We start from the raw sequence: 55221 nt of genomic DNA on the forward strand, positions 1-55221 counted from the left end.
TTGGCGCCGCTGTCGACCTGTTCCACCGAATCGCCGATCAGCGTCTTGATCTCCTTGGCCGCCGCCGCCGAGCGCTGCGCCAGATTGCGCACCTCGGAGGCCACCACCGCGAAGCCGCGCCCCTGTTCCCCGGCGCGCGCCGCCTCGACCGCCGCGTTCAGCGCCAGGATGTTGGTCTGGAAGGCGATGCCGTCGATGACGCTGATGATGTCGACGATCTTGCGCGACGAGGCGTTGATCGAACCCATGGTGTCGACCACCTGCGACACCACCACGCCGCCCTTGACCGCCACCTCGGAGGCCATGATCGCCAGCTGGTTGGCCTGGCGCGCGTTGTCCGCGTTCTGCTTGACGGTGGCGGTTAATTCCTCCATGGACGAGGAGGTTTCCTGCAGGGAGCCGGCCTGTTGCTCGGTGCGCGCGGACAAGTCCTGGTTGCCGCTGGCGATCTGTTCGGAGGCGGTGGCGATGGTGTGGGTGCCACCGCGCACGTCGGCTATCATCCTGCTCAGGTTGTCGCGCATGGACTGCATCGCGAACAGGATGCTGCCCCGGTCGCCTTCGCCGGTGACGATGTCGACGGCCAGGTCGCCCGCCGCGATGCGGTCCACCACCGCGACCACATAGTCCGGCTCGCCTCCGAGCTGGGACAGCAAGCCGCGCACCACCAGCAAACCCAGCGCCACGGCGATCAGGGCGACGGCCGCGACCACGCCGGCCGAGATGTGGCGGGTGGCGCTGGCGGCCGCTTGCTGGCTCTCGAAGCGCGCCAGCGCCGCCGCCTGAACCGTCTGCTTCATGTCGGCCAGGATGGTGAAGACGCGGTTGGCGTTGTCCTTCACCTCCAGGCGGTTCACTTCCGCGCCGCCCTTGATGTCGCCCTGCTCGATCAGCTGGACTTGATGCGTCATCCCGGCCTGCATTTTCCGGTACGCGTCCTGCAGTGCCTTGATGGTATCCTGCCGGGCGCCCTGGCTGGCCGCGGCCAGCCTGCCGATCGCGTTGTCGGCCTTGGCGAAGCGGTCGGCGTTCTCGTTCTTCCAGGCGGCGATGGATGCCTGGTCCCCGATGGCGATCATGCGCAGAATATTGATGTCCACCCTGGTCAGCAAGCCGTCGATCTCGCCGACGACGGCGGTTTGTTGCAAATCGACGCGATACATGGCGTCCAGTTCGTCCGACGACCGCTGTAGCCGGGTAAGGAAGAACAGGCCCAGTGCGAGTTGCATCAGGAGGATGATGGCGATAACGCCAAGGAACTTCTTGCGTACGCTTAGTTTCATAAATTCTCTATCCTTTGTTGTGGCGGTCATCCCCTCGGGAGGCGCGCGATTGTTTTCGTCAGGATTGTCCGAGCTGGTCCAAGGCTCGACATCGGCACACGCGCGATGGGCCCCGTCTCGGCGGATGCTGGCGGGCTATGAACGCTAACCCAATCGTTGGACGGGCAACATCAGCGCATTCCGAAACGCTGGTAGGGATATCCTTATGCGTGCCGCCCCCGGCCGGCTGCCGGGGAGGGCGCACCCGCCGCCCCGCTTGCCCCGGCCCGGCCCCGGCTTTTTGCCCCTGCTCCGGGTAAAAATTCCAACGCAAGGGTGGCCTGCAAAACGGCTTTGCGGGTACACTTGCGCTGTTTCATTTTCTGCGCTTGCGGGCGCCCGGACCCCAGTTGGCTGAGAGTGCCTATGATCAATGTTTTCGTCTTACAAAATGGCCGTCTCAACCAGGTTCCCATCGAGACCCGCGACGATCTGGAGAAAGCCGAGCCGGTATGGGTCGACCTGACCGATCCGAACGACGATGAGCGTCTGTGGGTCAAGGCCATTTACGGCGTGACGCTGCCGGGCGAAGACGAAGTCAAGGACATCGAGGCGTCGGCCCGCTACTACGAGGCGGAAAACGGCGACCTGCACCTGCGCACCGACTTCCTGCTGGAAGAGGACGACGGCCCGTCGCGCATCGTCACCGTGGCCTTCATTCTGGCCAAGAAAATGCTGTTCTCCGTCCACACGGACGATCTGCCGGTGTTCCGCCTGGTGCGCATGCGCGCCCGCTCGCGTCCCGGCTCCATCGCCGACTACATGGACGTGCTGCTGGACCTGTACGCGACCGACGCCGAATACTCGGCGGACGCGCTTGAGGGCATCTACCAGAACCTGGAGGAAGTGTCCGGCCGCGTGCTGCAGGAGGAATTCACCGACAAGGACGCGGCCGACGCCCTGAGCGCCATCGCGCACGAGGAGGACTTGAACGGCCGCATCCGCCGCAACATGATGGACACGCGCCGCGCGGTCAGCTTCCTGATGCGGGGGCGGCTGCTCAATTCCGAGCAATTCGAGGAGGCGCGCCAGATCCTGCGCGACATCGAATCGCTGGACGGCCACACCTCTTTCCTGTTCGATAAGATCAACTTCCTGATGGACGCCACGGTCGGCTTCATCAACATCAACCAGAATAAGATCATCAAGATCTTCTCGGTGGCCAGCGTCGCCTTCCTGCCGCCGACCCTGATCGCCAGCGTCTACGGCATGAACTTCGACAGCATCCCCGAGCTGAAATGGGCCCTGGGTTACCCGTGGGCCTGGGGCTTGATGATCACCAGCGCCATCGCCCCCTTCCTGTACTTCCGCCACCGCGGCTGGCTGAAATAAGCCGGCAAAGCGCCTACTCCAGCAGTCCTTTGCGGTAGGCCTCGCTCTGCCGCTGCAACGCCGGGTTGGCGAGATAGCGTATCAGCGCCCGAGCGGCCGGCTCGCGCGCCGTCGCGGGCATCGCCGCGATGGCGAATTGGCGCCGCGCCGGGATCGGCAGCGGCATCGTCTGCACGCCGTCCGGCAGCGGATGGACCGCCAGCCGGGGCAGGATCGAATAGCCGAGCCCGCGCGCGGCCAGGGCGGCGATGCTGCTGTCGGTCGCCAGCGTGCGCGCCGGCGGCGCGGCGAATCCCGCCTCCCGGCAGCGCGCCGCGACGCCCAGCGCCCCGGCGCAATCGAGCTGGATATACGGCAGGCCGTCGAGCTGCTCCCAGCTCAGCGGGGCGCGCAAGGCGAGGGACCCGGGCGCCACCAGCACATAGGAATCCGCCACATAATCCCGCGTCCGCAAGCCGGCGCCCGCCGGCAGCTGCACGATGGCGACATCGGCCCGCCCGTCCCGCAAGGCCTGGGCCAGCGCGTCGCGCTCCTCGAAGCCGTCGTCGACATCCACCCGCAGGCCGGGATGGTCGGCCTCCAGCGCCGCCAGCGCCGACGGCAGCAAGTGGGTGCTCACACTGCGGAAGCAGGCCAGCCGCAGATGGCCCGCGACCGCGGCGTCCTCCCGCGCCGCGTCTCCCAGGCTGGCGGCCAGGCGCAGGATCTGGCGCGCGGTGGCCAGCACCCGGTGCCCGGCGTCGGTGGGCGTGCAGCCGCTGCGCGAGCGGTGCAGCAGGCGCTGGCCCAATGTGTTTTCCAGTTCGCCTATGCCGTGGCTGACGCGCGATTGCGTGCAGTCCAGCGCCGCCGCCGCGCCGCCGAAACTGCCCTCGTCCGCCACCGCCACCAGCATTTCCAGCTGATTCAACTTGGGTTTGGTCATCGAAATCCTTCATGGATAAGCGCCAACTATAGGGTATTTCGGTTGCGGGGCAAAGCCCCGGCGGACGAAGATGGGGTTTTACAACCCGAGGGAGTGCGAAATGGACAAGGCGGTTTTGATAGTGGTGGACGTGCAGCAGGCATTCAATGATCCCCGCTGGGGACAGCGCAATAATCCAATGGCGGAAGAAAACATCGCCGCCTTGCTGGCGGCCTGGCGCAAAGCCGGCCAGCCGCTGATCCACGTGCATCACCGCTCGCGCGATTCGAAAGGCCTGTTTCATTCGGATGCGCCGGGCGCCAAGGTCAAACCCGAGGCTGTGCCCTTGCCGGGTGAAACGGTTATTTACAAACAGGTGAACAGTTCTTTTATCGGCACCGATCTGGAACAACGCCTGCGCGCGATGGGCGCGCCAACCGTGGTGGTGTGTGGAATAACGACCGACCATTGCGTTTCCACCACCGCCAGAATGGCGGGCAATCTGGATTTCACGACCTTGATTATCTCCGACGCCACCGCGACTTTCGAACGGACCGGGCCGGATGGCCGTCATTATTCGGCCGAATTGATGCATGACACCGCGCTGGCCAGCGTAAATGGGGAATTCGCGGAAGTGGTGGATACCGCCACCGTGCTTGCCCGTCTCAAGCCACGCGCGGATTGAAATCGAATGGCGGTTTGCCGCGCGCCAGGCAGGCGGTATTCGCGGCATCTATAAAATCGTCCAGATTGAAACCGCCGGCCCAAAGCTGGCTTTGCAATCCCTCGACGATGGATTCGACCTGCACCGCCTGCTCCTCCACCGCCGAATTGGCGGGATTGTGCACCTTGGCCATCACGAATTGCGCGCGTCCGCGCCCAGCGCGACCTGGCCAGAAACGGCCCCGGCGGCCCTGGTTCGCCTCCCGCGCACTCAAAACTGGCTTGAACGCGCCAGATTCTGGCTTGATTCGGGCGGATCGCGCCCCTGCGGGACGAAAAAAAGCCGGGAACACAGTCCCGGCCCGGTCGCTGGATTAAACCGATCAGCCCAGCGTCGCGAATACCCTGCGCGCCGCCGCGATGGTTTCGTCGATCACCGCGTCATCATGTTGAATGGAAACGAAGCCCGCTTCAAAAGCGGCCGGGGCGAAATAAACACCCTCGTCCAGCATCGCGTGGAAGAACACATTGAATTTCGCGCGATCGCCCGCCATCATTTCGGCGTAATTATTCGGCGGCGTTTCGCTGAAATACAAACCGAACATGCCGCCTTCGGCGTCCGCGCAGAAAGTCACGCCGGCCTCTTTCGCCGCCGCCGTCAATCCATCGGCCAGGCGTTTCGCCGACGCGGCGAGTTTATCGTAAAAACCAGGCTGCTGTATCAGCTTCAAGGTCGTCATGCCGGCCGCGACCGCCACTGGATTACCGGACAAGGTGCCCGCCTGATAAACCGCGCCCAGTGGCGCCATTTTACCCATCAATTCAGCGCTGCCGCCGAATGCCGCAACCGGCAGGCCGCCGCCGATTACTTTACCCAGCGCGGTCAAATCCGGTTTAATACCGTACAGCGCTTGCGCGCCACCCAGGCCCACGCGGAATCCGCACATCACTTCATCGAATATCAGAATGGCGCCGTGTTTGGTGCACAGGTCGCGCAGGGATTGCAGGAATTCCGGCGTGCCTTTAATCAGATTCATATTGCCGGCCACCGGCTCGACAATAACGCAGGCGATTTCATTGCCGAAGCTGGCGAACGCCTCTTCGATTTGCGCCACATTGTTATAGTCCAGCACCAGGGTGTGCTTGACGAAATCCTCGGGCACGCCGGCCGAAGTCGGATTGCCGAAAGTTAATAAGCCGCTGCCCGCTTTCACCAGCAGGGAATCGGCGTGGCCGTGATAACAGCCCTCGAATTTCACGATTTTATCGCGGCCGGTGGCGCCGCGCGCCAGGCGCAATGCGCTCATGGTCGCCTCGGTGCCGGAGGAAACCAGGCGCACCTGTTCTATCGACGGCACCAGGCGGCAGATTTCCTCCGCCATTTCTATTTCCGCCTCGGTCGGGGCGCCGAAGGATAAACCGCGGGTCGCCGCTTCCTGCACCGCTTTCACCACTTCCGGATGGGCGTGGCCGACAATCGCCGGACCCCAGGAACCGATGTAATCGATATAGCGCTTGCCGTCCGCGTCCCAGAAATAAGGGCCGTCGGCGCGGGTGATGAAACGCGGCGTGCCGCCCACCGAGCGGAAGGCGCGCACCGGGGAGTTGACGCCGCCGGGGGTGGTTTTCTGGGCGCGGGCGAACAGCGCGTCGTTGCGTGATTCAGTCATTTGTTGTCTCGATGTTATGAAAGGAGTGTGGCTAGCATGCGGTGGTGGCGGTTGGGCACCAGCTTGCCCATGCCGTAGCGCTGCGCGTGGGCCAGCGCACCCTGGGTGTAATCCATGGCCAGTTGCACCGCGCTCGGCGTGTCCGCGCCCTGCGCCAGGTAGGCGGCGATGGCGGCGGACAGCGTGCCGCCCGCGCCCAGGAAGGGGCCGGGCAGGTGCAGCCAGCAATCGTGGCGCACCACGCCGTCGGCGCCGAACAGCGTGTTGGCGCGCGCGCCGTCGCTGTGGCCAGGGCTGGCCGGCGTGCCGGTGACCAGCACGAATTCGCATCCCAGTTCGATCAGGTGGCGCACGTCGTCGGCCATGGTGTCGCCTTCGGCCGGCGCCTCGCACAGGTCCTCCTCGTCCTCCGGCCCGGCCTCGTCGCCGTCGTCCGGGTCCCCGTCCGCTGCCGGGTCGCCGGTCCCGCCGGCGGGACCGGCGGCGGCGTCCTCTCGCCAGGTCTCGGCCAGCCGGCCCAGTTCGACCTGGGACAGCACCAGCACCGACGTTTGCGGCACCAGCAGCTGGCGCACGATGGTCAGCAGCTCCTCGGCGTCCTCGCCCTGCGAGGGCAGGCGCGAGCTGAATGGATCGAGCACCAGCGGCGCGTCCGGATAGTCGGACACGATTTCGGCGATGGCCGAGGCGTGCTCCAGGTTTTCCAGCGCGCCGATCTTGAAGGCCGACACGTGGGCGTCCTCCAGCAGCACGCGGGCCTGGTCGGCCACCCAGTCGGGATCGACCTCCTGCATGTCCTCCACGCCGGCGCTGTCGCCGATCAGCAACGCGGTGGTGACGGCCAGGCCGTGGCAGCCCAGCGAGGAAAACACGGCCATGTCGGCTGTGACGCCGATGGCGCCCACGGGGTCGGCGGCGCCGAATGTCAGGATAAGGGGAGAAGTTTGGTTTTGCACGGCGGGTAGATTAAGATACCTGATTCGGCATTTTACTTGATAGAAGGTGAGACAACGTGAGTAGCAACGAATCGACCCAGCCATTCCAAACCTGGATGTGCCTGATCTGCGGATGGATCTATGACGAGGAAGCGGGACTGCCGGAGGAGGGCATCGCGCCCGGCACGCGCTGGGCCGACGTGCCGATCAACTGGAGCTGCCCGGAGTGCGGCGCCCGCAAGGACGATTTCGAAATGGTGGCGCTGTAATCGCCGCGGCGGCCGTCCACCTTGTCCGCCCCGCCCGTCCGGCGCCGTGCCAAATCGCGGCGCGCTATGCTATCGTGTCGATACGCCTATAACGGTGAAACTATATGACGAACACGCCGCAAGCGACAGGATTGAAGATCATGGTCATCGACGACAGCAGCACGATACGTCGGTCGGCGGAGATTTTCCTGGGCCAGGCGGGCTACCAGGTGGTGTTGGCCGAGGACGGATTCGACGCCCTGGCCAAGATCAACGACCACCATCCGGCGCTGATCTTCTGCGACATCCTGATGCCGCGCCTGGACGGCTACCAGACCTGCGCGCTGATCAAGAAAAGCGCCAAATTCCATGCGACACCGGTGCTGATGCTCTCTTCCAAGGACGGCCTGTTCGACCGCGCGCGCGGCGCCATGGTCGGCTCGGCCGCCTACCTGACCAAACCATTCACCAAGGACAGCCTGCTGGCGGCCGTGCGCGAGCATACCGCGGGCCTGGCGGGCGCCTGAGGTGCACCAAAACAGCGAGGGGCATATGGCCATTCAACGTATCCTGATCGTCGACGATTCGCCGACCGAGCGTTACTACCTGACCGACATCCTGGTCAAAAACGGCTACACCGTCACCACCGCCGAAAACGGCGAGGAGGCGCTGGTGAAGATCAAGGCCGAGAAGCCGCAGCTGATCCTGATGGACGTGGTGATGCCCGGCGCGAACGGCTTCCAAGTCACCCGCGCCATCGCGCGCGATCCGGACCTGCAGGACGTGCCGGTGATTATCTGCTCCAGCAAGAACCAGGAGACGGACCGCATCTGGGGCCTGCGCCAGGGCGCCAAGGACTACCTGGTCAAGCCGGTGGACGCCGCCGCGCTGCTGGCCAAAATCGCCGCGCTCGGCGGCTGAACGATGAGCAGCGCGGCCGGCGACCTCCCACACGCACCGGAACCGGTCCCGGTTCCGGCCTCCGCCCCGGCTCCCACCGGCGCCGAGCGCCGCAGCCGCCTGCGCCGCTATCAGGCGCAACTGCTGGAACGCATGCACGCGGCCAAGAGCGGCGAGGCGGCCGCCGGCCGCGAGCTGGGCGTGCAGCTGGGCGCCGCGCGCTGCCTGCTGGACCTGACGCAGGTGGGCGAGATCGTGCCCTTCCAGCCCGGCCAGCCCCTCGCGACGGTGCCGCTGGCGCGCGACTGGTATCTGGGCCTGGCCAACATCCGCGGCGGCCTGACCGGCGTGATCGACCTGGCGCGCTACCTGGGCGAGGCCGCCACCGCGCCAGCCGCGGGCTGCAGCGTCATCACGTTCGCGCCCGGCCTGGGCTTCAATTGCGCGCTGCTGGCCGCGCGCGTGCTGGGCCTGCGCAAGCTGGACGACATGACGGCGCGCCAGCCCGACGGCGCCGCGCCGGCCTGGTGCGCGCAGCGATTCACCGACCCGGAAGGGCAGCAATGGACCCGGCTGGACCTGGCGCTGCTGGTGCGCGAGGCCGGTTTCCTGCAAGTGGGCCGATAAAAACAGCAAGCGAGGGACGATGTGATGGGATTTATCTTGGATATGTTCTCGCGCCGCAAGCCGGCCGCCGACCCGGCCCCCGCGCCCGACTCGGAGTTCGCCAGCTACGGCGCCGCCGCCCCGGCGCCCCCGCCGGCGCCGGCGCCGGCTTCCGCGCCGCCCCCGCCCCCGGCTCCCGCAGCCGCGCCGGCCGATGGCGGCGGCGACTCCGCCGCCCCGCTGCGCCTGCGCGACGCCTTGCGCCGCCGCCGCGCCGGCGGGGCCGCCGAGAGCGGTCCCGGCATCAAGCTGCCGCTGATCGGCGGCCTGCCGGCGCAGCGCCAGCTGAGCATCCTGTCCACCGCGCTGGCCCTGTGCCTGCTGCTCAGCGTGGCGGCGGTCGGCCTGAACATCCGCAACAACAGCATCCGCTCGACCCAGACCCAGATCGCCAGCGACGCGCTGATGCACTCGCAGCGCCTCGGCAAGGCCGCGCCGAACGCGGTGCAGGGCAACGCCGAGGCCTTCCGCCAGTTGGAGGAGAGCCGCAACGAGCTGATCCAGGACTTCAAGCTGATGATGGCCGGCGGCAGCTACCAGGGCCGCGACATCGGCTCGCCCAGCGCCGCCATGGCCTCGGCGGTGGCGGCGGCGCGCCAGAAATGGGCCGCGTCGGACCAGGCGGCCAGCACCATCCTGCTGCTCAAGTCCGAGCTGAGCGGCCTGGAACGCACGCTCAAGCAGCTCGACGCCATGTCGCCCGCGCTGCTGGCCATGACCGAGGAACTGGCCGCGCTCAAGCTGCAACGCGGCGCCGGCGCGCGCGAACTGGCCGCCCTGGGCAAGCTGTCCATGCTGACCCAGCGCATGAGCCGCAGCGCCGCCGAATTCGTCAGCGCCGGCGGCATCGGCTCGGAGACCGCGTTCCAGCTGGGCCGCGACACCACGGTGTTCCGCGCCACCGTGGACGGCTTCCTGGACGGCAGCGCGCCGCTGCAGCTGGCGCCCACGCGCGACCCGGACCTGCGCGCCAAGTTCGCCGCCCTCAAGGGCCAGTTCGAGGAATACCAGAAACTGGTGGCCTCCATCCTGGACAAGCTGGACAAGTTCGGCGCCGCCAAGGCGGCCGAGCGCCGGATCTTCGGCGAGAACGAGGAACTGCGCCAGCGCCTGGGCGCGGTGCTGGCCAGCTACCGCGCCGAGCAGGAGGCGCTGACCCCGGCCTTCTGGCTGATGGTGGCCGGCGCCGTGCTGACGCTGTTGTCGGCGGCGGCCATCGGCCGCGTGCTGCTGCAGGACTCCAACAACCGCACCCGCGGCGCCGACCGCCGCCGCCAGGAGGCCGAGGCCATGCGCACGCAGGCGCAGCGCAAGGAGGAGGAGGCCAAGGCCATGAACGACCAGAACCAGGCCGCCATCCTGCGCCTGATGAACGAGCTGCAGGAGGTGGCCGACGGCGACCTGACGGTGCAGGCCACCGTGTCCGAGGACATCACCGGCGCCATCGCCGACTCGGTCAACTACACGGTCGAGGAGCTGCGCGGCCTGGTGGGCCGGGTCACCGCCACCGCCGAACACGTGACGGCCGCCTCCACCCACGCGCAAAGCATCTCCAGCGACCTGCTGCTGGCGTCGCAACAGCAGTCGCGCGAGATCCAGGACGCCAGCGCCACGGTCGTCAAGATGGCCAACGAGATCACCGACGTGTCGCGCTCTGCCTCCGAGTCGGCCGACGTGGCGCGCCAGTCGGTGGCGGCGGCGCGGCAGGGCTCGACGGCGGTGGAGAACGCCATCAAGGGCATGCACGAGATCCGCGAGCAGATCCAGGAAACCTCCAAGCGCATCAAGCGCCTGGGCGAATCGTCGCAGGAGATCGGCGAGATCACCGAGCTGATTTCGGACATCACCGAGCAGACCAACGTGCTGGCGCTGAATGCGGCGATCCAGGCCGCGTCGGCCGGCGAGGCCGGGCGCGGCTTCTCGGTGGTGGCCGAGGAGGTGCAGCGGCTGGCCGAACGCTCGGCCGAGGCGGCCAAGCAGATCGGCGCGCTGGTGCGCACCATCCAGACCGACACCCACGACGCCGTGGCGGCGATGGAGAAGTCGACCCAGGGCGTGGTGGAGGGCGCGCGCCTGTCCGACGCGGCCGGCGCGGCGCTGTCGGACATCTCGCAGGTGTCGAACCGCCTGGCCGAGCTGATCCAGGGCATCTCCTACGCCACCGGCACCCAAGCCACCTCGGCCAACGGCGTGGCGCAGAACATCCAGCACATCCTGTCGGTCACGCAGCAGACCCAGGACGGCACCCAGCAGACCGCGCAGTCCATCCACAAGCTGTCGCAGCTGGCGCAGGAACTGAAAAACTCGGTGTCGCGCTTCCGCATCTCGGCATCCTGACCATATAGAAAGTCCAGCATGACCAAACCCGATTTCCCGGCCACGCCGCAATTCGACACCGGACCGCTGTCCTGGGTGATGGTGGAAATCCGCGAGGCGCTGGGCCGCTCCAAGACCGCGCTGTTCGAGGCGGGCGGTCGGGATCCGGAGGACCAGGCCACGGCGCTGCAGCACGCCAAGTCGCACCTGCACCAGGCGCACGGCGCGCTGCAGATCGTGGACGTGGACGGCGTGCCCCTGGTGACGCGGCTGGCCGAGGAGGCGCTGGACCGCTTCAAGGCCGGCACCCTCAAATGCAGCACCGACAACGCGCAGACCGTGGCCAACCTGTACCAGGCCGTGATCGAGTTCCTGGAGGAGCTGCTGGCCGGCGCGCCGCTGCAGCCGGTGCGGCTGTTCCCGTATTACCGCGCGATCCAGGAGATGCTGGGCGTGGAGCGCGTGCACCCGGCCGACCTGTTCTTCCCCGACCTGGGCCACCAGGCGCGCGTGCCCTCGGCCGCGCACGACGCCGCGCCCGACTACCCGGCCTACCGCCAGCGCTTCGAGCGCGCGCTGCTGCCCTACCTGAAAAGCGCGGACGCGGCGGCCCAGGCGGTCCACGCGGCCGCGCTGCGCGACGCCGTCACGCTGGTGGCGGACGCCCAGCGCGAGCCCGGCGCGCGCACCTTCTGGCTGGCCATGCAGGCCTTCGCCGAGCTGGTGGCGGCCGGCGAGCTGGAGGGCGGCCTGTACGTGAAGCAGCTGTTCGGCCTGATCAACCTGCAGATGCGCCGCCTCACGCAGGGCGTCACGGACCTGCCGCAGGTGATGCTGCGCGACGCGCTGTTCTTCATCGCCGGCGCCGACAACGACGACGTGTCGCCGCTGGCGCACCACCTGTGCAGCGTGTTCGCCTTGGACGGCATGGTGCCGGCCGATTACGAGGCCAAGCGCTACGGCCAGATCGACGCGGCCGCGCTGGCGCGCGCCAAGGAGGCGATCGCCGACGCCAAATCGGCCTGGGAACGGCTCTCCGAAGCCATCATCGACCCGGCGCTGGACGAGCGCTTCGCGCAGGCGCTGGCGGCGGTGGCGGCCAGCTGCGACAAGCTGGGCATGGCCGCCCTGGCCACGCTGATGCGCCAGCTGGCGCAGGTGGCCAAGGCCGCCGTCAACACCGGCCGCGGCGAGGCGCTGTCGCTGGAAATGACCACCGCGCTGCTGTTCGGCGAGCACGGCCTGGAACAGATACGCCACCTGCCGGACGATTTTTCCGCGCACGCCGACACCATCGGCGCGCGCCTGCAGGCGCTGCTTGCCGGCGCCACGCCGCCGGCGCCCGCGCAGTGGCAGGGCGGCATCGCGCGGCAGATGCGGCAGGACGACACCGTGGTGGCGCTGGCGCTGGAAATGAAGACCGGCCTGCGCCAGGTCGAGAAGGTGCTGGACGACTACTACGGCGACCCGTCGCTGCGACCCTCGCTGCGGGAGCTGGACGGCGTGCTGCACCAGCTGCACGGCGCGCTGGCCATCCTGGACCAGGACGACGCCGCGCGGGCCGCGCAGCACGTGAGGCGGGAAGTGGCGGACCTGGCGGCGGGGCGGGACGATCCCTCGCAGGAGCCGCGCGTGCTGGACGAGATCGCGCAGAACGTGGGCGCGCTGGGCTTCTTTGTCGACATGCTGGCGCAGAACGCGGCGGGCGCAAGGGAGCGCTTCGCCTTCAACGAGGAGCAGGGCGCCTTCCGCGCGGTGCCGTTCAAGAAGATCGCGGCCGCCGGGCCGGTGCCGCTGCTGGACCAGGAGGTCGCCTCGCCGACCTCTCCGCCCACGCCCGAGCCGGAACCGGAACAGGCGGTGTCCAGCGACGCGGCGATCGAGGCCGAGCTGCTGGAGATCTTCATCGCCGAGGCGCAGGAAGTGCTGGTGTTCGTGCGTGAAACGCTGCTCAAGCCGCGAGACGTGGCGGGCGGCCAGGACAACCTCACCATGTTGCGGCGCTCCTTCCACACGCTCAAGGGCAGCGGGCGCATGGTGGGCCTGAACCAGTTCGCCGACGCGGCGGCGGGCATCGAGCGCACCATGAACGTCTGGCTGGCCGAGGAGCGGCCGGCCAACGAGGCGCTATTCGGCCTGCTGGAACGCGCGTCCGGCGACTTGAGCGCGTGGGTGGAGGAGTTGATCGTCAACGGCGTCTCCGCGCGCACCTCGGACGCGCTGACCGCGGCGGCGGTGCGCGTGCAGGAGGGCGGCCTGTTCGACATGCTCGAGGATGGCGGTGCGGTATCCGCCACCGGGACCGCGGCCGACGAAGCCGCGGCCGGGGAGGCCGTAGCCGAGGAAACCATTGCCGCGAAATCTGCAGCCGGGGAGGCCGTAGTGGAGGAAGCCATAACGGCGGAGCCGGTGACCGAGGAAGCCGCTGACGCAGAGACCGCGCCGGACCAGTCGCTGCCCGACGTCGAAGTCTCCGCCGCGGCCGATGCCGCGACCGGCCCGGAAACCGAGAGGGCCGCTGCCGGCGAGGCTGTCGCCGAGGACCTCGAATTCGCCCCCGCGCTCTCCCACGCCGGCGGCAACGTCATCGACTTCCCGAGCAACGTGGCGCCCCTGGTCCCGCCCGAGGACGACAACATCAAGCACATCGGCGCGCTCTCGATCCCGCTGCCGCTGTATAACATCTACCTGGCCGAAACCGACGAGCTGGTGCGCCTGCTGACGCGCGACTTCGGCGAATGGCGGCACGAGCCGCGCCGTCCGGTCGCGCCGGAGGCCTTGCAGGCGGCGCACACGCTGGCCGGCACCTCCGCCACTGTCGGCTTCCGCTCCCTGCGCGACCTGGCGCACGCGCTGGAGCTGGCGCTGGAAACCCTGCGCCCCCCCGCGCCGCAGTTGGACCAGGCGCAGCACGATCTGCTCGATTTCGCGATCGAGCGCATACGCCAGATGCTGCAAAGCTTCGCGCTGGGCGAAGTCGCGCCCGAGCAGCCGGAATTGATAGGCGCGCTGGGACAGCTGCGCGAGGACCTGGCCAAGCCGCGCGGCACCGGCACCGAGTTCGACGCGCGCATGGACGCGCTGTTCGCCGACACCTTCCACAGCATCGTCGGCAACGCGCCGCCCGCCGAGGTGGAAGTCCTGGCGGAGCCGTTCGACGCGCACAGCGACGCCGCCGGCGCCCCGGCCAGCGCGCCGGCGCCTATCGAGGCGCCCGCCAGCGAGGGCGAACTGGCCGACAGGCTGGAGGCGCTGTTCGCCGCCGCCTACCAGGAGCTGTCCGGCCATCCGGCGCCGGCGTCCGATTTCGCCGGCAGCGCGCCCGTCGCCAAGCCCTCCGCGCCGCGCGCCGCCACACCGTCCGCGAACGACGACATCGACGACCTGTTCGACGCCGCGCCCCGCGCCGCCAAGCCGTCGGCAAGCGACGACATCGACGACCTGTTCGATTCCGCGTTCGACGACGCCTTCGCCGCGCCACGATCGACCATGGCCGAACCATCGCCGGACCAAGCCGTCGCCGCCGCCGAATTGCTGGCCTTCGCCGCTCCTGAGTCCGGCGCCGAACAGCCGCTGGAACCGGCTCCGCCGCCGGCCGAAGCCACGCCGGCGCCCGTGCCATCGTCCGAAGCGGAAGCCGAACCAGAATCCTTGCCCGCGCTGGAGTCCCAGCCCCAGGCTGAACCGGAGCCCGTCGCCGCTGTCGAGCAAGAGCCCGCGCTGGAGGATCAACTACTGTCGCTGGCGGAACTGGAGCCGGAACCGCCGGCATTGGCCGTGCTGGCGCCGGAGGACGCGCCGGCCGTGCTGCAACCCGCCGCCGTCGCGCCGCCTCCACCCGAACCCGAGCCGGACGTGCGCGTCCTGACGCTGCCGGACGCGCCAGCCGAACTGGCGTCCATCACCCCCGGCAGCTACACCGACGAGCTGGACCCCGACCTGCTGCCCGTGTTCCTGGAGGAGGGCGCCGACCTGATGCCGCAGATCGGCAAGGCCCTGCGCACCTGGCAGCGCAACCCGACGGACTTCAGCCACGCCCACATGCTGCAGCGCGTGCTGCACACCGTGAAGGGCAGCGCCCGCATGGCCGGCGCGATGCGCCTGGGCCAGCACGCGCACGAGATCGAGACGCACATCGAGAACATGGTGCACGCGAATAGCGCGACGCCGCAGGCGTTCGAGGAACTGCTGACGCACTACGACCACGCCCTGCTGCTGTTCGAGCGCCTGCAACATCCCGTCCCGGACACGGCGCCACAAGAATTCGCGTCCGCGCCGGCGGAGGCCACCGGCGCCGGCCACGCCGCCCCGTCGCCCGATGGCGCCGCGCCCGCGTCGGCGCCCGCATCGGCACCCGCCGCGCGCCCCGCCATCCCGGCGGCCGGCGACGAGGAGGGTTCCGCCCGCGCGCCGCTGGTCCGCGTGCGCGCCGACATCCTCGACCGCCTGGTCAACCAGGCTGGCGAGGTGTCGATCTCCCGCTCCAGGCTGGAGAACGAGGTCGCCAACCTGCGCACCTCGCTGGCCGACTTCTCGGACAACCTGGCGAAACTGCGCCGCCAGCTGCGCGAGGTGGAAATGCAGGCCGAATCGCAGATCGCCTCCCGCATGGCGATCTCCAGCGAGCGCGAATTCGATCCGCTGGAATTCGACCGTTTCACGCGCCTGCAGGAACTCACGCGGATGATGGCCGAAAGCGTCAACGACGTGGCCTCCTTCCACGAGAGCCTGACCCGCAGCGTGGATGGCGCCAGCGGCGACCTGGTCCAGCAGGCGCGCATGACGCGCGACCTGCAGCGCGACCTGATGCGTGTGCGCATGGTGCCCTTCGCCAGCATCTCCGAGCGCCTGTTCCGCGTGGCGCGCCTGAGCGCCAAGGAACTGGACAAGCGGGTCAACCTCGACATCCGCGGCGGCGCCGTCGAGATCGACCGCGGCGTGCTGGAACGCATGGCCGCGCCGTTCGAGCACATGCTGCGCAACGCCATCGTGCACGGCGTGGAGACGCGCGCGATGCGCAGCCTGGCGGGCAAGGACGAGACGGGCGAGCTGCTGGTGCAGGTCAGCCAGCAAGGCAACGAGGTGGTGATCGAATTCAGCGACGACGGCGCCGGCCTGGACCTGGACCGCATCCGCGACAAGGCGCGCCACATCGGCATCCTGGTGGAGGGCGAGGACTTGAGCGACGCCGAGGCGGCGGACCTGATCTTCGAACCCGGCTTCTCCACGGCGGACACCCTCACCGAGCAGGCCGGCCGCGGCGTCGGCATGGACGTGGTGCGTTCCGAGGCGCAGGCCCTGGGCGGCCGCGTGGAGACCGCCACCGAGCGCGGCAAGGGCGCCCGCTTCACGATCCGCCTGCCGCTCACGCTGGCCGTCACGCAGGTGGTGCTGATCGCCGCCGCCGGCCGCAGTTACGCGCTGCCGTCCACGCTGGTCGAGCAGGTGCTGCAGATGAAGGAGGCGGCGCTGGCCGACGCGCGCGGCAAGGGCCACGTCGCGCTGCAGGACGTGCGGGCGCCGCTGGATTACCTGCCCACCATGCTGGGCGACGCCGCCGCCCATCCGCCCGCGCAGCGTTCGGCGCCGGTGCTCATGCTGCGCAGCGGCGCCGAACGGCTCGCGCTGCAGGTGGACGAGATCATCGGCAACCGCGAGGTCGTCATCAAGAACATCGGACCGCAGCTGGCGCGCATGCCGGGCATCGCGGGCGCCACAGTGCTGGGTTCGGGCGAGATCGTGCTGATATTGCAGCCGCTGGCGCTGGCCCAGCACCTGGCGCAGCATCCGGAACTGCGGGTGGCGCCGGCGGAGGCCGCCCAGGCGGCCGGCCAGCCGGCCGCGCCGCGCATCATGGTGGTGGACGATTCGCTCACCGTGCGCAAGGTCACCCAGCGCCTGCTTGAGCGCGAGGGCTATCAGGTGATCCTGGCCAAGGACGGCGTGGACGCGCTGGAACAGATGCAGGACACGCGGCCGGACCTGATGCTGGTCGATATCGAGATGCCGCGCATGGACGGTTTCGACCTCACCCGCAACGTGCGGGGCGACGAGCGCGGCAAGGACATCCCCATCATCATGATCACCTCGCGCAGCGCGGACAAGCACCGCAACTACGCGATGCAGCTGGGGGTGAACGCCTATTTCGGCAAGCCGTTCCAGGAACCGGTGCTGCTGGGCGCGATCCAGGGATTGCTGGCGGACCGGTGACGGGAAGGCCGGCTCAGCCGCCGGCCTTCACCACCGCGTAGCGCTCCAGCGTCCGCTTGCGCGCCTCGTCGTGCGCCACCACCGGCGGCGGGTAGTTCTCCCCCAGCCGTACGCCTTTCCGCTCCAGCACCGCGCGCGGCACGGTCCACGGCGCGTGGATCTCCTTGTGGTCCAGCGCCTTCAGTTGCGGCAGGTGGCGCTTGATGAACTCCCCCCGCGCGTCGAACTTTTGCGACTGCGTGACCGGATTGAAAATGCGGAAGTAGGGCTGCGCGTCGCAGCCGGACGACGACGCCCACTGCCACCCGCCATTGTTGGCCGCCAGGTCGAAATCGTTCAGGCGCAGCGCGAAATAGGCCTCGCCGCGGCGCCAGTCGATGCCCAGGTCCTTCACCAGGAAGCAGGCCGTCACCATGCGCAGCCGGTTGTGCATATAGCCGGTCTGGTTCAGCTGCGCCATCGCCGCGTCCACCAGCGGATAGCCGGTGCGGCCCTCGCACCAGGCGGCGAACATCTCGTCCGCTTCCGCGCCGCTTTCCCATTCGATGGCGTCGTAGGCCGGCTTGAACGACGACACCGCCACGCGCGGATGGTGGTAGAGGATCATCATGTAGAACTCGCGCCAGATCAGCTCCGACAGCCACACCGCGCCGCCTTCGCCCGCCAGTCCGCGGGCCGACAGCTCGGCCACCGTGCGCGCCAGGTGCCGTATCGACACCGTGCCGAAGCGCAGGTGCAGGGACAGGTGGGACGTGCCCCGCACGGCGGGATAGTCGCGCGCCACGCCGTAGTCGGCCAAACGGGACAGGAAGTCCTCGAACAGTCGCGCGCCGCCGCTCATGCCGGTGGGGATGCCCAGCCGGTCCAGGTCGCCGCGCTGGAAGCCCAGCTCCTCCAGCGACGGCGGCGGCGGCGCCGGCAGCGGCGGCGCCAGCAGCGCGGCGTGGGGCTCGATGTCGAACGGCGCCAGGCACGCCGGCTCGGCCAGCATTTTCCTCAGCCAGGCGTTTTTGTAGGGCGTGAACACGGAAAACGGCGTGCCCGCCTGCGACAGCACCTCGTTCTTCTCGAACACCACCTGGTCCTTGAAGGTGAAGAAGGGGCGCGAGTCGGCGGCCAGCGCCCTGGCCACCGACTCGTCGCGGGCGATGGCTTGCGGCTCGTAGTCGTGGTTGGCGAACACCGCGTCCACACCCAGCTCGGCGGCCAGGCGGGGGATCTCCTCCACCGCCGCCGCGTGCCGCACGATCAGGTCGCCGCCCAGCTGTTGTAATTCCGCCCGCAGCTCGGCGACGCAGGCGTGGATGAACGCCACGCGGCGGTCGGCGCGGGGCAGCGGGTCCAGGATTTCCTTGTCAAATATGAAAGCGCAATGGACTTTTCCGCCGCGCCGCAGGGCGTGGTGCAGGGCGGCGTGGTCGAAGGCGCGCAGGTCGCGGCGGAACCAAACTAACGAGGTATTGAGTGGCATACGTGGCCGTGATGGCAATTCATAGTAAACTGTCGCCATAACCGTAGCGAACAAACGTGCAATATTACCGTAAAGATCACAATAAAATACCCCGCAGACCAGCAGAGAGAGCAAGCGTATGAAGAAAACTAAAGCCGGTCACCCTCTGCCCGCACCTGGTTTGATGCAGGAGCCCACCGACCCGTTGGCGCCCGTGGCGGCGCCGGCCCCCGCGCTCAACCTGGCAAACCATTTCCTGATCGCCATGCCGTCCATGGAAGACCCCGTCTTTGGCGGCACCGTCGTCTATGTGTGCGAGCATAACGAGAACGGCGTGCTGGGCGTGGTCATCAACAAGCCCACCGACATGACGATGCAGGTGCTGTTCGAACGCATCGACCTGGAACCCGCCACCAACCTGTCGCCGGCCATCGTGGACGAGCCCATCATGTTCGGCGGCCCGGTGCAGGACGACCGCGGCTTCGTGCTGCACACGCCCGGCGCCCGCTATTCCTCGTCGCTGACCGTGACGGACGAGGTCGCCTTCACGACGTCGATCGACGTGCTGGAGGCCGTCGCCAAGGGCACCGGCCCGGAGCGCATGCTGGTCTCGATCGGCTACGCGGGCTGGAGCCCGGGCCAGCTGGAGGACGAGATCAGCCGCAACGGCTGGCTCACCGTCGGCGCCCAGCCCCACATCCTGTTCGACGTTCCGGTCGAGGAGCGCTATTTCGCCGCCATGAAACTGCTGGGCTTCGACCCGCTGATGCTGGCCGCCGAGGCGGGCCATGCCTGAAGCGGAAAGTATCGCGCCGGTGTCCGCGCCGGCGGGCGCGCCGGTGCCCGCTCAAGCGATCGACACCGTGTTCGGTTTCGATTTCGGCGTCAAACGCATCGGCGTCGCGATGGGCAACACGCTGATACGGCAAGCGGCGCCGCTGGCGGTGATTTCCGCCGCCGCCAACGACGCGCGTTTCGCCGAGATCGCCGCGCTGATCGCGAAATGGGGACCGACCCGCTTCGTGGTCGGCCTGCCCACGCATCCGGACGGCACCGCGCACGACATGACCGCGCGCTGCCGCAAGTTCGCCAATCAACTGAACGGCCGCTTCAACCTGCCCGTGGACCTGGTGGACGAGCGCTATTCGTCCGCCGTCATCCACGCCAAGCGCGGGGAGGTCATCGACGACCGCGCCGCCTCCATCATTCTGCAACAATACTTCGACGAACATGTCTAACATCCCCAATCCTTCCAGCCTGGACGCGGAGGCGCTCTACGCCGAGCTGCTGCGGCAGGTCAAAGCCGGCCTGGCCGACGCCCACGAGCCGGCCATCGTCGGCATCCATTCCGGCGGCGCCTGGCTGGCCGAACGGCTGGCCGCCGACCTCGGCCTGGGCGAGCGCTGCGGCGTGCTGGACGTCTCCTTCTACCGCGACGACTACGCCAAGAAGGGCCTGCCGGCCGGCATGAAGCCGACCCACATCACCTTCGACGTCGCTGGCGCCACCCTGCTGCTGGTGGACGACGTGCTGTACACCGGCCGCACCACGCGCGCGGCCATCAACGAACTGTTCGATTACGGCCGCCCGGCCAAGATCATGCTGGCCGCGCTGGTCGACCGCGGCGGCCGCCAATTGCCGGTGGCCGCCGATTTCGTCGCCGCCAAGGTCGCCGTGCCGCAGGGCCAGGCCCTGGTGCTGAAACGCGCCGACGCCGGACAATTCACGCTCACCATTGAAAACGACCATGCTTAATCCGCAACTGAACAAAAACGGCGAACTGCAGCACCTGCTGTCGATCGAGGGACTGCCCAAGTCCATCGTCACCCACATCCTGGACACCGCGTCCTCCTTCGTCGGCGTGTCCGACCGCGAAGTGAAGAAGGTGCCGCTGATGCGCGGCAAGAGCGTGTTCAACCTGTTCTTCGAGAACTCCACGCGCACCCGGACCACCTTCGAGATCGCCTCCAAGCGCCTGTCGGCGGACGTGATCAACCTGAACATCTCGGCCTCGTCGGCCAGCAAGGGCGAGTCGCTGCTCGACACCATCGACAACCTGTCGGCCATGCACGCCGACATGTTCGTGGTGCGCCACTCGCAGTCCGGCGCGCCCTACCTGATCGCCAAGCACCTGATCGACCACAAGCAGAACCACGTGCACGTGGTGAACGCGGGCGACGGCCGCCACGCGCACCCGACCCAGGGCCTGCTGGACATGTACACCATCCGCCACTACAAGAAGGATTTCTCGAACCTGACGGTGGCCATCGTCGGCGACATCCTGCACAGCCGCGTGGCGCGCTCGGACATCCACGCGCTGACCACGCTGGGCGTGCCGGAAGTGCGCGCCATCGGCCCGCACACGCTGCTGCCGGGCGGCCTGGACCAGATGGGCGTGCGCACCTTCACCGACATGAACGAGGGCCTGAAGGGCGTCGACGTGATCATCATGCTGCGGCTGCAGAACGAGCGCATGAACGGCGCGCTGCTGCCGTCGGCGCAGGAATACTTCAAGAGCTACGGCCTGACCCCGGAACGCCTGGCGCTGGCCAAGCCGGACGCCATCGTCATGCACCCGGGCCCGATGAACCGCGGCGTGGAGATCGACTCCGCCGTGGCGGACGGCCCGCAGGCGGTGATCCTGCCGCAGGTGACATTCGGTATCGCGGTCCGCATGGCGGTGATGAGCATTTTGGCTGGGACGCAGGCATGAACAACGCAAGCATGAACTTACTGATCAAAAACGGCCGCGTGATCGACCCGGCCAACGGCGTGGACGCCGTGCGGGACCTGTACATCGTGGACGGCAAGGTGGCCGGCGTGGGCGCCGCCCCGGCGGACTTCAAGGCCGGGCGCACCATTGACGCCAGCGGCCTGGTGGTCGCCCCCGGCCTGGTCGACCTGTCGGCCCGCCTGCGCGAGCCGGGCTACGAATACAAGGCCACGCTGGACTCGGAAATGCAGGCCGCCATGCAGGGCGGCGTCACCAGCCTGGTGTGCCCGCCGGACACCGACCCCGTGCTCGACGAGCCGGGCCTGGTGGAGATGCTGAAGCACCGCGCGCGCCGCCTGAACCAGGCCCACGTGCACCCGCTGGGCGCGCTGACCATGGGCCTGAAGGGCAAGGCGCTGACCGAGATGGCCGAGCTGACCGAGTCCGGCTGCATCGGCTTCTCGCAGGCCGAGGAGCCGATCGAGGACACCACCGTGCTGCTGCGCGCCATGCAGTACGCTAAGACCTACGGCTTCACCGTGTGGCTGCGCGCGCAGGACGCGCACATCGGCCGCGGCGGCGTCGCCCACGCCGGCCCGCTGGCCTCGCGCCTGGGCCTGTCCGGCGTGCCGGTGATGGCCGAGACCATCGCGCTGCACACCATCTTCGAACTGATGCGCGCCACCGGCGCGCGCGTGCACCTGTGCCGCTTGTCGTCCGCCGCCGGGCTGGAACTGGTGCGCGCGGCCAAGGCCGAGGGCCTGCCCGTCACTTGCGACGTGGGCGCCCACCACATCCACCTGACCGACGCCGACATCGGCTTCTTCGACCCCAACGCGCGCGTCACGCCGCCGTTCCGCAGCCAGCGCGACCGCGACGCGATCCGCGCCGGCCTGCTGGACGGCACGGTGGACGCGATCTGCTCCGACCACACCCCGGTCGACGACGACGAGAAGTTGCTGCCCTTCGGCGAGGCCTCGCCCGGCGCCACAGGCCTGGAACTGCTGCTGTCGCTGGCGCTGAAATGGTCGGACGACTACGCCGGCGGCAAGCTGGCGCTGGCCGTCAGCCGCATCAGCGCCGACGCCGCGCGCGTGGCCGGCCTGAATGCCGGCCAGCTGGGCGTGGGCAGCGTGGCCGACGTCTGCGTGTTCGACCCGGCCGCGCGCTGGACCGTCGAGGGCGGCGCGCTGGCCAGCCAGGGCAAGCACACCCCCTTCCTCGGCTACGAGCTGGCGGGCCAGGTGCAAGCGACCATCGTCGCCGGCCACGTCGCCTACGAGCGCAACGCGCGCTGATTCCAGTAAGAAATGTCCACCAAATGTCCACATCGGTGCCTGACACCGATGTGGTTCTGACAAGACATCGCGAGGTTTTTTTTTGCTTATCTTCCGCCTGGCGCGGCTCGTCCTGCATATGTTTTACGGCATGGCGGTGTGCGCCGTCGTGTTTCCCTGGATAGGGACCGCGGCCCGCAACGGCCACATCCTGCGCTGGTCGCGCCGTCTTTTGAAAATCTGCAACGTCAGCGTCGAGGTGGCGCCCGGCGGCGTCGAGCCGCTGGGGCACGCGATGGTGGTGGCCAACCACGTCTCGTGGCTGGACATCTTCGTCATCGACGCGCTCTATCCCTGCCGCTTCGTGGCCAAGGCGGAGATCCGCGACTGGCCGCTGGCCGGCTGGCTGGTGGACAAGGCCGGCACCGTGTTCATCGCGCGCGGCAACCGGCGCGACCTGCGCCATATCTTCAAGGGGCTGGTGCACAGCCTGCAGGCGGGCGAGCGCGTGGCCTTCTTCCCGGAGGGCACCACCGCGCCGCAGGGCACCGTGCTGCCCTTCCACGCCAACCTGTTCGAGGCGGCGGTGGACGCCAAGGTGATGGTGCAGCCATTCGCGCTCAGCTATGTGGACCGGGACGGCGCGCCGCACCCGGCAGTGGAATTCCTCGGCGAGATGACGTTCGCGCAAAGCGTGGTGGCCATCCTGGGCGGCAAGCCGGTGCGCGCGCGCCTGCACAGCCTGCCGGCGATCGACGCCGACGGCGCCCACCGCCGGGAACTGGCGCAGGCCGCGCACGACGCCATCGCCGGCGCGCTGGGCGTGGCGCCGCGCCAATACTAGGCCTTGCCGGCGTGGGCCCGGTATTCCGGGCACTGCACCTGCATCAGCGAGCGGTCCTCCAGGCACACGGCGGACAGGTAGCCGCCCCACACGCAGCCGGTGTCCAGCGCGATCAGGCGCGGCCGCAGCATCAGGCCCAGCGCCGACCAGTGGCCGAACACCACCGTCACGTCCTGCGTGCGGCGGCCGGGCACCTCGAACCACGGCATCAGGCCGCTGGCCGGGTCGGCCTTGGCGCTTTCCTTCATCTTGAAATCCATCACGCCGCCGGCCGTGCAAAAGCGCAGCCGCGTCAGCGCGTTGACGATGCAGCGCAGCCGTTCCGCGCCCTCCAGGCCGTCGTGCCAGGCGGCCGGCTGGTTGCCGTACATGTGCGCCAGGAAACCGGCCCAGTCCGGCCCGCGCAGCGCCGCCTCCACCTCGCCCGCCAGCGCCATCGCCTGGTCCGCGTCCCATTGCGGCAGCACGCCGCCGTGCACCAGCAGGTGGCCGCCGCGGTGGATCGCCATCGGCCGCGTGCGCAGCCAGTCCATCAGCGCGGGGCCGTCCTGCGCCTCCAGGATGTGGCTGAGCGTGTCGGAATCGTGCGCCGGGCGGATGCCGTTGGCCACCGCCAGCAGGTGCAGGTCGTGGTTGCCCAGCACGGTGTCCACCAGGCCGCTGCTGGCCCGCGCCAGCGCGTACACGTAGCGCAGCGTGGCCAGCGAGTCCGGTCCGCGGTTGATCAGGTCTCCCGTGAACAGGATGGACGGCGTCTCGGCCTCCTCCGCCAGGATTCGTTCCACCAGCGCGACGGTCTGGTCGTGGCAGCCCTGCAGGTCCCCTATAACGTATGTTTTCATGGTTTGTGGCGCCATGGCGTCGCGTTTGAGCGCATTATTTCCCCGATCCGGTGCGAGTTTCACATAGAATAACAAGCATGATTAATTGCAGCCAAGGATGTTAAATGATCTTTGTTACAGGTGGTGCGGGTTTTATCGGGTCCAATTTCGTACTCGATTGGCTGGCGCAATCGGATGAGCCCGTGGTCAATTTCGACAAGCTGACCTACGCCGGCAATCTGAACAACCTGGCGTCCCTGAAACAGGATGCGCGCCATGTCTTCGTGCGCGGCGACATTTGCGACCAGGCCCAGGTGGCCGCCCTGCTGCAGCAGCACAAGCCGCGCGCGATCGTGCATTTCGCCGCGGAAAGCCACGTGGACCGTTCCATCCACGGCCCCGGCGAGTTCATCCAGACCAACATCAACGGCACCTTCAGCCTGCTGGAGGCGGCCCGCGCCTACTGGAACGGGCTGCCGGAGGCCGAGCGCGGCGCCTTCCGCTTCCTGCACGTGTCGACCGACGAAGTGTACGGCACGCTGGGGCCGGACGATGCGCCCTTCAGCGAAACCACGCCCTACGCGCCGAACAGCCCGTACTCGGCGTCCAAGGCGGCGTCCGACCACCTGGTGCGCTCCTACCACCACACCTACGGTTTCCCCACGCTGACCACCAATTGCTCGAACAATTACGGTCCCTACCACTTCCCGGAAAAGCTGATCCCGCTGATCATCGCCAACGCGCAGGCCGGCAAGCCGCTGCCGATCTACGGCGACGGCCAGCAGGTGCGCGACTGGCTGTACGTCAGCGACCATTGCATGGCGATCCGCCGCGTGCTGGAGGCGGGCCGCCTTGGCGAGACCTACAACGTGGGCGGCTGGAACGAGATGGCCAACCTGGACGTGGTGCACACGCTGTGCGACATGCTGGACCAGCTGAAGCCGAAGGCGGCCGGCAGCTACCGCGACCAGATCACGTTCGTCAAGGACCGTCCCGGCCACGACCGCCGCTACGCCATCGACGCGCGCAAGCTGGAGCGCGAACTGGGCTGGAAACCGGCCGAGACCTTCCAGTCCGGCATCAAGAAAACCGTGCAATGGTATCTGGACAACCAGGCCTGGGTGGCCGACGTGCAGTCCGGCGCCTACGCCAAATGGGTGGAAACCAATTACTTCAACCGGGAAGCGTGATGACCAGCAACGTATCTGCCGTACCCAACCGTAAGGGCATCATCCTGGCCGGCGGTTCCGGCACCCGCCTGTACCCGATCACGATGGCGGTCTCCAAGCAGCTGCTGCCGATCTACGACAAGCCGATGATCTACCATCCGCTGACGGTGCTGATGCTGGCCGGCATGCGCGAAATCCTCATCATTTCGACGCCGCAGGACACGCCGCGCTTCAAGGAGCTGCTGGGCGACGGTAGCCAATGGGGCCTGGAGCTGAGCTACGCGGTGCAGCCGTCGCCGGACGGGCTGGCGCAGGCCTTCATCATCGGCCGCGAATTCGTCGGCGACGCGCCGTCCGCGCTCATCCTGGGCGACAACATTTATTACGGCAACGACCTGGACGCGCTGCTGCGCAGCGCCGCCGAGCGCACCGACGGCGCCACCGTGTTCGCCTACCACGTGCACGATCCGGAACGCTACGGCGTGGTCGAGTTCGACGGCCAGCGGCGCGCGGTCAGCATCGAGGAAAAGCCGGCCGTGCCGAAATCGAACTACGCGGTGACCGGCCTGTATTTCTACGACCACCAGGTGTGCGACATCGCCGCCGCCATCAAGCCGTCGGCGCGCGGCGAGCTGGAGATCACGGACGTGAACCGGGTCTACCTGGAGCGCCAGGAGCTGAACGTGGAACTGATGGGCCGCGGCATGGCCTGGCTGGACACCGGCACCCACGAGTCGCTGCTGGACGCCTCGCAGTTCATCGCCACCATCGAACGGCGCCAGGGCCTGAAAGTGGCTTGCCCGGAAGAGATCGCCTACCGCAAGGGCTATATCGACGCGGCCCAGCTGCGCAAGCTGGCCGAGCCGCTGAAGAAAAACAATTATGGCCAATATCTGCTGCAGATATTGGAAGACAAGGTAATTCCACGATGAATGTCATTGCTACGCCGCTCGCCGGCCTGTTTGTGATCGAGCCGAAGGTGTTCGGCGACGAGCGCGGTTTTTTCTATGAGAGTTTCAACGCCCGCCGGTTCGCCGAGCTGACCGGCGTGGACGCCGACTTCGTGCAGGACAACCATTCGCGCTCGGCCAAGGGCGTGCTGCGCGGCCTGCACTACCAGATCCAGCAGGCGCAGGGCAAGCTGGTGCGCGTGACCGAGGGCGCCGTGTACGACATCGCGGTCGACCTGCGCAAGAGTTCGCCCACCTTCGGCCAGTCCTACGGGCTGGAGCTGTCGGCCGCGAACAAGCGCCAGCTGTGGATACCGGCCGGCTTCGCGCACGGCTTCCTGGTCACCAGCGAGCACGCCGAATTCCTGTACAAGACCACCGATTACTACGCGCCCGAGTTCGAGCGTTCGCTGTTGTGGAACGATCCCGCGCTGGGCATCGCCTGGCCACTGGACGGCGAGCCGCTGCTGTCCGGCAAGGACAAGCTGGCCCTGCCCCTGTCGCAGGCCGAGGTGTATCCATGAAAATCCTGCTGACCGGCTGCACCGGCCAGGTGGGTTACGAGCTCGAGCGTTCCCTGCAGGGGCTGGGCCAGGTGGTGGCGGTCGACCGCTCGCGCATGGACCTGGCCGACCTGGACCGGGTGCGTGCGGTGATCCGCGAGGTCCGGCCCGGGCTGATCGTCAATCCGGCCGCCTACACGGCGGTGGACAAGGCCGAAAGCGAGCCGGAGCTGGCGTACCGCGTCAACGCCGAGGCGCCCGCCGTGATGGCGGAGGAGGCGAAAAAACTGGGCGCCGCCCTGGTCCACTATTCGACCGACTACGTGTTTCCCGGCGACGATCCGGCGCCGCGCGTGGAGACCGACGCCACCGGCCCCATCAACGTGTACGGCGCCAGCAAGCTGGCCGGCGAACAGGCCATCGCCGCCAGCGGCGTGCCGCACCTGATCTTCCGCACCAGCTGGGTGTACGGCATGCGCGGCAAGAACTTCCTGCTGACCATGCTCAAGCTGGCGCGCGAGCGCGACGAGTTGCGCATCGTGGCCGACCAGCACGGCGCGCCCACCTGGAGCCGCACCATCGCCGACACCACGGCCCTCGTGCTGGCCAACGCCATGGCGCGCAAGGACGGCGGCGACTGGTGGCGGGAAAACAGCGGCGTCTACCACCTGAGCAGCCAGGGCCAGACCACCTGGTTCGACTTCACCCGGGCCATCACCGAACTGGCGGGCATCGATTGCCGCCTAGTGCCGATCACCAGCGCCGAATATCCGGTGCCGGCCAAACGGCCGCATTATTCGGCGCTGTCGTCTCAAAAGCTGATCGAGCGCTTCTGCCAGCTGCCCGATTGGAAGAGCGCGCTGGAACTCTGCCTGCGCTGAGCGTTTTGTATCGAATGGTAAGCTCGGCGGGGCGGGCGCGGCGGCATTTGCTAGAATCTTGCCCGCGCATTGCCGGGGCGCCTCCCCCGTCCGATTCTGATCGTGCCGCAAGCCTGCGCTCCGGACCTGTATTGATAAAAAACAATGTTTTCATTTCTAGTGAGCTTTATCGCTTCCGCCTTGTTGACCCTGCTGGTCATAAAGGAAGTGAAATTGCACGGCCCCGCGCTTGACGCCGATTTCGGCGGCGTGCAGAAAGTGCACGCGCATTCGGTGGCGCGCATCGGCGGCCTGTCGATATTCTTCGCGGTGGCGATCGCCGCCTGCATTTCCATTTGGCGGGTGCCCGCCATGACCAGTTGGATGTTGTCGCTGATGGCCTGCGCCACCGTCGCATTCACCGGCGGCATCGTCGAGGATTACACCGGCCGCGTGAGCGCCGCGCGCCGCCTGGTATTGACGATGATGGCGGCCTTGCTCGCCTATTTCCTGCTCGACGCCAAAATAGACCGCCTGGACCTGCCTTTCTCCGTCCTGCCGATCACCTGGATATGGCTGGCATTGCCGGTGACCGTGCTGGCCGTGGCCGGCATCGCCAACGCGATTAATATCATCGACGGATTTAATGGCCTGGCCAGCGTGGTCACCATTTGCATGCTGCTGTCGCTGGGTTATGTCGCGCTGCAGGTGAACGACATGTTCGTATTGGTGGCCGCGCTGATGGTGGCGGGCGCCACGGCCGGCTTCCTGATCTGGAATTACCCGGTGGGCCTGATCTTCCTGGGCGATGGCGGCGCCTATTTCATCGGCTTCATGCTGGGCGAGCTGGCGCTGCTGCTGGTGATCCGCAATCCGCAGGTGTCGACCTGGTACGCGGCGCTGCTGCTGATCTATCCGGCGTTTGAAACCCTGTTTTCCGCCTACCGCAGGATGTTTATTCGTGGAAAATCCCCAGCCATGCCGGACGGTATCCATTTGCACAGCCTGATATTCCGCCGCGTGGTGCAATGGGCGGTGGGCCGCAAGGAAGGCCGCGCCTTATTGCGTCGCAATTCATTGACGTCGCCGTATCTGTGGATGTTTTCGCTGATGGCCGTGATACCGGCCACCATGTTCTGGCGTAATACCACGCTGCTGATGGGATTCTGCCTGTTATTCATGGTGAGCTACATCTGGTTATATGTGCGCATTGTGCGATTCAAGGCGCCGCGTTGGATGATACGGCATAAGAAACATTAAAAAAATCCGCGCTTTGTAGTATATTCTGGCAGCATCTTCATTCACTCTTTTAAAGGATACCCATGGATCTGTCGAATATGTCCGCCGCCCAATTGCGCGATCTGCAGGAACAGGTGAAGCGCGAACTCGTCAAGCGCGAAAGCGATGATAAAGCCAAAGCGCGCGAGCAGATTCTGGCGATCGCCAAAAGCGTCGGCGTGCCGGTGCAGGAATTGATCGCCAGCGCCCAGCCGCGCGCCAAGGGCGCCAATGGCGGCGGCAGCGTCGCCGCGCGCTACCGCAACCCGGCCGACGCCTCGCAGCAATGGACCGGCCGCGGCCGCCAACCGAAGTGGGTCAAGGACTGGGTCGACGCCGGCAAGTCCCTCGACGGCCTGCGCATCCAGGGCTGATCCAGCCCCCGGCCGCGGCGGGCGGGCGCTCAAAAGCGGACCTTGAAAAACCGTAGCGAGCGGCGGCAATGTTGACCGAGAGGCGCAGCTGTACGAGAGTACAGCGAGCATCGCAGGTCGACAGTGCAACGCGCAGTAGGTTTTTCGAGGTTCGCGGAGCTTGCCTGCCGCGGGTATCGCCCTTACTATATCTATATCGGTAGTTCCCGGCGTTTTTGCCACCACCGGCATTCCCGTTCCACCCACCCGTTTCCGCCACCGGCTGGCGCCACGCGCCCGGCAGCGGTTCCGCACGCACAATCACGCACGCACATATGGTTACCCTCTCCAAGTCGATTTTCAAAGCTTACGATATCCGCGGCATCATCGGTAAAACGCTGGACGCCGGCGTCGCCAAACAGATCGGCCACGCCTTCGGCCTGGCCGCCGCCGCCAAGGGCGAGCGCAAGGTGGTGATCGGCCGCGACGGCCGCCTGTCCGGCCCCGAGCTGTCCGCCGCGCTGGCGCGGGGCCTGCAGTCGGCCGGCATGGACGTGATCGACCTGGGCGTGGTCGCCACGCCGATGGTCTATTTCGGCACCAACGTGCTGGGCGCGGCCTCGGGCATCATGGTCACCGGCAGCCACAATCCGCCGGACTACAACGGCTTCAAGATGGTGCTGGCCGGCGAGGCCATCCACGGCGAGGCCATCACCGGCCTGTACGACAGCATCCTCGCCGACGCCGACAAGCTCGCCGCCGTTCCCGGCGGCTACGCCACCCACGACATCCGCGCCGCCTACCTGGAGCGCATCATCGGCGACGTGAAGATTTCCCGCCCGATCAAGATCGCCGTGGACTGCGGCAACGGCGTGGCCGGCGCCTTCGCCGGCGACCTGTATCGCGGCATGGGCTGCGAAGTGATCGAGCTGTTCTGCGAAGTGGACGGCACCTTCCCCAACCACCACCCCGATCCCGCGCATCCGGAAAACCTGCAAGACCTGATCCGCTGCCTGCAAGAGACCGACGCCGAGATCGGCCTGGCCTTCGACGGCGACGGCGACCGCCTGGGCATCGTCACCAAGGACGGCCAGATCATCTACCCGGACCGCCAGATGATGCTGTTCGCGCAGGACGTGCTGACCCGCCATCCGGGCGAGCAGATCCTGTACGACGTGAAATGCACGCGCCACCTGGCGCCGTGGATCGCCAAGTGCGGCGGCCAGCCGCTGATGTACAAGACCGGCCACTCGCTGGTGAAGGCCAAGCTGAAGGAAACCGGCGCCCCGCTGGGCGGCGAGATGAGCGGCCACATCTTCTTCAAGGACCGCTGGTACGGCTTCGACGACGGCCTGTACTCGGGCGCGCGCATGCTGGAGATCCTGACCCGCGAGGCCGATCCGTCGGCCCTGCTGAACTCCCTGCCGCAGTCCGACAGCACGCCGGAGCTGCACCTGCACCTGGCGGAGGGCGAGAACTTCACACTGATGGACAAGCTGCGCAGCGACGCCGTGTTCCCCGGCCACGAGCGCATCATCACCATCGACGGCCTGCGCGTGGAATACGCCGACGGCTTCGGCCTGGCGCGCTCCTCGAACACCACGCCGGTGATCGTGATGCGCTTCGAGGCCGAGAACCCGGCCGCGCTGGAGCGCATCCAGGGCCAGTTCAAGAGCGTGATCCTGGCCGCCAAGCCGGACGCCGAACTGCCGTTCTGATGGCCATGGGCAGCGCCGGCGCCGCGACGCCACTGAACATCCTGCTGGTGCGCGTCTCGTCGCTGGGCGACGTGCTGCACAACATGCCCATCGTGGCCGACATCGCGCGCCACTACCCGGACGCCAATATCGACTGGGTGGTGGAGGAGGGCTACACCAGCCTGGTGCGGCTGAACGGGCGGGTGCGCAACATCATCCCGTTCGCGCTGCGGCGCTGGCGCAAAAGCCTGCGCGAGCGGGCCACGCGCGCCGAGATCAAGGCCTTCTTCGCCACGCTGCGCGCGCAGCGCTACGACTACGTGTTCGACACCCAGGGCCTGCTCAAGACCGGCATCATCATGGGCGCGGCCCGGGTGGTGAAGGGCGGGCAGAAGGTGGGCCTGGCCAACGGCAGCGAAGGCTCGGGCTACGAGGGCGTCTCGCGCCTGTTCCACACCAGGAGCGTTCCGCTCGACCCGCGCACGCACGCGGTGGCGCGCGGCCGCCTGGTGGTGGGCGCGGCGCTGGGCTACAAGGTGGACACGCCGGCCGACTTCGGCCTGCCGGACGCCCCGCCTTTCTCGCCATCCGATCCCCGTCCAGACTGGATGCCGGCCGGTCCCTACGCCGTGTACTTCCACGGCACCGCGCGCGACGCCAAGAAATGGGCGCCCGCCAACTGGATAGAACTGGGCGCCGCGCTGGCGCCGACGACCATCCTGCTGCCCTGGGGCTCGCCCAAGGAGAAGGCCGAGGCCGAGGCGCTGGCCGCCAGCCTGCCGAACGCGCGCGTGCTGCCCAAGCTGTCCATGGGCGACGCGGTGCTGCTGGCGCGCCACGCCGCGCTGGCGATCGGCGTGGACACCGGCCTGACCCACATCGCGGCCGCCTTCACGCGCCCCACGGTGGAAATCTACGCCGATTCGCCGCGCTGGAAAACCGAAGGCAACTGGTCGCCGAAAATCATCAACCTGGGCGACCGGGGCGCGCCGCCATCGGTGGCCGAGGTCCTGGCCGCCGCCCGCAGCCTGGTCGTCCCCGCGCAGGCGGGGATCCCGAGCCGCAAGTCGCCCTGACCATGCTGCGCCTCTACTCCCTCATGTGGTGGCTGGCCATGCCCCTGGTGCTGGGCCGGCTGTGGCTGCGCGGCCGCCAGGAGCCGGGTTACCGCCGCCACTGGAACGAACGCCTCGGCCTGTACGGCCGCCGCGCAGCCAACGACGAGCCGCACACCATCTGGGTGCACGCCGTGTCGGTGGGCGAGACCCGCGCCGCCGAGCCGTTGGTGGAGGCCCTGCTGAAGGACTATCCCCTCAGCCGCATCGTCCTCACGCACATGACGCCCACCGGCCGCGCCACCGGCAAGCAGCTGTTCGGCAAGCACGGCGCGCGCGTCGCGCAATCCTACCTGCCTTACGACACGGCCAGCATGGTGCGCCGTTTCATCAAGCATTTCGAGCCGCGCATCTGCATCCTGATGGAGACCGAGGTGTGGCCCACGCTGATCGCCGAATGCGGACGCGCGAAAGTGCCCGTGATGCTGGCCAACGCCCGCCTGTCCGAGCGCTCGCTGCGCAAGGCCCGGCGCCTGGGCGCGCTGATGCGGCAGGCCGCGGGCGGCATCGCGCTGGTGGCCGCGCAGACCGAGGCGGACGCCGAGCGCGTGCGCTCGCTGGGCGCGCGAGAAGTGGCCGTCACCGGCAGCATCAAATTCGACGTGGTGGTGCCGCCGGCGGCGCTGTCCACCGGCGCCCGCCTGCGCGCGCAGATCGGCGCGCGCCCCGTGCTGCTGTGCGCCAGCACCCGCGAGGGCGAGGAGGAACTGATACTGGACGCCTTCCAGCGCGCGCGGGACGCCCTGCCGCCGGACGTGCTGCTGCTGATCGTGCCGCGCCATCCGCAGCGTTTCGACGCGGTGGAGCAGATGGTCGCGGCGCGCGGCCTGCCGGTGCAGCGCCGCGGCGCGCTGACCGCGCCGGGCGCCGCCATCGGGCCCGCCACGCGAGTCATGCTGGGCGACTCCATGGGCGAAATGTTCGCCTACTATTCGGTGTGCGACATCGCCTTCATCGGCGGCAGCCTGCTGCCGCTGGGCGGGCAGAACCTGATCGAGCCGGCCGCGCTGGGCAAGCCGGTCCTGGTCGGCCCGCACACCTTCAACTTCGCCCAGGCCACCGAGGACTGCCTGCGCGAGGGCGGCGCCGAACGCGCCGACGACGCCGACGCCCTGATGCGCGCCGCCGCGCGCCTGCTGTCGGACGCGGAGGCGCGCGCGGCGATGGGCCGGCACGCCCTGGCCTTCGCCAACCACCACCGCGGCGCCACGGCGCGCACCCTGTCGCTGCTGCCGTCGCTGCTGCCGGAGAGGGGCGCGGCGTGAGATTGGCGGTCACCTCGATCCAGCGCAACCGCAATCCCTGGATCGTCGAGTGGCTGGCCTTTCACATGCTGGTGGGTTTCAACCGTTTCTTCATCTACTGCCACAAAACCGACGACGGCATGCGCGAGACGCTGGTGCAATTGGCGCGCCACTATCCGATCACGGTCTACGCGCTCGACTCCGACGACAAGCCCCAGCTGGCCGCCTACCAGCACGCCTGGAACGCGCACAACGCCGACATCGACTGGATGGCCTTCATCGACGGCGACGAGTTCCTGTTCCCGACCGCCCATGCGGGCATGGCCGAGACCCTCGCGGAATACGAGAACCATCCGTTGTCCGCCCTGGGCGTCTACTGGGTCTGTTATGGCAGCAGCGGCCACGCCACCGAGCCGGAAGGCCTCGTCATGGAGAACTACCCGCGCCACAGCGACGCCGCCTTCGGGCCCAACCGCCATATCAAATCCATCGTGCGCGGCGGCCAGCCCGTCCACTGCGTGGGCTCCCACATCTTCGCCACGCCGAACGGCACCTACGACGAGCTGCTGCGGCCCATGACGACGCCCATGCTGAACGACCCGGGGCTGGCGCCGTCCTATGGCAAGTTCAGGATCAACCACTACGTCACCCAGAGCCTTGAATACTTCAAGACGGTGAAGCAGGGAATAGGGGCGGCGGACCGCGATCCGGCCATGGTGCGGCCGGACGCGTGGTTTACGGGCCACGACCGCAACGAGTGCGACGACGGCGTTTCCGCCCGCTTCCTCGAGGGCCTGCGGCGCAAGGTGGATGAGTTGCGGAGCGCGATGCGCCCGCAGTCCGGCCCGGCGGCGTAGACCGGGCCCGAAAGGGATCAGCCGAACAGCACCGGCAGTTCCTGGGCGCGCCGGCGCAGCAGCGCCTTGGCTTCCTCGTAGGCCGGATAGATGCGGCCCACCTGCGCCCAGAAGCGCGGGCTGTGGTTCATCTCCAGGATGTGCGCCAGCTCGTGCGCCACCACGTAGTCGATCAGCGGCAGCGAGAAGTGGATCAGCTTCCAGTTCAGCCGGATCACGCGCTGCACCGTGCACGAACCCCAGCGCGTGCCGGCCGACGACAGCGCGAAGCCGCTGTATTGCACGCCCAGGCGCGCCGCGTACAGGTCCAGCCGCTGCTGGAACAGGCCTTCGGCCTGCTGCCGCATCCACGATTTCACGCGTTCCTTCAGCAGCGTCTCGGTGGCGCCCTGGACCAGGCCCATGTGCAGCTCGCGCGTGTCCGGATTGTAGTCGCTGCGATTGCGGGTGGCCGTGTACAGGCGCAGTTTCAGCTCGCCGCCCAGGTAGGGCAGGGAGGTGCCGTCCACCCATTCGACGGGCGGCTTCCGCAGCCGCGCGGCGCGGCGTTCGCGGCGCTCCTCCAGTTTGCTCAGTATCCAGTTCTGCTTGGCGCGGATGGCGTTGTCGATTTCGGCGATGCTCACGCGCTTGGGCGCCGTCACGCGCAGGCCGTCGTCGTCGATCATGAAGCCGATCGAGTGGCGCGTGGAGCGCCGCAGCGAGTATTCCAGCACATAGCCGGCCACCATCAACTGGCGGCGCGGCAGGCCGTCGTGCGGAGGCGCCTTCGGCGGCTCGGGCGCGCGCAGCGGCACCGGCGGGGGGCGCAGCAGATGGGCGCCCGGCGCGGCGCCGCCATCGGCGGGGGCCGACCAGGCCTGCTGGCCCGGTGGCGCGGCGCCGCGCCCGGCCTGCGGCATGGCCGAGCCATGCGCGGCGGTGGGCGGCGCCAGTGGCTGCGCGGTGTCGGGGGGGCGGGAGACTGCGGGGACGGCGGAGGATGGAGCGGCGGTGGACGGCGGAGTATGGGCTGGAAGCGGGGGGCGGGGCGCCTGCCATGTGGACGGCGCGGGAACGGCGGGGGGATGCATGGCCGGCGCGTTGGCGGCCGGACGGGATGCGACCTGCCCCGGCGTGCTTTCGCCGAACAAGTCCAGCTGCCCCTCGTCCGCCTGGCTGGCCGCCGGTCGGGCGGCGGTGGCCAGGTCGTCTAGCCAGCGCTGTAGGCGTGGGGCGAAATGACGCGCATTTCTGATTCTATCCACTGTTCCACCTGCTCCATCAACTCGTCCGGGGTGCGCCCCTCCGAGGGTATCGGCTTGCCGACGGAAACCGTCACCTTGCCGGGCTTCTTGATAAACGAATTCTTCGGCCAGCACTCGCCCGAGTTCAGCGCGATCGGCACCACCACCGCGCCGGTGTCCACCGCCAGGCGCGTGCCGCCGCTCTTGTACTTGCCCTTCCGGCCCACAGGGATGCGGGTGCCTTCCGGGAACATGATAATCCATTGGCCGTCCTTCAGGCGGCGTTTGCCGTGCGCGACCACCTGCTTGAAGGCGTGCTTGCCCTGCTTGCGGTCGATCGGGATCATGCGCAGCATGGCGATGCCCCAGCCGAAGAAGGGGATGTACAGGATCTCCTTCTTGAACACGAACACCAGGGGGCGCGGCAGGTTCGCCAGCAGGAAGATGGTCTCCCACGCCGACTGGTGCTTCGACAGCACGATCGCCGGCGCGTCCGGGAAGTTTTCCCGGCCCTTGATCTCGTATTCGATGCCGCAAATGGCCTTGGCGCACCAGATGATGAACACGTTCCAGCGCGAGACCACCCAGTAGCGTTTGTTATAGGGCAGCGGCGCCACCAGCATGCAGACGAAGGACCAGACGATGGTCGCCACGGCCATGATGACGGTGAACAGCAGGGAACGAAGGAACGGAACGGTGTTGCGCAATGCGGCTCTCCAATAATTCTAGTTAACTTGCCGCGTGCGGCGCCGGGACTTTCAGCAGATGGTCGACCATCGCCGCGAGGTCGGGGAAGACCTGGGTGCCGGGCGGCAGGCCGCCGGTGGCCTGGGTTTTCTCGCCCTTGCCGGTGAGGACCAGGTAGGGCGCGCAGCCGCTGACGAAGCCGGCCTGCAGGTCGCGCAGCGAGTCGCCCACGGTCGGCACGCCTTTCAGGTTGACCTGGTAGCGCTTGGCGATCTCGGCGAACATGCCGGGCTTGGGCTTGCGGCAGTCGCAGCCGTCCGCCGCCGAGTGCGGGCAGAAGAAGATCGCCTCGATCTCCGCGCCCGCCTGCTGCGCCAGCGTGTGCAGCTTGTGGTGGATCGCGTTCAGCACAGTCATGTCGAACAGTTCGCGCGCGATGCCGGACTGGTTGGACGCGATCACCACGCGGTAACCCGACTGGTTCAGGCGGGCGATCGCCTCCAGCGATCCCGGAATCGGGATCCATTCGGCGGGCGACTTGATGAAGTCCGGCGAGTCGTGGTTGATCACGCCGTCCCGATCGAGGATGATCAGCTTCATCGGGTTGCCCATCTCAGGCCGCCAGTTTCGAGATGTCGGCCACGCGGTTCATCATGCCGTGCAGGGAGGACAGCAGCGCCAGGCGGTTGTTGCGCAGCGCGACATCCTCGGCCATCACCATCACGTCGTTGAAGAAGGCGTCGACGTCGTCGCGCAGCTGGGCCAGCGTCTTCAGCGTGCCGGCGAAGTCGCCTTTCGCGAAGGCGGCGTCCACTTCCGGCTGCACGCGGGCGATGGAGGCGGCCAGCTTCTTCTCGGCCTCGTCCTGCAGCAAAGCGTTGTTCACGCCGGCCGCGACCTGCGCCAGCGCCTCCTCGTTTTTCTTCAGGATGTTGGTGATGCGCTTGTTGGCGCCGGCCAGCGACACCGATTCCGGCAGCGCGGCGAAGGCTTGCACCGCCTCCAGGCGTTGCACGATGTCGTCCAGGCGGTCCGGATTCTGCGCCACCACGGCCTCGATCTCGTTCGGCGTGAAGCCGCGCTCGCGCAGGATGCCGCGCAGGCGGTCCAGCACGAAGGCGGTGACTTCCAGCGTCGGATCCTTGAAGCCGGCCACGGCGCCGAACTGCTTGACGGCGTCGGCCAGCAGGCCGGAGATGGACAGCGGCAGGCGCTTCTCCAGCAGCATGCGCAGCACGCCCAGGGCGTGGCGGCGCAGCGCGAACGGGTCCTTGTCGCCGGTCGGCTGCAGACCGATGGCCCAGATGCCGACCAGGGTTTCCAGTTTGTCGGCCAGCGCCACGGCGGTGCCGGTGGCGGTGGCGGGCAGCGCGTCGCCGGCGAAGCGCGGCTGGTAGTGTTCGGAGGCGGCCAGCGCCACGTCCTCGTGCTCGCCGTCGTGGCGCGCGTAGTAGGTGCCCATGATGCCTTGCAGCTCGGGGAACTCGCCCACCATGTCGGTCAGCAGGTCGGCCTTGGACAGGCGCGCCGCGCGTTCGGCCAAGGCCACGTCCGCGCCGATTTTGGCGGCGATGGCGCCGGCGATCGCGGTCACGCGCTCGCTGCGCTCGGCCTGGGTGCCCAGCTTGTTGTGGTAGACCACGTTCTTCAGCAGCGGCAGGCGCGATTCCAGCGTCTTCTTCTTGTCCTGCTCGAAGAAGAACTTGGCGTCGGACAGGCGCGGACGCACCACGCGCTCGTTGCCGCCGATGATGGCTTCCGGCGTCGCCGTGGCGATGTTGGACACGATCAGGAAGCGCGAACGCAGCTTGCCGTTGGCGTCGGTCAGCGCGAAGTATTTCTGGTTGGTCTGCATCGTCAGGATCAGGCATTCCTGCGGCACGGCCAGGTACTCCTCCTCGAAGCGGCACTCGTACACCACCGGCCATTCGACCAGCGAGGTCACCTCGTCCAGCAGCGCCTCGGGCATCAGCACCTGGTCGGCGCCGGCTTTCTCCAGCAGCGAGGCGCGTATCCTTTCCTTGCGGTCCTCGAAGGCCGGCACCACCTTGCCCGTCTCCACCAGCGTGGCGGCGTAGCCGTCGGCGTCGGCCACGGTCACGGCGCGCGCGCCGGGGGCGGTCAGGAAGCGGTGGCCCTCGGTCGCGTTGGACGCGGTCAGGCCCAGCAGGGTCAGTGGCAGCACGGTGGCGCCATGCAGCGCGATCAGGCTGTGGGCCGGGCGCACGAATTGCACGGTGGCGCCGTCCGGGCGCTGGTAGCTCATCACTTTCGGGATCGGCAGCTTGGCCACGGATTCCTCCAGCGCGGCCTGCGCGCCGGCCAGCAGCTGCGAGCCGGGCGCGGTGTAGGTGTAGAAGAAGCTCTCGGCCTTGCCGTCCTGCGCGCGTTCCAGGTCGGCGATGGTCAGGTCGGGGAAGCCCAGCGCGGCCAGCTTCTTGGCCAGCGGCGCGCTTGGATTGCCTTCCTTGTCCAGTGCCACCGTCACGGGCAGCACTTTTTCGCGGATCGCTTTGTCCGGCGAGGTGGCGCGCACTTTCGTGATGGAGACGGCCAGGCGGCGCGGCGTGGCGTAGGTGGTGGCCACGCTGTCCTCTTCCAGGAAGTCGCGCGATTTCAAGCCGTTGACGATGGCCGAGGCGAACGCGGCGCCCAGTTTGGACAGGGCTTTCGGCGGCAGTTCTTCGGTCAGCAGTTCGATTAACAGGGTCTGGTTCATGTCGTTCTGGTCTTTACGCGGCGGTTTGGGTCGTCGATGGCAGCATCGGGAAGCCGAGGCGCTCGCGGGAATCGTAGTAGGCCTGCGCCACGAGGCGCGACAGGGCGCGCACGCGGCCGATGTAGGCGGCGCGTTCGGTCACCGAGATGGCGCCGCGCGCGTCCAGCAGGTTGAAGCTGTGCGAGGCCTTCATGATCTGCTCATAGGCCGGCAGCGTCAGTTGCAGCTCGATCAGGCGCTTGGCCTCGGACTCGTGGTTGTTGAACTGCGCGAACAGCAGCTCGGTGTTGGAGTGCTCGAAGTTGTAGGCCGACTGCTCCACCTCGTTCTGGTGGAACACGTCGCCGTACTTCAGCGTTTTCTTTTCGCCGTTCTCTTCCCACTCGGTCCACACCAGGTCGTACATGTTCTCCACGCCCTGCAGGTACATGGCCAGGCGCTCGATGCCGTAGGTGATCTCGCCCAGCACCGGCTTGCAATCCAGGCCGCCCACTTGCTGGAAGTAGGTGAACTGGGTCACCTCCATGCCGTTCAGCCAGACTTCCCAGCCCAGGCCCCAGGCGCCCAGGGTCGGGCTTTCCCAGTCGTCCTCGACGAAGCGCACGTCGTTCTGCTTCAAGTCCAGGCCCAGCGCCTCCAGCGAACCCAGATACAGGTCCAGGATGTTTTCCGGCGCCGGCTTCATCACCACCTGGTATTGATAGTAGTGCTGGCCGCGGTTCGGGTTTTCGCCATAGCGGCCGTCCTTGGGACGGCGCGAAGGCTGCACGTAGGCCGCGCGCCATGGCTCCGGGCCGATCGCGCGCAGGAAGGTGCCGGTGTGGAAGGTGCCGGCGCCCACTTCCATGTCGTATGGCTGGAGCAGGGCGCAGCCCTGCTTGTCCCAGTAGGTTTGCAGCGTCAGGATAATTTGTTGAAATGTGAGCATCGTCTTTGATCTTTTGCGCTGGCTAGCGTTGGGCTGTTGCGTTGGGCTATATCGAGTTTGCCAAAACGGCTAATTTTAGCGGGTTTTGCGGGCCCTGGAAGGGATTAGGCCCCGTTGGCCGCGTTTTTTGCGTTTTTCCGTGACCATAGCCACGCGCCGGCCACGGCCAGCGCCGCCAGCGCGAGGAACAGTTTGTTGGCCAGCAGGATGTAGGGCGTGGTCCCCTCCGTGCCCCGCACGGTGGCCTTCAGCACGCCGGCCTGGTAATAGGGCAGGGCCGCCGTGACCTTGCCGTGGCTGTCGATCACCACGGTGGCGCCGTTGTTGGTGGCGCTCAGCATGGGGCGGCCCGTCTCCAGGCTGCGCATCTGCGAGATCTGCAAATGCTGCGGGATGGCGATCGATTCGCCGTACCACGCCAGTTCGGACACGTTCAGCAGCAGCGTGGCCGGCCTGGGATCGGACGCCAGCTGCTCCGCGATCTCCTCGCCGAACAGGTTCTCGTAGCAGATATTGGGCAGCACGCGCTGCGACTTCACCTGGAACGGCGCCTGCAGCAGCTTGCCGCGGGTCTGGTCGCCCAGCGGGATCTGCATCATGTTGGTGAACCAGCGGAAGCCGGGCGGGATGAATTCGCCGAAGGGCACCAGGTGGTGCTTGTCGTAGCGGTAGGTGGGCAGGCCGGTGTCCGGCGGCAGGCCGATCACGCTGTTGGCGTACTGGGTCGGACTGTCCATCAGCGGGATGCCCAGCACCAGGTGGCTGCCGGAGCGCTTGGCGAATTGGCCGAGGGCGGGCAGGTAGTCCGGCGGCAGCTGGTGCGGGAACAGCATCACGGCCGTTTCCGGCGTGGCCACCAGGTCGGCCGCCTCCGCCGTCACGCTGTTGTAATAGCGGCGCAGCGTGGCCTCCGTGTGGGAGGCGTCGAACTTCTGCAGCAAGGGGGTGTTGCCCTGCACCAGGCGCACCGAGATGGGCTGGCCCACGGGAGTGGTCCACTCGACGAATTTCAGGCCGAAACCCACCGCGAACAGCGCCGCGAAGGCGCCCAGCGCGGCCCAGCGCGCGCGGTGCGCCGCCAGCAGAAGCGCGCCGGCGCAGACAGCGGCCAGCCAGCCGACGCCGTACACGCCGACGACGGGCGCGAAGCCGCCCAGCGGCGCGTCGTTGTGGGCGTAGCCGGCGGAGGCCCAGGAGAAACCGGTGAACAGCCAGCCGCGCACCCATTCGAACACGGCCCACATGGCCGGCAGCACCAGCAGCGCGGCGGCCGGCAGGGGCAGGGCCCAGCGCCGGCGCAGCCACAGGCCGGCGTACATGGCCATGGCCGCGTAGCCGCCCATGAGGGCGGCCAGCAGCGCGATCGAGACCACGGCCAGCGGCAGCGCCAGGCCGCCGAAGCGGTTCAGCGCGATCACCAGCCAGTGAACGTTCGCCAGGCACCAGCCGAAGCCGAAGGCCCAGCCCACCCACGCGCCGTCCCGCACCGAGGGCGCGCGCAGCGCCTGGTAGAACAGCAGCGACAGGCACAGGATCTGCACCGGCCACCAGCCGAAGGGGGCGAAGGAGAACACGCTGGCGGCGCCCGCCAGCGCGGCGATGATCATCCGGCTGCGGGTGCTGCGCTGTGGGGGGGGCGTGTCGGTGGCGGCGGCGCGTCTGAAGCGCATCAGTCTTGCTCGTCCACCGCCGGGGGCAGTTTTTCGACCAGCAGCACGTGGATCTGGCGCGCGTCGGCGCGCAGCACTTCGAAGCGCAGGTTGTCGATCTCGAACGTGTCGCCCTTGTGGGGCATGCGTTCAAGGTGCTTGACGACGAAGCCGCCGATGGTGTCGGCGTCCTCGTCGGAGAGGTCGGTGTCCAGTTCCTCGTTGAACTGGCCGATCTCGGTCAGCGCCTTGATGCGCCAGCGCGGACCCTGCTTGCCTTCCTTGATGGAGAGGATGTTGTCCTCCTCCTCGTCGAAATCGTATTCGTCCTCGATGTCGCCGACGATCTGTTCCAGCACGTCCTCGATGGTGATGAGGCCAGCCACGCCACTGTACTCGTCGACGACGATGGCCATGTGGTTGTGGTTGGCGCGGAAATCGCGCAGCAGCACGTTCAGGCGTTTGGATTCCGGAATGAACACGGCCGGGCGCAGCATGTCGCGCGCGTCGAACGATTCTTCCGCGTAGTAGCGCAGCAGGTCCTTGGCCAGCAGGATGCCGATCACCTTGTCGCGCTCGCCGTCGATGGCGGGGAAGCGCGAGTGGGCGGTCTCCAATACGGAGGGCATCCATTCCTCGATGGGCTTGGAAATGTCGATGACGTCCATCTGTGAGCGCGGGATCATGATATCGCGGGCGGACAGGTCCGACACCTGGAACACGCCTTCGATCATCGACAGTGCGTCGGCGTCGATCAGGTTGCGTTCGTGGGCATCGTGCAGGACTTCGAGCAGTTCCGCGCGGTTCTCGGGCTCGGGGGAAATCAGTGCGGTGAGTCGCTCAAATAGCGACCGGTGGGGTTTGGCGTCAGTCTTGACGCCACTAGAGTGCTCTTGCATGGCAGGCGTGAGCCAGTTGTTTCGGAGTCCTATAGCATACACTAATTGCAAGGCCCCCACCGATTTCGCCGGTTGGTCCCGTTCAGGCGTAGGGATCGGCGTAGCCCAGGCCGGCCAGGATCTCGGTCTCCAGGCCCTCCATCTCGGCCGCCTCCTCGTCGTCCATGTGGTCGTAGCCCTGCGCGTGCAGCACGCCGTGCACGATCAGGTGGGCGGTGTGCTCCTCCACCGTTTTCCTCTGCTCGGCGGCTTCCTGCCGCAGCACGTCGGTGCACAGGATGATGTCGGCGCGGGTCGGCTCGTCGTCCGCGACCTCCTCTCCCTCGTTGTAGGCGAAGGTCAGCACGTTGGTGGCGTAGTCCTTGCCGCGGTAGTCGCGGTTCAGCGCCTGGCCCTCGGCGGCGTCGACGAAGCGCACCGTCAGTTCGGCCGGCGCGAACAGCGCCGCCTTGATCCACTTGCGCACCAGCGGGCGCGTGACGCTTTCCTGCAGGCGCGGGTCGGCGTACTGCACCGACAGGGTCAGCTTATTTTTTTCGGACATGTTTGACGCTCGCGGTCTTCACGGGATTGAACAGGGGCGCGATTTCGGCCGTGGCGTTGTGGGCGCTCTCGTAGGCGTCGACGATGCGCGCCACCAGCGGATGGCGCACCACGTCGGCGCTGGAGAACTGCGTGAAGGCGATGCCGCGCACGTCGCGCAGCACGTGGGTGGCGTCCACCAGGCCGCTCTTCAGGCTTTTCGGCAGGTCGATCTGGGTGGTGTCGCCGGTGACGACGGCCTTGCTGCCGAAGCCGATGCGGGTCAGGAACATCTTCATCTGTTCCACCGTGGTGTTCTGCGCCTCGTCCAGGATCACGAAGGCGTGGTTCAAGGTGCGGCCGCGCATATAGGCCAGCGGCGCGATCTCGATCACGCCCTTCTCGAACATCTTCTGGGTGCGGTCGAAGCCCAGCAGGTCGTACAGCGCGTCGTACAGCGGACGCAGATACGGGTCGACCTTTTGCGCCAGGTCGCCCGGCAGGAAGCCCAGGCGCTCGCCCGCCTCCACGGCGGGGCGGGTCAGGATGATGCGCTTGACGGCGTCGCGCTCGAGCGCGTCGACGGCGCAGGCCACCGCCAGGTAGGTCTTGCCGGTGCCGGCCGGGCCCAGGCCGAAGCTGATGTCGTGATCCAGGATGTTGCGCAGGTACTTGATCTGGTGCGGCGTGCGCCCGCGCAGGTCGGCGCGGCGCGTCTTCAGCGTGGGGCTGGTGATGTCAGGCTCGTTGAAGGGCGGCTCCTCGTGGCTGGGCTCGAGCGGCGGCGCCAGGCCGGCGCGCTGCTCCACCAGGGCCAGCTGCACCTCCTCCACCGGCACCACCTTCTGCGCCACGTTGTAGAACTGCTCGAGGATTTCGACCGCGCGCCCGGCGTTGGCGCCGTTGACGATGAACTTCTCGCCGCGGCGGAAGATGGTCACGTCCAGCGCGGCCGAGATCTGGCGCAGGTTCTCGTCGAGCGGACCGCACAAGTGGGCCAGCCGCGTGTTGTCCAGCGGCTCGGGGATGAAATAGGACGGCTGTACGGGGGTCTTCGTTTTCAATGGGGATATCGCAACAGGGGTTGTACCGCAAAGCGCTAGTTTACCGTAATGCCGGCCGCGCGGCGACGCGCGCGGCTATTTTCCATGCCTGTTGATGCAATAACATTGCAAAGCGCGCAAGTTGTCCTACCCTCTAACCATTACCCGGGAGACATACCATGGCCGTCAGTTCCATCCCCGCCGCCGGTGGCGGCGCAGCCCAGCAGTTGACCGCCGCGGCCGATCCGCGCGCCGAGCAGTTGCGCCAGGCCCGCCGCGAGGAGCAGGCGCGGCTGGAGGCGCAGTCGCAAACCGAGGCGCGACAGTCGCAGCAGGCCGGCGCGGCCGCGCAGGCCGACCAGCAGCGCCAGACCGAGCAGGCCGACGCCGTGCGCCGCCAGCAGCTCGACGCCCAGCAGCGCAGCCAGACCGGCACCGCGCCCTCGTCGCGCGTCGGCCAGACCATCGACACCACCGCCTGAACCCCGTCCGCGGGGGCCGCGCGGCGTCGCGCGGCCGAGTTTTTCCAGCGTCATTATTTCCTGCCAGTTCTTTCGTGCGCCACGGAATATCCCACTATGTTGAAATGGCATTGTTGCCAAGAATTCTAGCGGATGGTTGAGCTTACACAACTACCGCTAGGCCGCGGCTTGGCGGACCGGGCCGGTTCAGGCGTACAATATTGTTGCAATTGCAACGCCGCCGGGATCTCGACAACTCACTTAGACGAGGAACATCATGGCACACCACGCCCTAGCATCACAGGAAAGCTACAACCCGAACCACCTGCTGGACATGCTGCTTGGAAAAATGCAGCTGAAGAACGACGCCGCGCTCTCGCGCATGCTGGAAGTGGCGCCGCCTGTCATCAGCAAGATCCGCCACCACCGCTTGCCGGTCGGCGCCTCGCTGCTGATCAGGATGCACGAAGTGACAGGCATGAGCATCCGCGACCTGCGCGACTTGATGGGCGACCGCCGCACCAAGTACCGCCTGTCCGACGCCCAGGGCCGTCCGAAGCCAGAGGACCGTCCTGAAAACAAGGCGGCGCCGCAGGAAGGCAGTGGCGGCAACTACGCCCACTGACATGACAGCGGCGCGCTGACCGGAACCGCAGTGTTCCGGTCAACGTCCTCCCCTTCAGGACAGCAGCACCATCGCGATCTCCTCATACTGCAGTTCCGTTTCCCGGAACAGCTGCAGATAAATCTCCTCATCGAGGCCGAGGGCCGTCCAGGCCACGGTCGACACGGGCGGCACCAGGCCGTCCGGCATTTGCGCCAGGTCCAGCGCGTGCGCGATCGCGTCCGCGACGTGGATGATGGCGGCCAGGAAGCCCGCGCCCTGCGCCTCCGGCGTGTGGTGGTGGGCGATGGCGAGCCGCATCGTGTCCGAGAAGTTCCAGCGCTCGGCCAGCGCCATACCGGCGTCCACGTGGTCGATGCCCAGCACCGCGCGCTCGGCCTCCCGCATGTAGCAGTCGTGCGCGTCGCGGTGGGCGATGGCCTTCTCGTATTCCCTCGGATAGCAGGCCACCAGCACCAGGCGGCCGATGTCGTGCAGCAAGCCGGCCGTGAAGGCGTAGTCCTGGTTGAAGCGCATCTGCCGCGCCAGCACCTTGGCGCAGGCCGCGCTGGCGATCGAGTGGCGCCAGAACGCCTTGTGGTCGAAACCGGCGCACTGGCGCTCGGCGAAGCAGCCGGTGACGGCGGCCGCCGTGATCAGGTTGCGCGTGGTCTGGAAGCCGAGGAAGGTGATCGCCTGCTGGATCGTGGTGACCTTCACCTGCAGCCCGTAGGTCGATGAATTGGCCAGCCGCAGCGTCTTGGCGGTCAGCGCCTGGTCGTGCGACACCTTCTTGGCCAGCACCGAGATGTCCACGTCCTCCTGGTCGATGCTGTTGAGCAGTTCCATCACCACCGCCGGCAGCGAGGGCAGGTCGTCCAGGTTTTCCACTATGTCGTCGTAAGTCAGCATGGGGCTCATTCTTCAGCGGGCGCGAGGCCCAGACGGAAATCGGTGACGAAGCGGCGCAGCAGGGCGGTGGCCCAGTCCTGGTCGCTGTCGGGATCGTTCTTGCGGAACAGGCGCTCCAGGCGCGCCAGATGGCGCTCGCGCTGCGCGGCCAGCTCGGCCTCGCTGGGCTCGTCCGGCACCGCGATCGGCAGCGAGACGATGCCGTGCCGCGGCATCAGCGCCAGCATCGCCTCGGTCAGCACCGTGCCCTGTGGCAACAGCACGTGGCCCTGCACGTCCAGCAGCTCGTCGGACAGCGTCATTCCTGCTTGCACCTGGTCGAGCGCGAGGTGCTGATAACTGGTGGTCATGGCGGTCTCCCTCGTCCTTTGTTCGATCTTACCACCCGTGCTGGACAATGTCTGTGGCGGCCGGCGCGCGCCCCGCCGCGCGGCGGGCCTTTAATCTTGCCAAGAGGCTAGGCATACTTTACATTGGGACGTTGCCATCAAATTGGTGCGAGGAGCGGGTTCGATGTTTGGTATCCAGGGTAGGCTGACTTTCCTGTTCGTGGTCATCGTCACGCTGGTGCTGGCCATCTCGGGCACCTACGCGCAGTACAGCCTGAGCCACGAACTCGAGGTGGGCAACCAGCGTCTGCGCCAGGGAGTGCTGACGCGCCTGCAAACCAGCCTGCCGTCCGCGCTGTGGGACCTGGACAAGGCCAAGGTGGACAACATCGTGGCGGCCGAGATGCTGCCGCCCGAGCTGGTGGCGATCCGCGTCTACGACACCTCGGTCGGCCTGTTCTCGGGCAAGCTGCGGCGCGAGGACGGCAGCGTCGCCTCGCTGGAGAACGACAGCCAGGTGGCCGGCGTCCCGGTGGTGGCCGACCTGGCCTACCGCGACGCCGGCGCCGCCGGCAACGCGCCCAAGCCCGTCATCGTCGGCCGCGTGGTGGTCAACTTCAGCCGCGCGCAGATGGACGCCACGCTGGCGGCCGAGGTGCGCCGCAAGGTGATCGAGGTGCTGCTGCTGGACCTGATCCTGGTGGCGGCGCTGGCGCTCAGCCTGCGCATCGTGTTCGAACCCCTGAAGCAGCTGCGCGACGGCCTGCACGACCTGGCCACCCGCGGCTCGGACGAGGTGGGCGAGCTGCCGGACAACCGGCGCGACGAGTTGGGCGACGTGATCCGCGGCTTCAACGCCATCCAGCGCCGCGTGAAGGCCATCATCGCGCGCACCCGCGAGGCCGAGGACGAGGCGCGCCGCGCGGCCGCCGCCACCGCCCGCGCGCTGGACGACCTGCAGCGCACCCAGGAGTCGCTGCTGCAGGCCGAGCGCCTGGCCTCGCTGGGCGGCCTGGTGGCCGGCGTGGCGCACGAGATCAACACCCCGGTCGGCATCGCGCTGACCAGCGCCTCGGTGCTGATGGAGGCCACCGAGAAGGTGCACCAGGCGGTGGCCGACGGCGCCATCAGGAAGTCCGACATCCTGCGCTACCTGGAGACGGCCGAGGAGAGCACCAAGCTCATCATGAACAACGCCTACCGCGCCGCGCACCTGATCCACAGCTTCAAGCAGATCGCGGTGGACCAGGTGAGCGAGGCGCGCCGCCGCTTCGAACTGCGCGAGTACATCGGCGAGGTGGTGTCCAGCCTGCAGCCCAAGCTGAAGAAGACCCACCTGAGCGTGGAAATCGACTGCCCGCCCGAGATCGTGCTCGACAGCTATCCGGGCGCGCTGGCGCAGGTCATCACCAACCTCACGCTGAACTGCGTGGAGCACGCCTTCGACGCCGAGACCGAGGGCCGCATCAACATCAACGTGCGGCCGGACGGCGACTGGATCCAGATGCAGGTGGTCGACAACGGCAAGGGCATCGCGCCGGACATGCTGGACAAGGTGTTCGACCCCTTCGTCACCACCCGCCGCGGCCAGGGCGGCACGGGCCTGGGCCTGAACATCGTGTTCAACCTGATCGCCAAGCAGTTCGCCGGCAGCATCACCGTCAGCAGCGTGCTGGGGCAGGGCGCCAGTTTCGTGCTGCGCATCCCGCGCGTGACGCCGCAGGAGCACGGGGCGCAAGGCGGCGAGCCGCGCGCCGGCGCCGGCGCCCACGCCTGAGCGGCCGGGGGGCTTGCGCCTATCTGCGCGCCACCGCGCGCGCGCCTGCCGCATACTTGCGCTTAATTGCAGGTAGCCAGAGGAGGCGACGATGGGAACATGCCGGCAGATTGCCTTGCTGCGGGGTCTGAACGTGGGCAGCGCGAAGCGCGTGGCCATGGCCGATTTGCGCAAGCTGCTGACCGACTTGGGGTTTCGCGGTGTCAACACCGTGCTCAACAGCGGCAACGTGGTGTACGACTGCCCCGAACAGGGCCAGCCCGGTCCCGCCGAGGCGGCGGCCCTGATCGAGGAGGCGCTGGTGCTCAAGCTGGGCGTGGCCGCGCGCGTGACGGTGCTGGACGCCGAGCAGCTGGCCCACGTGGTCGAGGACAATAGCCTGGAGCCGGTGGCCGACGACCCCACGCGCCTGCTGGTGGCCGTGCTCAGCGACCCGTCCGACCGCGAGCGCCTGGCGCCGCTGGCGCACCAGCGCTGGGAGCCGGAGGCGATGGCGGTGGGCCGCTGGGCCGCCTACCTGTGGTGCGCGGACGGCGTGCTGGCCAGCCGCGCGGCGGCCGCCATGGGCACGCTGCTGGGCGACGCGGTCACCACGCGCAACTGGAACATCATAAGGAAATTGCACGCGCTGGCTTGCGAACGGCCGGCCTGATTTCGAACCCGATCTAACCCCCACTGGAGAACCGCCATGCCCGTAGCCGCCGGAGAATTCGACGTAACCATGACCCCCGAACTGATGTCGGTGGCCGCCTCCGGCTTCGGCCTGGGGCGCATGGTGCTGGACAAGCGCTACCACGGCGCGCTGGACGCCACCGGCAATGGCGAGATGCTCAGCTTCCGCGGCGCCGCGCCCGACTCGGCCGGCTACGTGGCGATGGAGCGGGTGGAGGGCGTGCTGGACGGCCTGAAGGGCGGCTTCACGATCCAGCACCACGGCATCATGAACCGCGGCGCGCCGGCCCTGATGGTGACGGTGGTGCCCGACTCCGGCAGCGGCGACCTGACCGGCCTCAGTGGTACACTGGAAATACGCATCGAGGAGGGCCGGCACTATTACGCCTTCGACTACGCGCTGGCGCCGATTGCCTAGCGCCCGCCGGAGGCGCTACAATGGCGGCCCGATGAATTGCTGTTGAGCAATAAAATGAACAACGATCTGTTAAAAGGCATCCTGATCATGGTCGGCCTGGTGCTGGCGCTGGTGATCGGCGGATTCGCGCTGGCCGAAAACGGCTGGCAAAAGGCCGGCTGCATCGGCCGCGCCGTGTCCAGCGGCGTATCGCTGGGCAGCATCGCCAGCGTGTGCGGCCTGCGGTGACGGCGCCGGCTGCGGACGGCCGCCTTTAGCTTTTAGCTTTTCGCCTTCCGCCGCAGCGACGTCACGTTCTGGCCCGCCACGCCCCAATTGTCCGTCTCCACCTCGTCGATGATGACGAAGGTGGTGGCGGGATTCTTGTTCAGCACGCGCACCAGCAACTCGGTCGCGCCCTCGATCAAGGCCTGTTTCTGCTCTGCGGTCACGCCCTCGCGGGTGATGCGGATGTTCACATACGGCATATTTCTCTCCTGTTGGTCTATCGATGATTACCAGACGCCGGCCGAAGCGCCGCCGTCCACTGCCAGCGTTGCGCCGCTGGTGAAACTGGAACCGGTCAGGTACAGCACCGCGTCCACGATCTCTTGCACGTCCCCCGTCGCGCCGGCCGGCGACAGCGAGCGCAGGAAGGCCTGCGTGCCCTCGTCGGCGCCGTGCATCGGCGTGTCGATGATGCCGGGCGCCACCGCGTTCACGCGCACGTTGGCCGGCGCCAGTTCCAGCGCCAGCGCGCGCGTCGCGTGGTTCAAGCCGCCCTTGATCAGCACCGGCAGCAGCGCCGGCACCTTGGCGTTCGGCTGCATCGCGATGCTGGCCGTGATGGTGACGATATGGCCGTCGCGCCTGGCCGCCATGTGCGCCGCCGCCTGCTGCGACGGGTAGAAGAAGCCCATCAGGTTGGTGCCGACGATGCCATCCACGTCCGCCTGCGTGTACTCCGTGGTGGGCTTGGGGATGAAGATGCCCGCGTTGTTGATCAGGATGTCGACCTGGCCGAAGGCGGCGATGGCGCGCTCGAACAGCTCCTTCGCGGTGGCCGGCAGCGCGATGTCGCCGGCCACCGGCAGGAAGTTGGGCGGGTCGCCCAGCATGGCGGCGGCGGTCAGCAGGCGGTCCATGGTGCGGGCGTTGCCCACCACGTTGTCGCCGCGTTCGAGGTAGGCCCGGGCCAGTGCGAAGCCGATGCCGCTCGATGCGCCGGTGACGATGACGGTTTTCATGGTGTTTCCTTTTTTGGTTGGTGTGGAATCACTATACTTTTGCGTTCGGCGTAGATAAATACCGCTTTCCGCAATTGAATTGATACATCGTGTAATAAGTGATGACACACGCGGCCAGCAGCAGCCCGGCCGACACGCCGACCGCCAGCCGCACGCCCGAGGGCCCGGCCGCCAGCGCGCCGTACACCGCCACGCCCAGCGCGCCCCCGACCTGGCGTGCCATGTTCAGCACGCCGGACGCGGTGCCGGCCTGGTGGCGCTCCACGCTGGACAGGATGAAGGTGGTCATGGCCGGCACGGCCAGGCCCATGCCCGCCGGGATCAGCACCAGTCCCGGCAGCATCGCCATGAAGCCCGATCCCGGCGCGATGCCGAGCACGCACAGCAGCGCATAGCCGGCGGCGGCGATCAGCGCGCCGGCGATCATCGGCGGCCGCACCCCGGCGCGGGCCGACAAGCGTCCGCTGACGATGTTGGAGAAGATGAAGGTGCCCGTCAGCGGCAGGAAGATCAGGCCGGCCTGCATCGCGGTGAAACCGCGCATGCGCTGCAGGTACAGGCTGAGCACGAAGATCACGCCGTAATAGGCGAAGTTCACCAGCACGCCGAACATCACGGCGCCGCCGAAGCCCGGCTTGCGGAACAGCGTCAAGGGCAGCATCGGCGCCGCGCTGCGCGCCTCGACCGCCAGGAACAGCGCGCCCGCCGCCAGCGCCAGGCCCAGGCCGCCCAGCACCAGGCCGTGCGTCCAGCCCAGGGCGTGCACCTCGATCACCGCGCCGATGAAGGCAGTCAGCGCGACCACGGACAGCAGCTGGCCCGGCACGTCGAAGGCGCGCCGCGGATCCTTGGCGGCCATGGCGGGCGCCACGCGCAGGGTCAGCCAGAAGCCGGCCACGCACAGCGGCACGTTCACCCAGAAGATGCTGCGCCACCCGGCCAGCTCCATCAGCGCCGCCCCCAGCACCGGGCCGGCCGCGATGGACACGCCGCCGGCCGCCGTCCACCAGCTCACCGCCTTGGCCAGCATGTGCTTGTCGTGCGCGTAGGCCGCGTTGAGGATGGCCAGGGAACTGGGCACCAGCAGCGCCGCGCCCACGCCCTGCGCGGCGCGCGCCACGTTCAGCAACGGCGCGTCCGGCGCGACGGCGCAGGCCAGCGAGGCGACGGTGAACAGCCCGAAGCCGGACAGGAAGGCCAGGCGCGAGCCGAAGCGGTCGCCCAGCACGCCCGCCGACAGCAGGAACACGGCGAAGCCCAGCGTGTAGGCGTCGACCACCCACTGCAGGTCGTCGACGCCGGCGCGCAGTTCCTGCCCGATTTGCGGCAGCGCGACGTTCACGATGGTGACGTCCAGCTGCACGATCACGAAGGCGAAGCTGCACGCCAGCAGTATGAGGGGGTTGGGAGCGGTTTTCATGCTTCCACTATAGGCGGGTTTACATATCGTGAAAAATGAATAATACTGAATCGATAAATCACTTAAAGAGAATCGATATGGAGCTCTCGGCGCTACGCATCTTCAAGGCCGTCGCGGAGGAGGGCAGCGTGACGCAGGCGGCGGCGCGGCTGCACCGCGTGCAGTCCAACGTGTCCGCCCGGCTGGCGCAGCTGGAGGAGGGGCTGGGCGTGGCGTTGTTCCACCGCTCGGGGCGGCGCCTGCTAATCACGGCCGAGGGCGAGCGCCTGCTGGCCTACACGGGCCGGCTGCTGCGGCTGGCGGACGAGGCCCAGGCCGCCGTGCGCGGCGACCAGCGGCCGGCCGGCCAACTGCGCATCGGCGCCATGGAAACCACGGCGGCCGCGCGCCTGCCGCAGGTGCTGGCGGCCTTCCACAAGCGCCATCCGGACGTGGAGCTGACCCTGGAGACCGGCCCCACCGACCAACTGGTGCACGCGGTGCTGAACCACAAGCTCGACGCCGCGCTGGTGGCGGCGCCGGTGACGCGGCCGGAACTGGAGCAGGTGCCGGTGTTCGAGGAGGAGCTGGTGCTGCTGACCGGGGACAGGCACGGGCCGGTGAGCGGTCCGGAGGACGTGGGGCGCAAGGCGCTGCTGGTGTTCCGTTCCGGCTGCGCCTACCGGCGCAAGCTGGAGGGCTGGTTCGCGGAGGCGGGCGTGACGCCGTCGCGCGTGTCCGAGTTCGGCACCTTCGAGGCCATCATCGGCTGCGTGGCGGCGGGCATGGGCGTGGCGCTGATGCCGCGCGAAGTGCTCAAGCAGCGCAAGCTGGCCGGCACCATCCGCGTCCACACGCTGCCGCCCGAATTCGCCATGGTGCAAACCATGCTGGTGTGGCGCGAGGACGTGGTGCTGCATCCCGCCCGCCAGGCCTTCGCCGCCGGTTTCTCCTGATCAAGCGGCGTCAACAGGTACTTGGGGTCAGACCCCAAAGCGGCGTCAGCGGTGCTTCCGGCCCAGGTTCTCCATCAGGAAATCGACGAAGGTGCGCACCCGCAGCGACAGGTGGCGCGCGTGCGGATACAGCAGGATGAAGGGCCGCGAGGCGCCGCCGTGCGCCGGCAGCAGTTCCACCAGCTCGCCGCGCCCCAGGTCCTCGTCCACCACGTAGCGGTAGGTCTGCACCACGCCCGCCCCGTGCCTCGCCAGCGTCGCGATGCCCAGGTAATCCTCGGCGCAGCAATAGCCGCCCTCGGTCGCCACCTCCACCCGCTCGCCGTCCACCATGAAGGGCCACGGTATCCTGCGGCCCGTGCTGGGCAGCTCGAACTGGATGCAGTCGTGCCCGCGCAGCTCGTCCAGCGTGTGCGGCGTGCCGGCCCGCTTCAGGTAGGACGGCGCCGCCACCAGCACCAGTTCCGCGTCCTCCAGCTTGCGCGCGACCAGCGTCGAATCGGCCGGGTCGCGGCCGCGCACGGCGAGGTCGAAGCCCTCCTCGGCGAAGTCGATGTTGCGGTTGCTGATGTGGACCTCCACCCGCACGTCCGGATACAGCGCGCGGAAACGCGGCAGCAGCGGCAGCAGCCGGTAATGGCCGTAGGGCGTGGGCACGCTGATGCGCAGCGGGCCGGCCGGCGCGCCGTGGCTGCCGGTGACCACGCGCTCGGCCTCCCGCAGTTGGTCCAGCGCCTGGCGGCACTGCTCGAAATACGCCTGGCCGCTGTCGGTGAGGCGGATCTGGCGCGTGGTGCGCACGAACAGCCGCGCGCCCAGCCGCTGCTCCAGCCGCGACACCGAGCGGCTCACCGCCGCCGGCGTCACCGCCGCCGATGCCGCCGCCGCCGTGAAGCTGCCCAGTTCCGCCGCCAGGCAAAACAGCTCGATGCTACCCAGTTGTATGTCGTCGAAGTCGCGCCGCATGCTTGTCCTTGTCGTTTTCCCGGGGCCAGTGTACCCATAGTTGGCGCCGGCCTTCCAGTGCCCGGCCGGGCGGCATGCGCTAGACTACGCTGTCGCCTTATCGAATGGAGCATCATGAAACCCGCCATCCCCGCATTGCTGCTGATCGCCGTTGCCGCCGCCGGCTGTTCCACCTCCCAGAACCGCGCCGCCGCCGACACCGACAACCCGCAGGTGCTGCTGCTGGGCGAGGTGCACGACAACGCCGAGGGCCACAAGCGGCGCTACGCGGACCTGCGCAAGCGGGTGGAGGCGGGCTGGCGGCCCGCCATCGCGATGGAGCAGTTCGACCGCGAGACCCAGCCCCTGTTGAACCGGGCGCAGAAGGACTGCCGCGACGCGCAGTGCCTGATCCTGGTGATGCAAAGCCCGCGCTGGGACTGGGCGCAGTACAAGCCCATCATCGAGATGGCGCTGCACTACCAGCTGCCGCTGATCGCGGCCAACCTGTCGCGCGCCGACGCCTCGCGCGTGGTGCGCGACGGCGTGGCCTCCACCTTCGACGAAAAGACCATCGCCGAATACAAGCTCAAGCAGGCGCTGCCGGCCGACATCGTCAAGGCGCAGGAAAAGGAGATCGTCGCCGGCCACTGCAACATGCTGCCGGACATGATGGTCCCCGGCATGGTCAACGCGCAGATCGCGCGCGACATCTGGATGGCCAAGCTGGTGCGCGAGCAGCTGCCGCGCGACGTGGTGCTCATCGCCGGCAATGGCCACGTGCGCAAGGACTATGGCGTGCCGCGCTGGCTGGACGCGGTCGAGCCCAGGCTGACCGTGCGCAGCGTGGCCTACACGGAGGCGGCGCCCGGCAAGAGCGAGTTCGACACCCACGTCAAGATTGCCTCGAAGCAGCGTCCCGATCCGTGCGCCAGCCTCAAGCCAAAATCGTAGAGCATGTAGCCTGAGGAGGACACGACAATGGAAACGGTTTACAAGGAAACGGCGCCCACGCGCGCCGACATCGACGCGCTGAGCGGCCCGGCGCTGCTGGAATTCGGCACCAACTGGTGCGGCTATTGCCGCAGCGCGCAGGGCGCGCTGGCGCAGGCCTACGCCGGCCACGAGCGGGTGCCGCACTACAAGGTGGAGGACGGCCCCGGGCGCCTGCTGGGACGCTCCTTCCGCGTGAAGCTGTGGCCCACGCTGATCTTCCTGCGCGACGGCAAGGAGGTCGCGCGCGTGGTGCGGCCGGAGGACGCGGACGAGATCATCGAAGGCTTCGCGCTGGCCACCGCGCCCTAAGTGTCACGCCGGCGCGCCGCTGATCGGCCGGCCGCCGCGCGGGCGATGTTTGCCGCCGATCAATGGGTGTCCACGGATTCGATGTGACGATTGCTGAACTGCAATCTTTCGATCCGGAGATCCCGTGGAAAGCGACTTCCTCGACTTCATACTGGCGGAGAACGACCTGGTCACCGCCAACCGCCCGCTGCGCCTGCGCCTGGACTATTCCGAACACGTCACGCGCGACATGCTGCTGCCGCAGCGC

The 55221-nt window shown here is 67.9% G+C and carries 55 protein-coding genes (1 of these 55 only partly in view); 33 read left to right on the top strand and 22 right to left on the bottom strand.

What is annotated here, in order from left to right:
* Positions 1-1283, bottom strand: the 5' portion of a protein-coding gene (locus BM436_RS25830) for a methyl-accepting chemotaxis protein (protein WP_093558409.1). It extends 421 nt beyond the left edge of the window; only the first 1283 of its 1704 coding nucleotides appear in the window; it begins with the start codon at positions 1281-1283; the stop codon falls past the left edge of the window.
* Positions 1284-1688: 405 nt separating this feature from the next.
* Here BM436_RS25830 and corA point away from each other — a divergent pair, with 405 nt between their 5' ends.
* Positions 1689-2654 carry a magnesium/cobalt transporter CorA gene (gene corA, locus BM436_RS25835; protein ID WP_093558410.1) on the top strand — a complete coding sequence of 322 codons (966 nt, stop codon included), beginning with the start codon at positions 1689-1691 and terminating at the stop codon, positions 2652-2654.
* A gap of 13 nt (positions 2655-2667) precedes the next feature.
* Here corA and BM436_RS25840 read toward each other — a convergent pair whose 3' ends face one another.
* A complete protein-coding gene (locus BM436_RS25840; protein ID WP_229490720.1) occupies positions 2668-3579 on the bottom strand; it encodes a LysR family transcriptional regulator in 912 nt (303 codons plus the stop codon).
* A gap of 100 nt (positions 3580-3679) precedes the next feature.
* Here BM436_RS25840 and BM436_RS25845 point away from each other — a divergent pair, with 100 nt between their 5' ends.
* Complete coding sequence (locus BM436_RS25845) at positions 3680-4243, top strand: cysteine hydrolase family protein (RefSeq protein ID WP_218164930.1); 564 nt, start codon at positions 3680-3682, stop codon at positions 4241-4243.
* Here BM436_RS25845 and BM436_RS25850 read toward each other — a convergent pair.
* From BM436_RS25850 to thiD, 3 genes are all read right to left on the bottom strand, one after another.
* Complete coding sequence (locus BM436_RS25850; RefSeq protein WP_093558412.1) at positions 4224-4415, bottom strand: hypothetical protein; 192 nt, start codon at positions 4413-4415, stop codon at positions 4224-4226. The two genes, BM436_RS25845 and BM436_RS25850, sit on opposite strands and share 20 nt — an antisense overlap.
* A 189-nt stretch (positions 4416-4604) precedes the next feature.
* Positions 4605-5891 (bottom strand): glutamate-1-semialdehyde 2,1-aminomutase, encoded by a 1287-nt coding sequence (gene hemL, locus BM436_RS25855; protein WP_093558413.1) that lies wholly within the window; start codon positions 5889-5891, stop codon positions 4605-4607.
* A 14-nt stretch (positions 5892-5905) separates the two neighbouring features.
* Positions 5906-6847, bottom strand: a complete 942-nt coding sequence (thiD, locus tag BM436_RS25860) for a bifunctional hydroxymethylpyrimidine kinase/phosphomethylpyrimidine kinase (protein ID WP_093558414.1) — start codon at positions 6845-6847, stop codon at positions 5906-5908.
* 95 nt (positions 6848-6942) lie between these two features.
* On the opposite strand from thiD, the gene BM436_RS25865 reads away from it, so the two are divergent.
* The 6 genes from BM436_RS25865 to BM436_RS25890 all read left to right on the top strand — a co-directional run bounded on the left by BM436_RS25865 (position 6943) and on the right by BM436_RS25890 (position 17166).
* Positions 6943-7095 carry a rubredoxin gene (locus BM436_RS25865; protein ID WP_093558415.1) on the top strand — a complete coding sequence of 51 codons (153 nt, stop codon included), beginning with the start codon at positions 6943-6945 and terminating at the stop codon, positions 7093-7095.
* Positions 7096-7199: 104 nt separating this feature from the next.
* Positions 7200-7601, top strand: a complete 402-nt coding sequence (locus tag BM436_RS25870) for a response regulator (protein ID WP_093558416.1) — start codon at positions 7200-7202, stop codon at positions 7599-7601.
* Between the two features lie 25 nt (positions 7602-7626).
* Positions 7627-7995, top strand: coding sequence for a response regulator (locus tag BM436_RS25875; protein ID WP_093558417.1), 369 nt, complete (start codon positions 7627-7629; stop codon positions 7993-7995).
* A gap of 3 nt (positions 7996-7998) precedes the next feature.
* On the top strand, positions 7999-8601 hold the full coding sequence (locus BM436_RS25880) for a chemotaxis protein CheW (RefSeq protein WP_093558418.1): 603 nt from the start codon (positions 7999-8001) through the stop codon (positions 8599-8601).
* A gap of 24 nt (positions 8602-8625) precedes the next feature.
* On the top strand, positions 8626-10977 hold the full coding sequence (locus BM436_RS25885) for a methyl-accepting chemotaxis protein (protein WP_229490722.1): 2352 nt from the start codon (positions 8626-8628) through the stop codon (positions 10975-10977).
* Positions 10978-10995: 18 nt separating this feature from the next.
* Complete coding sequence (locus BM436_RS25890; RefSeq protein WP_229490724.1) at positions 10996-17166, top strand: Hpt domain-containing protein; 6171 nt, start codon at positions 10996-10998, stop codon at positions 17164-17166.
* A 13-nt stretch (positions 17167-17179) separates the two neighbouring features.
* On the opposite strand, the gene BM436_RS25895 is transcribed toward BM436_RS25890, so the two are convergent.
* Positions 17180-18637, bottom strand: coding sequence for a cryptochrome/photolyase family protein (locus BM436_RS25895; protein ID WP_093558420.1), 1458 nt, complete (start codon positions 18635-18637; stop codon positions 17180-17182).
* 118 nt (positions 18638-18755) lie between these two features.
* Here BM436_RS25895 and BM436_RS25900 point away from each other — a divergent pair, with 118 nt between their 5' ends.
* The 6 genes from BM436_RS25900 to BM436_RS25925 all read left to right on the top strand — a co-directional run bounded on the left by BM436_RS25900 (position 18756) and on the right by BM436_RS25925 (position 23450).
* A complete protein-coding gene (locus BM436_RS25900; protein ID WP_093558421.1) occupies positions 18756-19412 on the top strand; it encodes a YqgE/AlgH family protein in 657 nt (218 codons plus the stop codon).
* A gap of 109 nt (positions 19413-19521) precedes the next feature.
* Positions 19522-19854: a Holliday junction resolvase RuvX gene (gene ruvX / locus BM436_RS25905; RefSeq protein ID WP_229490734.1), complete on the top strand. Its 333-nt coding sequence runs from the start codon at positions 19522-19524 to the stop codon at positions 19852-19854.
* Positions 19847-20371: a bifunctional pyr operon transcriptional regulator/uracil phosphoribosyltransferase PyrR gene (pyrR, locus tag BM436_RS25910; protein ID WP_093558423.1), complete on the top strand. Its 525-nt coding sequence runs from the start codon at positions 19847-19849 to the stop codon at positions 20369-20371. Before ruvX ends, pyrR begins: the two co-directional genes overlap by 8 nt.
* Positions 20364-21329 (top strand): aspartate carbamoyltransferase catalytic subunit, encoded by a 966-nt coding sequence (locus BM436_RS25915; protein WP_093558424.1) that lies wholly within the window; start codon positions 20364-20366, stop codon positions 21327-21329. The genes pyrR and BM436_RS25915 overlap by 8 nt, the downstream gene beginning before the upstream one ends.
* An 11-nt stretch (positions 21330-21340) precedes the next feature.
* Positions 21341-22627 carry a dihydroorotase gene (locus tag BM436_RS25920; protein ID WP_093558463.1) on the top strand — a complete coding sequence of 429 codons (1287 nt, stop codon included), beginning with the start codon at positions 21341-21343 and terminating at the stop codon, positions 22625-22627.
* 118 nt (positions 22628-22745) lie between these two features.
* On the top strand, positions 22746-23450 hold the full coding sequence (locus BM436_RS25925) for a lysophospholipid acyltransferase family protein (RefSeq protein ID WP_093558425.1): 705 nt from the start codon (positions 22746-22748) through the stop codon (positions 23448-23450).
* On the opposite strand, the gene BM436_RS25930 is transcribed toward BM436_RS25925, so the two are convergent.
* The gene (locus BM436_RS25930) at positions 23447-24292 is read right to left on the bottom strand and encodes a symmetrical bis(5'-nucleosyl)-tetraphosphatase (RefSeq protein WP_093558426.1); all 846 of its coding nucleotides are present in this window, start codon (positions 24290-24292) and stop codon (positions 23447-23449) included. The two genes, BM436_RS25925 and BM436_RS25930, sit on opposite strands and share 4 nt — an antisense overlap.
* A gap of 104 nt (positions 24293-24396) precedes the next feature.
* Between BM436_RS25930 and rfbB the strand changes: the two genes are divergently transcribed.
* The 10 genes from rfbB to BM436_RS25980 all read left to right on the top strand — a co-directional run bounded on the left by rfbB (position 24397) and on the right by BM436_RS25980 (position 34297).
* Complete coding sequence (gene rfbB / locus BM436_RS25935; protein ID WP_093558427.1) at positions 24397-25461, top strand: dTDP-glucose 4,6-dehydratase; 1065 nt, start codon at positions 24397-24399, stop codon at positions 25459-25461.
* Positions 25461-26372, top strand: a complete 912-nt coding sequence (gene rfbA / locus BM436_RS25940) for a glucose-1-phosphate thymidylyltransferase RfbA (protein WP_093558428.1) — start codon at positions 25461-25463, stop codon at positions 26370-26372. The genes rfbB and rfbA overlap by 1 nt, the downstream gene beginning before the upstream one ends.
* Positions 26369-26914 (top strand): dTDP-4-dehydrorhamnose 3,5-epimerase, encoded by a 546-nt coding sequence (gene rfbC, locus BM436_RS25945; RefSeq protein ID WP_093558429.1) that lies wholly within the window; start codon positions 26369-26371, stop codon positions 26912-26914. The genes rfbA and rfbC overlap by 4 nt, the downstream gene beginning before the upstream one ends.
* Positions 26911-27774 carry a dTDP-4-dehydrorhamnose reductase gene (rfbD, locus tag BM436_RS25950; protein ID WP_093558430.1) on the top strand — a complete coding sequence of 288 codons (864 nt, stop codon included), beginning with the start codon at positions 26911-26913 and terminating at the stop codon, positions 27772-27774. Before rfbC ends, rfbD begins: the two co-directional genes overlap by 4 nt.
* 144 nt (positions 27775-27918) lie before the next feature.
* Positions 27919-29013 (top strand): MraY family glycosyltransferase, encoded by a 1095-nt coding sequence (locus BM436_RS25955; protein WP_093558431.1) that lies wholly within the window; start codon positions 27919-27921, stop codon positions 29011-29013.
* A gap of 62 nt (positions 29014-29075) precedes the next feature.
* Positions 29076-29405 (top strand): H-NS histone family protein, encoded by a 330-nt coding sequence (locus tag BM436_RS25960; RefSeq protein ID WP_093558432.1) that lies wholly within the window; start codon positions 29076-29078, stop codon positions 29403-29405.
* A 314-nt stretch (positions 29406-29719) separates the two neighbouring features.
* Complete coding sequence (locus tag BM436_RS25965; RefSeq protein ID WP_093558433.1) at positions 29720-31102, top strand: phosphomannomutase/phosphoglucomutase; 1383 nt, start codon at positions 29720-29722, stop codon at positions 31100-31102.
* A gap of 5 nt (positions 31103-31107) precedes the next feature.
* Positions 31108-32157 carry a lipopolysaccharide heptosyltransferase I gene (gene waaC, locus BM436_RS25970; protein WP_093558464.1) on the top strand — a complete coding sequence of 350 codons (1050 nt, stop codon included), beginning with the start codon at positions 31108-31110 and terminating at the stop codon, positions 32155-32157.
* A gap of 2 nt (positions 32158-32159) precedes the next feature.
* The gene (waaA, locus tag BM436_RS25975; RefSeq protein WP_093558434.1) at positions 32160-33461 is read left to right on the top strand and encodes a lipid IV(A) 3-deoxy-D-manno-octulosonic acid transferase; all 1302 of its coding nucleotides are present in this window, start codon (positions 32160-32162) and stop codon (positions 33459-33461) included.
* Complete coding sequence (locus tag BM436_RS25980; RefSeq protein WP_093558435.1) at positions 33458-34297, top strand: glycosyltransferase family 92 protein; 840 nt, start codon at positions 33458-33460, stop codon at positions 34295-34297. Before waaA ends, BM436_RS25980 begins: the two co-directional genes overlap by 4 nt.
* A 17-nt stretch (positions 34298-34314) precedes the next feature.
* Here BM436_RS25980 and BM436_RS25985 read toward each other — a convergent pair whose 3' ends face one another.
* The 9 genes from BM436_RS25985 to BM436_RS26025 form a co-directional block, all read right to left on the bottom strand.
* Positions 34315-35544, bottom strand: a complete 1230-nt coding sequence (locus BM436_RS25985) for a M48 family metallopeptidase (RefSeq protein WP_229490726.1) — start codon at positions 35542-35544, stop codon at positions 34315-34317.
* A complete protein-coding gene (locus tag BM436_RS25990; RefSeq protein ID WP_093558466.1) occupies positions 35490-36182 on the bottom strand; it encodes a lysophospholipid acyltransferase family protein in 693 nt (230 codons plus the stop codon). Before BM436_RS25990 ends, BM436_RS25985 begins: the two co-directional genes overlap by 55 nt.
* A 70-nt stretch (positions 36183-36252) precedes the next feature.
* Complete coding sequence (gene gmhB, locus BM436_RS25995; RefSeq protein WP_093558467.1) at positions 36253-36810, bottom strand: D-glycero-beta-D-manno-heptose 1,7-bisphosphate 7-phosphatase; 558 nt, start codon at positions 36808-36810, stop codon at positions 36253-36255.
* A gap of 13 nt (positions 36811-36823) precedes the next feature.
* On the bottom strand, positions 36824-38929 hold the full coding sequence (glyS, locus tag BM436_RS26000) for a glycine--tRNA ligase subunit beta (protein WP_093558436.1): 2106 nt from the start codon (positions 38927-38929) through the stop codon (positions 36824-36826).
* A gap of 13 nt (positions 38930-38942) precedes the next feature.
* Positions 38943-39857, bottom strand: coding sequence for a glycine--tRNA ligase subunit alpha (gene glyQ, locus BM436_RS26005; RefSeq protein ID WP_093558437.1), 915 nt, complete (start codon positions 39855-39857; stop codon positions 38943-38945).
* Between the two features lie 104 nt (positions 39858-39961).
* On the bottom strand, positions 39962-41527 hold the full coding sequence (lnt, locus tag BM436_RS26010) for an apolipoprotein N-acyltransferase (RefSeq protein WP_093558438.1): 1566 nt from the start codon (positions 41525-41527) through the stop codon (positions 39962-39964).
* Positions 41527-42405 (bottom strand): CorC family transporter, encoded by an 879-nt coding sequence (locus tag BM436_RS26015; RefSeq protein ID WP_093558439.1) that lies wholly within the window; start codon positions 42403-42405, stop codon positions 41527-41529. The genes lnt and BM436_RS26015 overlap by 1 nt, the downstream gene beginning before the upstream one ends.
* An 82-nt stretch (positions 42406-42487) precedes the next feature.
* Positions 42488-42949 (bottom strand): rRNA maturation RNase YbeY, encoded by a 462-nt coding sequence (gene ybeY, locus BM436_RS26020; protein WP_093558440.1) that lies wholly within the window; start codon positions 42947-42949, stop codon positions 42488-42490.
* Entirely contained in the window at positions 42933-43991 is a 1059-nt protein-coding gene (locus BM436_RS26025; protein WP_093558441.1) for a PhoH family protein, read from the bottom strand. Before BM436_RS26025 ends, ybeY begins: the two co-directional genes overlap by 17 nt.
* Positions 43992-44149: 158 nt before the next feature.
* On the opposite strand from BM436_RS26025, the gene BM436_RS26030 reads away from it, so the two are divergent.
* Complete coding sequence (locus BM436_RS26030) at positions 44150-44452, top strand: hypothetical protein (protein ID WP_093558442.1); 303 nt, start codon at positions 44150-44152, stop codon at positions 44450-44452.
* 256 nt (positions 44453-44708) lie between these two features.
* Positions 44709-45056, top strand: coding sequence for a hypothetical protein (locus BM436_RS26035; RefSeq protein WP_093558443.1), 348 nt, complete (start codon positions 44709-44711; stop codon positions 45054-45056).
* A gap of 54 nt (positions 45057-45110) precedes the next feature.
* Here the strand turns inward: BM436_RS26035 and BM436_RS26040 are convergent, their stop codons facing one another.
* On the bottom strand, positions 45111-45956 hold the full coding sequence (locus BM436_RS26040) for an HDOD domain-containing protein (protein ID WP_093558444.1): 846 nt from the start codon (positions 45954-45956) through the stop codon (positions 45111-45113).
* Positions 45953-46297 (bottom strand): hypothetical protein, encoded by a 345-nt coding sequence (locus BM436_RS26045; RefSeq protein ID WP_093558445.1) that lies wholly within the window; start codon positions 46295-46297, stop codon positions 45953-45955. The genes BM436_RS26040 and BM436_RS26045 overlap by 4 nt, the downstream gene beginning before the upstream one ends.
* A gap of 163 nt (positions 46298-46460) precedes the next feature.
* On the opposite strand from BM436_RS26045, the gene BM436_RS26050 reads away from it, so the two are divergent.
* From BM436_RS26050 to BM436_RS37245, 4 genes are all read left to right on the top strand, one after another.
* On the top strand, positions 46461-48053 hold the full coding sequence (locus BM436_RS26050; RefSeq protein ID WP_093558446.1) for a sensor histidine kinase: 1593 nt from the start codon (positions 46461-46463) through the stop codon (positions 48051-48053).
* 91 nt (positions 48054-48144) lie between these two features.
* Entirely contained in the window at positions 48145-48705 is a 561-nt protein-coding gene (locus BM436_RS26055; protein ID WP_093558447.1) for a DUF1697 domain-containing protein, read from the top strand.
* 36 nt (positions 48706-48741) lie between these two features.
* Positions 48742-49143 carry a DUF3224 domain-containing protein gene (locus BM436_RS26060; RefSeq protein WP_093558448.1) on the top strand — a complete coding sequence of 134 codons (402 nt, stop codon included), beginning with the start codon at positions 48742-48744 and terminating at the stop codon, positions 49141-49143.
* Between the two features lie 54 nt (positions 49144-49197).
* Positions 49198-49371 (top strand): hypothetical protein, encoded by a 174-nt coding sequence (locus BM436_RS37245; RefSeq protein ID WP_177307517.1) that lies wholly within the window; start codon positions 49198-49200, stop codon positions 49369-49371.
* Between the two features lie 32 nt (positions 49372-49403).
* Here BM436_RS37245 and BM436_RS26065 read toward each other — a convergent pair whose 3' ends face one another.
* The 3 genes from BM436_RS26065 to BM436_RS26075 are packed head-to-tail and all read right to left on the bottom strand — an operon-like array spanning position 49404 to position 51789.
* A complete protein-coding gene (locus BM436_RS26065; RefSeq protein WP_093558449.1) occupies positions 49404-49610 on the bottom strand; it encodes a 2-hydroxymuconate tautomerase family protein in 207 nt (68 codons plus the stop codon).
* Positions 49611-49637: 27 nt separating this feature from the next.
* Complete coding sequence (locus BM436_RS26070) at positions 49638-50369, bottom strand: SDR family NAD(P)-dependent oxidoreductase (protein WP_093558450.1); 732 nt, start codon at positions 50367-50369, stop codon at positions 49638-49640.
* 31 nt (positions 50370-50400) lie between these two features.
* A complete protein-coding gene (locus BM436_RS26075; protein ID WP_093558451.1) occupies positions 50401-51789 on the bottom strand; it encodes an MFS transporter in 1389 nt (462 codons plus the stop codon).
* A 77-nt stretch (positions 51790-51866) separates the two neighbouring features.
* On the opposite strand from BM436_RS26075, the gene BM436_RS26080 reads away from it, so the two are divergent.
* Complete coding sequence (locus BM436_RS26080) at positions 51867-52724, top strand: LysR family transcriptional regulator (protein WP_093558452.1); 858 nt, start codon at positions 51867-51869, stop codon at positions 52722-52724.
* 45 nt (positions 52725-52769) lie between these two features.
* On the opposite strand, the gene BM436_RS26085 is transcribed toward BM436_RS26080, so the two are convergent.
* Positions 52770-53690: a LysR family transcriptional regulator gene (locus BM436_RS26085; protein ID WP_093558453.1), complete on the bottom strand. Its 921-nt coding sequence runs from the start codon at positions 53688-53690 to the stop codon at positions 52770-52772.
* A 114-nt stretch (positions 53691-53804) separates the two neighbouring features.
* On the opposite strand from BM436_RS26085, the gene BM436_RS26090 reads away from it, so the two are divergent.
* The gene (locus tag BM436_RS26090) at positions 53805-54623 is read left to right on the top strand and encodes a ChaN family lipoprotein (RefSeq protein ID WP_093558454.1); all 819 of its coding nucleotides are present in this window, start codon (positions 53805-53807) and stop codon (positions 54621-54623) included.
* 27 nt (positions 54624-54650) lie between these two features.
* On the top strand, positions 54651-54974 hold the full coding sequence (locus BM436_RS26095; protein WP_093558455.1) for a thioredoxin family protein: 324 nt from the start codon (positions 54651-54653) through the stop codon (positions 54972-54974).
* Positions 54975-55221: the final 247 nt, after the last annotated feature.

It is taken from the genome of Pseudoduganella namucuonensis, from assembly GCF_900116645.1.
Taxonomy (GTDB): Bacteria; Pseudomonadota; Gammaproteobacteria; order Burkholderiales; family Burkholderiaceae_D; genus Rugamonas; species Rugamonas namucuonensis.

Excerpts from the sequence above, each read along its gene's own strand:
- BM436_RS26060 (WP_093558448.1), top strand. The coding sequence starts at position 48,742 with ATGCCCGTAGCCGCCGGAGAATTCGACGTAACCATGACCCCCGAACTG.
- rfbA (WP_093558428.1), top strand. The coding sequence starts at position 25,461 with ATGACCAGCAACGTATCTGCCGTACCCAACCGTAAGGGCATCATCCTG.
- rfbB (WP_093558427.1), top strand. The coding sequence starts at position 24,397 with ATGATCTTTGTTACAGGTGGTGCGGGTTTTATCGGGTCCAATTTCGTA.
- BM436_RS25840 (WP_229490720.1), bottom strand. The coding sequence starts at position 3,579 with ATGACCAAACCCAAGTTGAATCAGCTGGAAATGCTGGTGGCGGTGGCG.
- BM436_RS26065 (WP_093558449.1), bottom strand. The coding sequence starts at position 49,610 with ATGCCGTATGTGAACATCCGCATCACCCGCGAGGGCGTGACCGCAGAG.
- BM436_RS26035 (WP_093558443.1), top strand. The coding sequence starts at position 44,709 with ATGGCACACCACGCCCTAGCATCACAGGAAAGCTACAACCCGAACCAC.
- ruvX (WP_229490734.1), top strand. The coding sequence starts at position 19,522 with ATGGGCAACACGCTGATACGGCAAGCGGCGCCGCTGGCGGTGATTTCC.
- BM436_RS25845 (WP_218164930.1), top strand. The coding sequence starts at position 3,680 with ATGGACAAGGCGGTTTTGATAGTGGTGGACGTGCAGCAGGCATTCAAT.
- BM436_RS26030 (WP_093558442.1), top strand. The coding sequence starts at position 44,150 with ATGGCCGTCAGTTCCATCCCCGCCGCCGGTGGCGGCGCAGCCCAGCAG.
- BM436_RS26085 (WP_093558453.1), bottom strand. The coding sequence starts at position 53,690 with ATGCGGCGCGACTTCGACGACATACAACTGGGTAGCATCGAGCTGTTT.
- gmhB (WP_093558467.1), bottom strand. The coding sequence starts at position 36,810 with ATGAAGCTGATCATCCTCGATCGGGACGGCGTGATCAACCACGACTCG.
- rfbC (WP_093558429.1), top strand. The coding sequence starts at position 26,369 with ATGAATGTCATTGCTACGCCGCTCGCCGGCCTGTTTGTGATCGAGCCG.
- BM436_RS26090 (WP_093558454.1), top strand. The coding sequence starts at position 53,805 with ATGAAACCCGCCATCCCCGCATTGCTGCTGATCGCCGTTGCCGCCGCC.
- BM436_RS26080 (WP_093558452.1), top strand. The coding sequence starts at position 51,867 with ATGGAGCTCTCGGCGCTACGCATCTTCAAGGCCGTCGCGGAGGAGGGC.
- corA (WP_093558410.1), top strand. The coding sequence starts at position 1,689 with ATGATCAATGTTTTCGTCTTACAAAATGGCCGTCTCAACCAGGTTCCC.
- ybeY (WP_093558440.1), bottom strand. The coding sequence starts at position 42,949 with ATGTCCGAAAAAAATAAGCTGACCCTGTCGGTGCAGTACGCCGACCCG.
- BM436_RS25880 (WP_093558418.1), top strand. The coding sequence starts at position 7,999 with ATGAGCAGCGCGGCCGGCGACCTCCCACACGCACCGGAACCGGTCCCG.
- BM436_RS25885 (WP_229490722.1), top strand. The coding sequence starts at position 8,626 with ATGGGATTTATCTTGGATATGTTCTCGCGCCGCAAGCCGGCCGCCGAC.
- BM436_RS25965 (WP_093558433.1), top strand. The coding sequence starts at position 29,720 with ATGGTTACCCTCTCCAAGTCGATTTTCAAAGCTTACGATATCCGCGGC.
- rfbD (WP_093558430.1), top strand. The coding sequence starts at position 26,911 with ATGAAAATCCTGCTGACCGGCTGCACCGGCCAGGTGGGTTACGAGCTC.
- BM436_RS25890 (WP_229490724.1), top strand. The coding sequence starts at position 10,996 with ATGACCAAACCCGATTTCCCGGCCACGCCGCAATTCGACACCGGACCG.
- BM436_RS26050 (WP_093558446.1), top strand. The coding sequence starts at position 46,461 with ATGTTTGGTATCCAGGGTAGGCTGACTTTCCTGTTCGTGGTCATCGTC.
- BM436_RS25925 (WP_093558425.1), top strand. The coding sequence starts at position 22,746 with ATGTTTTACGGCATGGCGGTGTGCGCCGTCGTGTTTCCCTGGATAGGG.
- glyQ (WP_093558437.1), bottom strand. The coding sequence starts at position 39,857 with ATGCTCACATTTCAACAAATTATCCTGACGCTGCAAACCTACTGGGAC.
- BM436_RS25875 (WP_093558417.1), top strand. The coding sequence starts at position 7,627 with ATGGCCATTCAACGTATCCTGATCGTCGACGATTCGCCGACCGAGCGT.
- BM436_RS37245 (WP_177307517.1), top strand. The coding sequence starts at position 49,198 with ATGAACAACGATCTGTTAAAAGGCATCCTGATCATGGTCGGCCTGGTG.
- waaC (WP_093558464.1), top strand. The coding sequence starts at position 31,108 with ATGGGCAGCGCCGGCGCCGCGACGCCACTGAACATCCTGCTGGTGCGC.
- hemL (WP_093558413.1), bottom strand. The coding sequence starts at position 5,891 with ATGACTGAATCACGCAACGACGCGCTGTTCGCCCGCGCCCAGAAAACC.
- BM436_RS26040 (WP_093558444.1), bottom strand. The coding sequence starts at position 45,956 with ATGAGCCCCATGCTGACTTACGACGACATAGTGGAAAACCTGGACGAC.
- BM436_RS26015 (WP_093558439.1), bottom strand. The coding sequence starts at position 42,405 with ATGCAAGAGCACTCTAGTGGCGTCAAGACTGACGCCAAACCCCACCGG.
- BM436_RS25960 (WP_093558432.1), top strand. The coding sequence starts at position 29,076 with ATGGATCTGTCGAATATGTCCGCCGCCCAATTGCGCGATCTGCAGGAA.
- BM436_RS26075 (WP_093558451.1), bottom strand. The coding sequence starts at position 51,789 with ATGAAAACCGCTCCCAACCCCCTCATACTGCTGGCGTGCAGCTTCGCC.
- glyS (WP_093558436.1), bottom strand. The coding sequence starts at position 38,929 with ATGAACCAGACCCTGTTAATCGAACTGCTGACCGAAGAACTGCCGCCG.
- BM436_RS25895 (WP_093558420.1), bottom strand. The coding sequence starts at position 18,637 with ATGCCACTCAATACCTCGTTAGTTTGGTTCCGCCGCGACCTGCGCGCC.
- pyrR (WP_093558423.1), top strand. The coding sequence starts at position 19,847 with ATGTCTAACATCCCCAATCCTTCCAGCCTGGACGCGGAGGCGCTCTAC.
- BM436_RS25915 (WP_093558424.1), top strand. The coding sequence starts at position 20,364 with ATGCTTAATCCGCAACTGAACAAAAACGGCGAACTGCAGCACCTGCTG.
- BM436_RS25900 (WP_093558421.1), top strand. The coding sequence starts at position 18,756 with ATGAAGAAAACTAAAGCCGGTCACCCTCTGCCCGCACCTGGTTTGATG.
- BM436_RS26045 (WP_093558445.1), bottom strand. The coding sequence starts at position 46,297 with ATGACCACCAGTTATCAGCACCTCGCGCTCGACCAGGTGCAAGCAGGA.
- waaA (WP_093558434.1), top strand. The coding sequence starts at position 32,160 with ATGCTGCGCCTCTACTCCCTCATGTGGTGGCTGGCCATGCCCCTGGTG.
- BM436_RS25920 (WP_093558463.1), top strand. The coding sequence starts at position 21,341 with ATGAACTTACTGATCAAAAACGGCCGCGTGATCGACCCGGCCAACGGC.
- BM436_RS26095 (WP_093558455.1), top strand. The coding sequence starts at position 54,651 with ATGGAAACGGTTTACAAGGAAACGGCGCCCACGCGCGCCGACATCGAC.
- BM436_RS26055 (WP_093558447.1), top strand. The coding sequence starts at position 48,145 with ATGGGAACATGCCGGCAGATTGCCTTGCTGCGGGGTCTGAACGTGGGC.
- lnt (WP_093558438.1), bottom strand. The coding sequence starts at position 41,527 with ATGCGCTTCAGACGCGCCGCCGCCACCGACACGCCCCCCCCACAGCGC.
- BM436_RS25850 (WP_093558412.1), bottom strand. The coding sequence starts at position 4,415 with ATGGCCAAGGTGCACAATCCCGCCAATTCGGCGGTGGAGGAGCAGGCG.
- BM436_RS25870 (WP_093558416.1), top strand. The coding sequence starts at position 7,200 with ATGACGAACACGCCGCAAGCGACAGGATTGAAGATCATGGTCATCGAC.
- BM436_RS25930 (WP_093558426.1), bottom strand. The coding sequence starts at position 24,292 with ATGAAAACATACGTTATAGGGGACCTGCAGGGCTGCCACGACCAGACC.
- BM436_RS26070 (WP_093558450.1), bottom strand. The coding sequence starts at position 50,369 with ATGAAAACCGTCATCGTCACCGGCGCATCGAGCGGCATCGGCTTCGCA.
- BM436_RS25955 (WP_093558431.1), top strand. The coding sequence starts at position 27,919 with ATGTTTTCATTTCTAGTGAGCTTTATCGCTTCCGCCTTGTTGACCCTG.
- BM436_RS25990 (WP_093558466.1), bottom strand. The coding sequence starts at position 36,182 with ATGGCCGTGGCGACCATCGTCTGGTCCTTCGTCTGCATGCTGGTGGCG.
- BM436_RS25865 (WP_093558415.1), top strand. The coding sequence starts at position 6,943 with ATGTGCCTGATCTGCGGATGGATCTATGACGAGGAAGCGGGACTGCCG.